The sequence below is a fragment of the Clostridium fessum genome (assembly GCF_027698965.1).
GTDB classification, from domain to species: domain Bacteria; phylum Bacillota; class Clostridia; order Lachnospirales; family Lachnospiraceae; genus Otoolea; species Otoolea fessa.
The window spans coordinates 86203-142781 of record NZ_JAQEQF010000010.1 but is presented as its reverse complement, the minus strand read 5'-3'; the positions used below and the strand labels follow the sequence as shown (position 1 = coordinate 142781).

51 protein-coding genes are annotated in these 56579 nt (G+C 48.7%); 19 read left to right on the top strand and 32 right to left on the bottom strand.

Going from position 1 to position 56579, the window contains the following annotated elements; translation table 11 throughout:
* The 4 genes from PG862_RS12720 to PG862_RS12705 form a co-directional block, all read right to left on the bottom strand.
* Nucleotides 1–1469, bottom strand: a 1469-nt coding sequence (locus PG862_RS12720) for an IS1182 family transposase (RefSeq protein ID WP_270707630.1), incomplete at its 3' end; no start/stop codon positions are given.
* A gap of 184 nt (nt 1470–1653) precedes the next feature.
* Entirely contained in the window at nt 1654–2319 is a 666-nt protein-coding gene (locus tag PG862_RS12715) for a TetR/AcrR family transcriptional regulator (RefSeq protein WP_107001694.1), read from the bottom strand.
* Between the two features lie 38 nt (nt 2320–2357).
* Nucleotides 2358–2597 (bottom strand): RNA-binding S4 domain-containing protein, encoded by a 240-nt coding sequence (locus tag PG862_RS12710; protein WP_022360641.1) that lies wholly within the window; start codon nt 2595–2597, stop codon nt 2358–2360.
* 131 nt (nt 2598–2728) lie between these two features.
* Nucleotides 2729–3004 carry an HU family DNA-binding protein gene (locus PG862_RS12705; RefSeq protein ID WP_022360642.1) on the bottom strand — a complete coding sequence of 92 codons (276 nt, stop codon included), beginning with the start codon at nt 3002–3004 and terminating at the stop codon, nt 2729–2731.
* Nucleotides 3005–3537: 533 nt separating this feature from the next.
* On the opposite strand from PG862_RS12705, the gene PG862_RS12700 reads away from it, so the two are divergent.
* Nucleotides 3538–4866, top strand: coding sequence for a Na+/H+ antiporter NhaC family protein (locus PG862_RS12700; protein WP_117796660.1), 1329 nt, complete (start codon nt 3538–3540; stop codon nt 4864–4866).
* A gap of 425 nt (nt 4867–5291) precedes the next feature.
* Here the strand turns inward: PG862_RS12700 and spoVT are convergent, their stop codons facing one another.
* The 4 genes from spoVT to PG862_RS12680 form a co-directional block, all read right to left on the bottom strand.
* Nucleotides 5292–5840 (bottom strand): stage V sporulation protein T, encoded by a 549-nt coding sequence (spoVT, locus tag PG862_RS12695; RefSeq protein ID WP_107001695.1) that lies wholly within the window; start codon nt 5838–5840, stop codon nt 5292–5294.
* A gap of 125 nt (nt 5841–5965) precedes the next feature.
* On the bottom strand, nt 5966–7354 hold the full coding sequence (locus tag PG862_RS12690; protein WP_118523026.1) for a uracil-xanthine permease family protein: 1389 nt from the start codon (nt 7352–7354) through the stop codon (nt 5966–5968).
* An 866-nt stretch (nt 7355–8220) separates the two neighbouring features.
* On the bottom strand, nt 8221–8796 hold the full coding sequence (locus tag PG862_RS12685) for a chromate transporter (RefSeq protein ID WP_270707626.1): 576 nt from the start codon (nt 8794–8796) through the stop codon (nt 8221–8223).
* Complete coding sequence (locus PG862_RS12680) at nt 8793–9335, bottom strand: chromate transporter (protein ID WP_117796658.1); 543 nt, start codon at nt 9333–9335, stop codon at nt 8793–8795. The genes PG862_RS12685 and PG862_RS12680 overlap by 4 nt, the downstream gene beginning before the upstream one ends.
* Nucleotides 9336–9563: 228 nt before the next feature.
* On the opposite strand from PG862_RS12680, the gene PG862_RS12675 reads away from it, so the two are divergent.
* From PG862_RS12675 to PG862_RS12650, 6 genes are all read left to right on the top strand, one after another.
* Nucleotides 9564–10502 (top strand): LysR family transcriptional regulator, encoded by a 939-nt coding sequence (locus PG862_RS12675; protein WP_118673248.1) that lies wholly within the window; start codon nt 9564–9566, stop codon nt 10500–10502.
* A 148-nt stretch (nt 10503–10650) separates the two neighbouring features.
* Nucleotides 10651–11268 (top strand): TetR/AcrR family transcriptional regulator, encoded by a 618-nt coding sequence (locus PG862_RS12670; RefSeq protein WP_182426683.1) that lies wholly within the window; start codon nt 10651–10653, stop codon nt 11266–11268.
* 300 nt (nt 11269–11568) lie between these two features.
* Nucleotides 11569–12837, top strand: a complete 1269-nt coding sequence (locus PG862_RS12665) for an amidohydrolase family protein (RefSeq protein WP_270707624.1) — start codon at nt 11569–11571, stop codon at nt 12835–12837.
* Between the two features lie 42 nt (nt 12838–12879).
* Nucleotides 12880–14298, top strand: a complete 1419-nt coding sequence (locus PG862_RS12660; RefSeq protein WP_182429154.1) for a sodium:solute symporter family protein — start codon at nt 12880–12882, stop codon at nt 14296–14298.
* Nucleotides 14299–14392: 94 nt separating this feature from the next.
* Nucleotides 14393–15580, top strand: coding sequence for an amidohydrolase family protein (locus PG862_RS12655; RefSeq protein WP_118469430.1), 1188 nt, complete (start codon nt 14393–14395; stop codon nt 15578–15580).
* A 445-nt stretch (nt 15581–16025) separates the two neighbouring features.
* Complete coding sequence (locus tag PG862_RS12650; RefSeq protein ID WP_243022839.1) at nt 16026–16655, top strand: transporter substrate-binding domain-containing protein; 630 nt, start codon at nt 16026–16028, stop codon at nt 16653–16655.
* 171 nt (nt 16656–16826) lie between these two features.
* Here PG862_RS12650 and PG862_RS12645 read toward each other — a convergent pair whose 3' ends face one another.
* The 9 genes from PG862_RS12645 to PG862_RS12605 all read right to left on the bottom strand — a co-directional run bounded on the left by PG862_RS12645 (nt 16827) and on the right by PG862_RS12605 (nt 26358).
* Nucleotides 16827–18323 carry a Na+/H+ antiporter NhaC family protein gene (locus PG862_RS12645; RefSeq protein WP_118466986.1) on the bottom strand — a complete coding sequence of 499 codons (1497 nt, stop codon included), beginning with the start codon at nt 18321–18323 and terminating at the stop codon, nt 16827–16829.
* A 155-nt stretch (nt 18324–18478) separates the two neighbouring features.
* Nucleotides 18479–18763: a septation regulator SpoVG gene (gene spoVG, locus PG862_RS12640; protein WP_118467740.1), complete on the bottom strand. Its 285-nt coding sequence runs from the start codon at nt 18761–18763 to the stop codon at nt 18479–18481.
* 36 nt (nt 18764–18799) lie between these two features.
* Nucleotides 18800–19921, bottom strand: coding sequence for a glucose-1-phosphate adenylyltransferase subunit GlgD (gene glgD / locus PG862_RS12635; protein ID WP_022359575.1), 1122 nt, complete (start codon nt 19919–19921; stop codon nt 18800–18802).
* Complete coding sequence (locus PG862_RS12630; protein ID WP_118473001.1) at nt 19918–21192, bottom strand: glucose-1-phosphate adenylyltransferase; 1275 nt, start codon at nt 21190–21192, stop codon at nt 19918–19920. Before PG862_RS12630 ends, glgD begins: the two co-directional genes overlap by 4 nt.
* 257 nt (nt 21193–21449) lie before the next feature.
* A complete protein-coding gene (locus PG862_RS12625; protein WP_107001701.1) occupies nt 21450–22424 on the bottom strand; it encodes a LysR family transcriptional regulator in 975 nt (324 codons plus the stop codon).
* Between the two features lie 138 nt (nt 22425–22562).
* Nucleotides 22563–23852, bottom strand: a complete 1290-nt coding sequence (locus PG862_RS12620) for a TRAP transporter large permease (protein ID WP_207722853.1) — start codon at nt 23850–23852, stop codon at nt 22563–22565.
* Complete coding sequence (locus PG862_RS12615) at nt 23849–24349, bottom strand: TRAP transporter small permease (RefSeq protein WP_107001703.1); 501 nt, start codon at nt 24347–24349, stop codon at nt 23849–23851. The genes PG862_RS12620 and PG862_RS12615 overlap by 4 nt, the downstream gene beginning before the upstream one ends.
* 23 nt (nt 24350–24372) lie before the next feature.
* The gene (locus tag PG862_RS12610; RefSeq protein ID WP_118524023.1) at nt 24373–25452 is read right to left on the bottom strand and encodes a TRAP transporter substrate-binding protein; all 1080 of its coding nucleotides are present in this window, start codon (nt 25450–25452) and stop codon (nt 24373–24375) included.
* Between the two features lie 42 nt (nt 25453–25494).
* Complete coding sequence (locus PG862_RS12605) at nt 25495–26358, bottom strand: DUF6282 family protein (RefSeq protein WP_107001705.1); 864 nt, start codon at nt 26356–26358, stop codon at nt 25495–25497.
* Between the two features lie 351 nt (nt 26359–26709).
* Here PG862_RS12605 and asnS point away from each other — a divergent pair, with 351 nt between their 5' ends.
* From asnS to PG862_RS12590, 3 genes are all read left to right on the top strand, one after another.
* On the top strand, nt 26710–28101 hold the full coding sequence (asnS, locus tag PG862_RS12600; RefSeq protein WP_107001706.1) for an asparagine--tRNA ligase: 1392 nt from the start codon (nt 26710–26712) through the stop codon (nt 28099–28101).
* A 127-nt stretch (nt 28102–28228) separates the two neighbouring features.
* Nucleotides 28229–29299: a metallophosphoesterase family protein gene (locus PG862_RS12595; protein ID WP_270707618.1), complete on the top strand. Its 1071-nt coding sequence runs from the start codon at nt 28229–28231 to the stop codon at nt 29297–29299.
* A gap of 5 nt (nt 29300–29304) precedes the next feature.
* A complete protein-coding gene (locus tag PG862_RS12590) occupies nt 29305–31164 on the top strand; it encodes an ATP-binding protein (RefSeq protein ID WP_270707617.1) in 1860 nt (619 codons plus the stop codon).
* Between the two features lie 122 nt (nt 31165–31286).
* Here the strand turns inward: PG862_RS12590 and PG862_RS12585 are convergent, their stop codons facing one another.
* From PG862_RS12585 to PG862_RS12565, 5 genes are all read right to left on the bottom strand, one after another.
* On the bottom strand, nt 31287–32468 hold the full coding sequence (locus tag PG862_RS12585; RefSeq protein WP_022359580.1) for a ribose-phosphate pyrophosphokinase: 1182 nt from the start codon (nt 32466–32468) through the stop codon (nt 31287–31289).
* A gap of 109 nt (nt 32469–32577) precedes the next feature.
* On the bottom strand, nt 32578–33570 hold the full coding sequence (locus tag PG862_RS12580; RefSeq protein ID WP_118482233.1) for an ATP-binding protein: 993 nt from the start codon (nt 33568–33570) through the stop codon (nt 32578–32580).
* A complete protein-coding gene (locus PG862_RS12575; RefSeq protein ID WP_118293765.1) occupies nt 33557–34621 on the bottom strand; it encodes a DnaD domain protein in 1065 nt (354 codons plus the stop codon). The genes PG862_RS12580 and PG862_RS12575 overlap by 14 nt, the downstream gene beginning before the upstream one ends.
* Before the next feature lie 548 nt (nt 34622–35169).
* Nucleotides 35170–36561: a UDP-N-acetylmuramate--L-alanine ligase gene (gene murC, locus PG862_RS12570; RefSeq protein WP_270707614.1), complete on the bottom strand. Its 1392-nt coding sequence runs from the start codon at nt 36559–36561 to the stop codon at nt 35170–35172.
* 225 nt (nt 36562–36786) lie between these two features.
* Nucleotides 36787–37296 carry a QueT transporter family protein gene (locus PG862_RS12565; RefSeq protein WP_022359584.1) on the bottom strand — a complete coding sequence of 170 codons (510 nt, stop codon included), beginning with the start codon at nt 37294–37296 and terminating at the stop codon, nt 36787–36789.
* 369 nt (nt 37297–37665) lie between these two features.
* On the opposite strand from PG862_RS12565, the gene sstT reads away from it, so the two are divergent.
* Nucleotides 37666–38889 carry a serine/threonine transporter SstT gene (gene sstT / locus PG862_RS12560; protein ID WP_270707610.1) on the top strand — a complete coding sequence of 408 codons (1224 nt, stop codon included), beginning with the start codon at nt 37666–37668 and terminating at the stop codon, nt 38887–38889.
* Nucleotides 38890–39278: 389 nt separating this feature from the next.
* Here the strand turns inward: sstT and PG862_RS12555 are convergent, their stop codons facing one another.
* Nucleotides 39279–40043 (bottom strand): type III pantothenate kinase, encoded by a 765-nt coding sequence (locus tag PG862_RS12555; RefSeq protein ID WP_118293762.1) that lies wholly within the window; start codon nt 40041–40043, stop codon nt 39279–39281.
* Nucleotides 40044–40049: 6 nt separating this feature from the next.
* On the bottom strand, nt 40050–40673 hold the full coding sequence (locus tag PG862_RS12550) for an ECF transporter S component (protein ID WP_107001715.1): 624 nt from the start codon (nt 40671–40673) through the stop codon (nt 40050–40052).
* Nucleotides 40674–41274: 601 nt separating this feature from the next.
* Here PG862_RS12550 and coaBC point away from each other — a divergent pair.
* Nucleotides 41275–42468 (top strand): bifunctional phosphopantothenoylcysteine decarboxylase/phosphopantothenate--cysteine ligase CoaBC, encoded by a 1194-nt coding sequence (gene coaBC, locus PG862_RS12545; RefSeq protein ID WP_270707608.1) that lies wholly within the window; start codon nt 41275–41277, stop codon nt 42466–42468.
* A gap of 109 nt (nt 42469–42577) precedes the next feature.
* Here the strand turns inward: coaBC and PG862_RS12540 are convergent, their stop codons facing one another.
* From PG862_RS12540 to PG862_RS12530, 3 genes are all read right to left on the bottom strand, one after another.
* On the bottom strand, nt 42578–42853 hold the full coding sequence (locus PG862_RS12540; protein ID WP_270707606.1) for a hypothetical protein: 276 nt from the start codon (nt 42851–42853) through the stop codon (nt 42578–42580).
* Nucleotides 42854–42912: 59 nt separating this feature from the next.
* Nucleotides 42913–43182, bottom strand: a complete 270-nt coding sequence (locus PG862_RS12535) for a hypothetical protein (RefSeq protein ID WP_270707605.1) — start codon at nt 43180–43182, stop codon at nt 42913–42915.
* Between the two features lie 408 nt (nt 43183–43590).
* Nucleotides 43591–44733, bottom strand: coding sequence for a M20/M25/M40 family metallo-hydrolase (locus PG862_RS12530; RefSeq protein WP_270707604.1), 1143 nt, complete (start codon nt 44731–44733; stop codon nt 43591–43593).
* 290 nt (nt 44734–45023) lie between these two features.
* Between PG862_RS12530 and bsh the strand changes: the two genes are divergently transcribed.
* On the top strand, nt 45024–45998 hold the full coding sequence (gene bsh / locus PG862_RS12525; RefSeq protein WP_118638433.1) for a choloylglycine hydrolase: 975 nt from the start codon (nt 45024–45026) through the stop codon (nt 45996–45998).
* A 150-nt stretch (nt 45999–46148) separates the two neighbouring features.
* Here the strand turns inward: bsh and PG862_RS12520 are convergent, their stop codons facing one another.
* The 5 genes from PG862_RS12520 to PG862_RS12500 are packed head-to-tail and all read right to left on the bottom strand — an operon-like array spanning nt 46149 to nt 51111.
* Nucleotides 46149–47051, bottom strand: coding sequence for a TIGR03943 family putative permease subunit (locus tag PG862_RS12520; protein WP_118570674.1), 903 nt, complete (start codon nt 47049–47051; stop codon nt 46149–46151).
* The gene (locus PG862_RS12515; protein WP_117796640.1) at nt 47048–48616 is read right to left on the bottom strand and encodes a permease; all 1569 of its coding nucleotides are present in this window, start codon (nt 48614–48616) and stop codon (nt 47048–47050) included. Before PG862_RS12515 ends, PG862_RS12520 begins: the two co-directional genes overlap by 4 nt.
* Complete coding sequence (locus tag PG862_RS12510; RefSeq protein ID WP_117796639.1) at nt 48613–49416, bottom strand: metal ABC transporter permease; 804 nt, start codon at nt 49414–49416, stop codon at nt 48613–48615. Before PG862_RS12510 ends, PG862_RS12515 begins: the two co-directional genes overlap by 4 nt.
* A complete protein-coding gene (locus PG862_RS12505) occupies nt 49413–50078 on the bottom strand; it encodes a metal ABC transporter ATP-binding protein (RefSeq protein ID WP_270707603.1) in 666 nt (221 codons plus the stop codon). Before PG862_RS12505 ends, PG862_RS12510 begins: the two co-directional genes overlap by 4 nt.
* Before the next feature lie 16 nt (nt 50079–50094).
* A complete protein-coding gene (locus PG862_RS12500; RefSeq protein WP_117796637.1) occupies nt 50095–51111 on the bottom strand; it encodes a metal ABC transporter substrate-binding protein in 1017 nt (338 codons plus the stop codon).
* Nucleotides 51112–51361: 250 nt separating this feature from the next.
* On the opposite strand from PG862_RS12500, the gene PG862_RS12495 reads away from it, so the two are divergent.
* From PG862_RS12495 to PG862_RS12470, 6 genes are all read left to right on the top strand, one after another.
* Nucleotides 51362–51799: a Fur family transcriptional regulator gene (locus PG862_RS12495; RefSeq protein ID WP_117796636.1), complete on the top strand. Its 438-nt coding sequence runs from the start codon at nt 51362–51364 to the stop codon at nt 51797–51799.
* Between the two features lie 115 nt (nt 51800–51914).
* On the top strand, nt 51915–52355 hold the full coding sequence (locus tag PG862_RS12490; protein WP_117796635.1) for an FKBP-type peptidyl-prolyl cis-trans isomerase: 441 nt from the start codon (nt 51915–51917) through the stop codon (nt 52353–52355).
* A gap of 153 nt (nt 52356–52508) precedes the next feature.
* The gene (locus PG862_RS12485) at nt 52509–52958 is read left to right on the top strand and encodes a MarR family winged helix-turn-helix transcriptional regulator (RefSeq protein WP_117796634.1); all 450 of its coding nucleotides are present in this window, start codon (nt 52509–52511) and stop codon (nt 52956–52958) included.
* A complete protein-coding gene (locus PG862_RS12480) occupies nt 52951–54309 on the top strand; it encodes an MATE family efflux transporter (RefSeq protein ID WP_117796633.1) in 1359 nt (452 codons plus the stop codon). The genes PG862_RS12485 and PG862_RS12480 overlap by 8 nt, the downstream gene beginning before the upstream one ends.
* A 316-nt stretch (nt 54310–54625) precedes the next feature.
* Nucleotides 54626–55144 (top strand): Hsp20/alpha crystallin family protein, encoded by a 519-nt coding sequence (locus tag PG862_RS12475; RefSeq protein ID WP_117796632.1) that lies wholly within the window; start codon nt 54626–54628, stop codon nt 55142–55144.
* A 149-nt stretch (nt 55145–55293) separates the two neighbouring features.
* Nucleotides 55294–56454 carry a J domain-containing protein gene (locus tag PG862_RS12470; protein ID WP_270707601.1) on the top strand — a complete coding sequence of 387 codons (1161 nt, stop codon included), beginning with the start codon at nt 55294–55296 and terminating at the stop codon, nt 56452–56454.
* Nucleotides 56455–56579: the final 125 nt, after the last annotated feature.

Genomic DNA, 56579 nt, shown 5'->3' with positions numbered 1-56579 from the left:
GCGGCTTTTAGCTTATAGGGTACTTGGTATGGAGCGTTTACTTTAAACATAAATGACATCGATTTTCTATTTCCCATAGCCAGTATCTTAGCTAGTTTTTTCAGATTCATGCATGCAAAAGTAAGCCCGGCTTTCATTTTCATCCGTGCCTTTCCTATGTACTGAGTATATCGAAAACCATGATGGTCTTTCGCTGTTCCAAAGATTCGTTCTATCGTTTCTTGTCGTTTTTGATAAATCTCTTTGTTTCCCAGTGTATGACGGATATCTTCTCCTTTCTCTATGTATCTTTCCCATACATGTTGTGTTACCAGCTTCACATGATCTTTGCTTTCTGTGCATTTAGATTTCTGAGGACAATTACAGCAAATATATCCACGGCTTTTGTATTCACGATAGCCATCCCGATTTGTTGTGCTATAAGAAAGCACCTGATTTTCAGGGCAAAGATAGCAGTCGTAATACTCGTCATAAACGTATTCATGCTTTCTGAAATAGCCTTCTTTTGTCATCGGGCGCTTATACGGAAACAAAGGTTCAATTCCATCTAATAGCAGCCTTCTGGCAATCGCCGGTGTCCGGTATCCTGCATCTGCAATAATCATAGAAGGATCAAATGACTTTACTTTTTCATACAGTGCCTTAAACGTTCTACTGTCATGCTCATTTCCAGGATGAACGCTATATCCCAAAATCCATCCATGCTGATCACACGCGGTTTCGACTGCATACGCGAAAACATGTTTATGTTCCCCTTTTCGAAACCAGCCACTTTCTGGATCAGTGATACTGCTTTTTTGTGTTTTGACATCGGACGGAATTTCTACTGAAGTCTCTGAGTCTTCTGAACTGGTTTCTCCAGATGTTGGCGGCTGATGCTTATCTTTTTCTTTCAATGGCTTTTTCCCATGAGCCAGACGATCCTGCTCGATTTCCTTTTTTAACTCATCTTCATACCAAAGGGCTTGTTCATGAGCAATCCTTTTTCTCATTTTTTTACTATTAGCACAAGCTTTTACATGTGTTGAATCAACAAATATCTGGCTGGTGTCTACAAGCTTGTACTTCATACATTCTTCGAGAATTCTGGAAAAGATTTGTTCAAAAAGATCCGTATCTTTAAAACGGCGTGTATAGTTTTTTCCAAATGTAGAGAAATGTGGAACCGAATCCATCATATCCAGGCCAAGAAACCAGCGGTAGGCAACATTTACCTCAATCTCTTTCATTGTTTGCCGCATGCTTTTTATTCCATAGAGGTACTGAATAAACGGAATTTTTATGAGCATAACAGGGTCCATACTCGGCCGGCCATTATCAGGGCAGTATTTTTCTTCCACTAAGTCATAAATAAAGTTCCAATCAATGGCTTTATCGATTAACCGTAGCATGTGATTCTGGGGTACCATGTCATCCATGCAGAACATAAGCATCTGTTCTCTTTTTTTATCCGCATTTTTTGTCATCATAAAAAACACCGCCCTTTCTGATATCATTATATCAGAAAAGCGGTTCTAACAATAGCAAAATCCCGCAAAAGCGGGGCTTTGTCTACAGTCTGACGAGACGACCAAAGCCGTCTCGTAAAAGTCTAACTTTGAGGGGGCACCTCAATTCTCTTGACTTCTTTTTTTATTTCCGTTCTTTATATGATTATTTCTCCAGGTTCTCCGGGGTTCTGCACCATGTCAGGAGCATTTCTTTTAAAAATTCCAGTTCCTGCGTGTGGTCTGCCTTGTGATCGTCCGCCCACACAATTCCCTGTGCATAGCGCTCAGCCACTGCCAGCATCGCAATCGCAACGCTTGTAAATAACTGCTGCTCCGGAATATCGGTCCGGATGCTTTTATCGCTCCTCGCCTGCTCATAGAACTTATGATACAGCGCTCCTGCCGGCTTCAAAACATCCAGATGTTCAGCCAGCGCTTCCCCCTTGACTTTCTCCCGGGAGATAAAGTTTTTATAGTTATTACTGAACCGGAGCATTTCCGGTCGTTCCCGGTAAATCCGGATGATCTGGTCCGTATAAAACTCAATGTACTGATACGCCGTAAATGATTCAAATATCTCCGGTCCCTTTTCTTCCAGAATCTCCTTCCAGAGATCGCCCCAGATTTTTCCGCTGATCGCTATCACAAGCTTGACCTTCGTCTGATAATAGTTATATAGGGTCGCAACGCCCACTTCCGCAGCGTCCGCCACCCTCTGTAAACTGACATTCTCGATCCCATATTGCGAAAACAGCCTGAATCCAGCTTCCATCAGCTGTTCTTTCCGGCGCATCGCCTCTTTTTCATCCCGCTCTATATTTCTTGGCATTTCGTCCTCCGCGCCTTTTACTGACGTCTCTTGGATTTTTACAGGTATTCAAACATTTCTTTGGCATCTTCCTTGCGGATGGTCTCCTGTACGCTTGTAACGCGGACCTTCACCGATTTATTGCCGAAGGCAATTTCAATCACATCCCCAACCTTAACCTCCGCGCTGGCTCTTGCCACCTTATCATTCAGCATCACCCGTCCACTGTCACAGGCTTCATTCGCCACGGTTCTTCTCTTGATGATGCGGGATACCTTCAAATACTTGTCTAATCTCATATCTTCCCTTTCCATAACCCTTGCAGGGCATTTTCATCATAGCGGATTTCCCTCAATCCCCATAATATCAAAAGCCCTCCATGATATATCATCACGAAGGGCTGTCTGTCACACATATCTGACTGAGATAATTATGCGTTTACCATATCCTTTAATGCTTTGCCAGCTTTGAACTTCGGAGTTTTGGAAGCTGCGATCGGCATGGTCTCGCCGGTCTTCGGGTTTCTTCCCTCTCTAGCTGCTCTCTCAGCTACCTCAAAAGTACCAAAGCCAACCAGCTGAATCTTTCCGCCCTTAACCAGTTCCTCGGATACTGCATCTGTGAAAGCCTTGATTGCCTTCTCTGCGTCTTTCTTGGAAAGCTCTGCTTTCTCAGCTACAACTGCGATTAATTCTGTCTTGTTCATCGTATATTCCTCCTAGCTTATATCTTTGCACATGAATCCTCTTAGTTTTCTTCGTACATGCCCGCAAATCTTACTTTACATTTATATACATTTCTCCTTGCTTTGTCAAGGTTTTTTGCACTTTTCCTCACATTCCGAACCGACAATCGTTACGACTCGCAAATAGGAATTTTCTAAACTGAAAATTCCGTACGATGCCGTTTAGGCAGCAGATTATTCCGATTTTAAATGCGAAGCATCGCCAAAATCATAGTGTGAAGCACACGCAAGCACTTCACACTGTGATTTTTTGGTGAAAACCCGTGTAGTATCTGTGAAATCCCTTGTGCTTTTATCTCATTTCCGATCATATTTTCTATCGTTTTTGCATGCTTTTCTCCGTCTTTCAGAATATCGTTTTTACAGGCTTTCGTCAACCTTTTCATTACAGTTACACTGTCTTCTTTACTTGCCTGAATCCCATTCTTATGGTAAGATCAAATAATGTATATCCGGCCTATTACGGCAAACATATAGAAAGGCTGAAAATTATTATGAAAAAGCAAAAACTATCTTCCCTTCTGCCTATCGCTGTATTTCTGATCTTTTATCTGGGGCTAGGAATCTGGTCAGAATATATCATGAAGATCCCGATGGGCTTTTACAACATTCCGATTGTTGTCGCATTTATGCTTGCGATCCTGACGGCCTGTTTCCAGAACCGTTCTCTTTCCTTTGACCGGAAACTGGAGCTGATGGGGCAAGGCATCGGAGATAAGAACATCATCACCATGCTTCTCATCTTCCTGACAGCCGGAACCTTTGTCGGTGTCGTAGGACGAAGCAGCGCTGAAAGCGTTGCTTATCTGATGCTGTCTCTTATCCCGGCCCGTTTTTCCGTTGCTGTTCTCTTTGTGGTAGCGTGCTTTGTCTCTACTTCCATGGGAACCTCCGTTGGAACCATCACCCTGATTGTTCCGATTGCCACTGCCGTATCTGAGACCTCTGGTTTCTCTCTGGCCCTTTGCGTCGCATCTGTCATCGGCGGTGCCATGTTTGGAGATAATCTCTCTTTCATCTCCGATACAACCATCGCAGCCTGCAACGGTCAGGGATGCGCTATGAAGGATAAATTCCGTGAGAACTTCGGCATCGCACTTCCGGCTGCCATCGCTTCCCTGGCACTTATCCTGGTCGTTTCCTTCCATCAGGATCCGGGAGCTGCCATCATAAAACCATACAACCTGATTCAGCTGATCCCCTATCTTCTGGTATTAGCAGGCGGCATTGCCGGTATTCAGGTATTTGTCGTTCTGTTAGTCGGAATCGTATCCGGTGCCATCATTATGCTGGGCTCCGGCCAGACTACTCCCTGGGAAATGCTTACCAACATGGGGTCCGGCACTTCCGGCATGTTTGAGACCAGTATGGTTGCCATCTTAGTTGCAGCTATGTGCGCACTGATCCGTGAAAACGGTGGCTTCGATGTTCTTCTTAACGTTATTCATCGCATCTTCCGTGGAAAACGCGGCGGTCAGTTTGGTGTCGGCCTTTTAGTTACCCTGCTGGATATCGCAACTGCCAATAACACAGTAGCTATCGTTATGGCCAACCCTATTGCAAAGGAAATTTCTGAAGATTATGGCATCAGTGCCAGAAAGACAGCCTCCCTTCTGGATACCTTTTCCTGTATCTCCCAGGGAATCCTGCCTTACGGTGCTCAGATGCTGGTAGCATTATCGGCGGTTCATGAGCTGGGCTATGAACTGTCTGCCTTTGAGGTCATGCCGCTTCTGTTCTATCCAAGCATGCTGTTTATCAGTTCTTTAATCTGTATCTTTCTGCTTCCAGAGCGCGGAGACCGTGTCAAAGCAAAAAAATAACAGCGGAACCCTTTCCACTGCACACATAAACGCATTGAGGCATAAAGAAGAGCTGTCCGACTTTCTCGTCATCAGACAGCTCTTTTATGAAATATCTCGAAGTTTCACTATATAACCTCTCTTTCTTAATTTTAACAAAAAAGAGGGCGTGTTCACAATTTATTTACTCATGCGTTTGTCGTGCGCCTTGCTGTGCTTTTTCTGTGAAAAATCATGGAATATCTGTGAACTCCTTTGCGCTTTCGTCTGTTTTTCGATATATCTGTTATATCAAATACAAGTTTTTATCAAATACAGGACTATCAAAAACAGGATCGATGGACAACCGCCCAGGAGTTTTATCTCTCTTTACGTTTTCCATCGATCCCGTCTTCTTTTTTCTCTCACCGCCTGTTTCCAGGCAGATTTATCTCATTTATCTTTTTTTATCCTTCCATCTGACGTCCCAGAAATCCGGCTGCCGTCGCTGCCAGCTTCATCTCCGCCCCTCCAAGCGCCTGCTTTGCCTCCCGGCTGAGGAGAATCACCGCCCCGATGGCATCTCCCTCGCTCAAAATCGGCACAATCACCTCGGCGCTGCTCTCCTCCACCTCATCCGAGGTAATCGGGATAAATGCTTTTTCTCCCCGCGCCGCACAGATATTCTGACGTTCGGAGACTGCCAGCTCCAGCGCCCGGCTGATCGTCTTCTGGTAATATTCCTTCTTTGGTCCCCCGGATACCGCGATGATCTGATCCCGGTCCGCGATGCAGACCATCAGCCCCGTGGACTGCGCCATCGCCTCCGCGTACTGCACGGCAAATGCCGCCAGCTCCACCATCGGTGAATATTTTTTCAATATAATCTCGCCCTCGCGGTCCGTGAATATCTCAAGCGGCGTCCCTTCCCGAAGGCGCAGCGTCCGGCGTATCTCTTTCGGGATGACAACGCGACCCAGATCATCGATTCTTCTCACAATTCCTGTAGCTTTCATGATTCTTCCTCCTGCATACCACGTTTGCCATATCGTGTGTCTTATGGGTAGTATGTGGAAATGCAGGCGGATTATACATCTGAAATGGTTCGTCCCAATTTTAGAACTGAAAATTTTTGCGTTTTTTATTCCTGCCGTTTCTTCGGATTCGGATTGATCGCCACACCGCGGTTGATGTCGCCCTGTAAATTCTTGCCGAACTGGTAATCATTACCCGGAAGAATCACATTGAGCAGAACGCCCGCAATCGCTGCGATCGCAAGACCTGTCAGGGTAACCGAGGTTCCTGCCGCCTCAAAGGTCAGACCGTCGGAGAATCCCAGCCCGCAGACCAGAATTACCGCAGCGATTACCAGGTTCCGGGATTTGGTTAAATCCACCTGGTTTTCGACCACGTTGCGGACACCGATCGCGGAGATCATACCGTATAGCATGAAACTAACGCCGCCGATGATGGCAGACGGCATCGAACCGATGACCTCTGCCATCTTCGGAATAAAGCTCAGAATCACAGCAAAGACAGCTGCAATCCGGATGACCCGCGGGTCATGAACACGGCTTAATTCCAGAACGCCCGTATTTTCACCGTAAGTCGTATTGGCAGGACCTCCAACGAGTGCCGACAGAGATGTTGCGATACCATCGCCGACCAGCGTCCGGTGCAGTCCCGGATCCGCAAGGAAATTTTCTCCGACCGTCGCGGAGATCGCCGACATATCGCCGATATGTTCCATCATCGTCGCAAGCGCGATCGGCGCCATTACCATGACCGCCGTCGGGTCAAATTTGCACAGCTGGAACGGAGGAAGTCCGACCCAGGAAGCCGTCGCTACCTCTGAGAAATTCAGGATCGCACTTCCGTCCGGGTTTGTCATTCCCATCATCTGGAAGACTGCTGCCGCTGCATAGGAGATCACAACGCCCATCAGAATCGGAATGATCTTGAACATTCCCTTGCCCCAGATATTAAAAACGATGATGGTTCCCAGCGCGATCAACGCAATCAGCCAGTTTGTCGATGCGTTGGCGATCGCGGACGGCGCCAGTGAAAGACCGATACAGATAATGATCGGACCTGTCACAACCGGCGGCAGATAGTGCATGACGCGCTCCACGCCTGCCAGCTTGATGATCAGCGCCAGAATCAGGTACAGCGCACCCGCTACCACGATACCGCCGCAGGCATATGGCAATTTCTCACCCATCGTCATATCTGCAAAAATACCGCTGTCCAAGTTTGCCACCGTTGCAAATCCACCGAGGAATGCGAACGAGGAACCGAGGAACGCCGGAACTTTTAACTTAGAGCAGGCATGGAAAAACAGTGTTCCCAGACCCGCGCACATCAGCGTTACCTGAATTGAAAGTCCCTCTCCCTCAAAATAGGTATTGACCAGAATCGGCACCAGGATCGTCGCGCCGAACATCGCGAACATATGCTGCAAACCTAAAAGCAGCATCTTCGGCAGACCCAGTGTTCTGGCGTCTTTAATGACCATGTCGTTTTCATTCATTTTAGATAGATACCTCCAACAATTCCCTTCATTTTATAATGTACATAATTTTCATTTTCCAGAATATCCTTTTTGACTTCATTCGTCAACCTTTCTGCCGCGCTTGCTTCGATTTTCTGTAAACAAAACAAAGGATGTGCCTTTTTGTGTAATGGGGAATTCCAAGGAATTTCCTATTGCACAAAAAAAGAGCTGTCCGACTTTCTCGTCATCAGACAGCTCTTTTATGAAATATCCCGAAGTTTCACTATATAACCTCTCTTCCTTTTATATTTTGTTTTAAATGTGCTATGGACCTCTTCCTTTCATATGAATCTCCTCCTTTGATTACATGTATCTATGTAAACTCTTTTAGAGATTGTATGATGATGGATTCCATCAATACCGATTTTTATCTTTTTATTTATTTGATAAATTCGGTTTTTAAAACCATGATCATGTTTTTTAGTAACTAACTATCCCATTGGACCGTCCTCCTTGTTCCTTATTTCGTCCTAGAAACTATGGTAACCGTTTGTTGGGGTTATCTCTGTTTCTTTTGATGGTTTTATTTTACTAGATAATTTCTGTTTTGTCAAGTATTATTTCTAATTATTTTCCATATTATTCTTTATTTATCTAATTATATTTTTGTAATTGTTGTGTAATTCAGTTTTATTCATTCTGTTTCTAATCATTATTTCACTTTATTGTCATGCTTTCTTATAAAGAAAGTCCCATAAGCAAAGCATGTGCCTTGGCGCATCCCACGGAGCATTTTTTGTCATAGGTCGAAGCCTCCTATGACAAAAAAAGAACCACCCCAAAAGAGTATACAGATACTGCACTACCCCTTCTGGAAATGGTTCTATTTTCTTCTATCTTCCCTAGTGGAACTGGAACACGATTCCGGCCACAGCCGCCACCACGATATAGAGGATCGGGTGCTTTTTCCATTTAACTAAGCCGTACCAGATCGCAAGCGACAGTACGATCGCTTTCCAGTTGATGATGGAAAACAGCTCGGAAAACGCCAGGCTGCCATCCTCGCCGACATGGAGGAACGCTATCTTTGCCACGCCGATACCTGCTGCCGCAATCAGGGCGGTAGATGCCGCGCGAAGTCCATAGAGGGCATTCTGTACGATCGCGGATGCTTTAAATCTATCGAGAATCTTCGAGATGATTATGATGATAATCACGGACGGAAGCACCAGCGAAAGCGGTGCCGCCAGGCCGCCGAGAATCCCCTTGATATGGAAGCCGACGTAGGTCGCCATATTGACTCCCATCGGTCCCGGTGTGGACTCGGAGACAGCGATCATGTTGGAAATATCATTAAAGGTATACCATCCCGTCTCCTTGGAAATATTGTAAAGGAACGGGAGGGTCGCCAGTCCGCCTCCAATCGCAAACAATCCGCAGCAGAAGAAGCGGAAGCATAATTCAAGTATCAGCATCATTTCTTCTCCCCCTTTCCGCCCTTCAGTACAATCCCGATCGCACCCGCCACGACAACAAGAAGCGCCGGGGAAACCGATGTAAACAGTGACAGTACAAACACAACCGCCGCAATCGCGATCGCTCCTTTATCAACCAGCGATTTCTTCGCCAGCTTGACAACCGCACTGCCGATCAGCACACAAACGCAGGCGCGGATGCCTGCAAAGGCGCTGCTCACAGCGCTAAGTTCAATAAAGTTAGAAATAAATGCCGCAATAATCATAATGATGACAAGCGACGGCGCAATGACTCCCAGTGTCGCCGCAATCGCCCCTGGAATTCCCCGATTCTTATAACCGACAAACGTCGCCGTGTTGACCGCGATGATACCCGGTGTACACTGACCAATCGCGTAGTAATCCATCAATTCTTCATCCGTCGCCCAATGGCGTCCATTGACTACCTCTTTCTGCAGCATCGGCAGCATCGCATATCCGCCGCCGAAGGTAAACCCTCCGATTCTGGCAAACGTCAGAAACATATCCAGCAGTTCTTTCATTTCTGCCCACTCCCTTCCATATTATCCCTACACTTTTATTTCTCTGGAATTTCCAGTATATACCTGCTTATGTATCATACCAGAATTCAAGGAGCCTGAAAAATACCATTCGGATATAGAATATATATCGAAAAAATATAGTTTGCCTGTTATTCTATCGGATTTTGTTATATAATATATCTGCCGTATACACAGTTTTACAACGAATCCGAACAGGAAGGAGCATTTATGGAACTTCGCCAGTTATCCTACTTCACCACCATCGTCAACGAGGGAAATATTTCCCAGGCAGCCAAAAAACTGAATATCTCACAACCGCCGCTCAGCCACCAGATGAAGCTTCTGGAGGCAGAACTGGGTGTGACGCTGTTTGAGCGCGGTTCCCGCCGCATCCGACTGACACCTGCTGGAAAGACGTTCTATGACCGGGCGCTTGCGATCCTCGATCTGAGCCAGGCTGCCCGCACGGAGCTGACTGCACAGAAACAGGAGATTCAGGGCGTTGTGCGCCTTGGCATCATCTCCTCCGCCGTCGAATTTGTGACCCGGCATTATCTTGCCCCATTCCGGCGATCCTATCCCAAAGCCCTGTTTGAACTCCATGAGTCCAATTCCTACCACCTGCTCGATCTGCTTCACTCCAACCAGATCGACCTCGCCGTGATCCGGACGCCATTTGCCAAAGCCGGGCTGGAGATGCATACACTGCCGCCGGAGGCATTTCTGGCGATCGGGCGCGAAATGATTTGGAGCCATTACAAGGAATGCCCGAATGCCCTTCTGACTGATATTCCTGCTTCCGAACCACAAAAAAGCCATACACCCGCGTCTCTCCCTCTCTCCGCCCTCACCCGCGCGCCGCTCATCCTTTACCGCCGCTGGCAGCCGCTGATTCTGGGATATTTTGAGGAACAGGCACTGGAACCGAACATCGTCTGCATTGCCGACGATGCCAGAACCGCCCTTTTATGGGCGTCCGAAGGGCTGGGCATCGCGCTCGCGCCTGAATCTGCCCTCTGTTTAAATTCCGATCCTGCCCTGATCCGCCGGATCATCACCCAGCCGCAGATCCATTCAAGTATCTGTCTGGTCAAACGGAAAGAACGGAGTTTATCGCTGGTGGGGGATGCGTTTTTCCAAAGTTTCCATGCCACCGCTATTTCATAAATATGAATTTTATCCTATAAATTCAATTGACTTTACACTTTTTTCATTGGCATATTTACACAAAATCCGATATAATAAAATCAGGATACTTATTTACCATGAATTTCAGGAAGGGGGCAGAAGACGGTGCGCTTCTGCATGGACATATATGAGCGAAAATTTAACCAAACGAAAACAGCAGGCGCTGGAAACGCGGAAACGCATCCTGACCTGTGCGCTTGATCTCTTTGAAACAAAGGGATTTGAGGATGTCACCATCCAGGATATTGCGGATGCGGCTCAGACCTCGGTCGGCTCCATCTACCGCTATTTTAAAAATAAAGAAGAGATGGCGGCGCAGAATGCGGAACCGTTGGACGATCTCTACGTCAACTTCTATGAGCAGCTGAGTACCCATGCAAAATACAGGGATCTGTCCGCCATGGACAAGCTTGCCCGCTTTTATTTCTTCGTCCAGAAAGCCGTTTCCAGCTACAGCAACCTGCGGAGCCTCTATATCTACAACCTCCGGAATCAGCAGGAGGAATCCACCCTGACGGATGGAAGCCGTGCTCTCTACCAGATTTATCATTCCCTGTTTGAAGCCTGCCAGAAGGAAGATTCCATCCGGGCAGATTTAGACGAATATGATTTCTATGATCTGATGCTCCAGTCGAGCCGCGGAATGCTTCTGGACTGGCTGCTGCGGCGCAGACAGTTTGATATCGACACCCAGGCATTAAAATGGTGGGAAATCATCTTTTCATATATTAGAAAACCGATTTAATTTCGTGAAATTTCTTTTTAGATACCGGAATGGAACTGTTGGGCATTCATCACAATTCCATTCCGGTGTTTTGTCTATAAACTATCGTTCAGACTTCTGTATATCCTGTATTCTGTCTATATTAATTCATATATTACATTTTCTTTCAACTATTTCTGTTATAATAAATGAAATTAGCAAATTATCAGATTAATTATTGACTTTTGCTCTGAACCTGTGGTATTTTTTTAGTGAACATATTCAGTGAGTGCATTCATCTAAAAATTGTTTTACAAAATTGAACACACAGGAGGTAGGTACATGTCGGATAAATGGATTAAAATTCTATGCGGAAAATTATATACCGGACTGGAAGCTCGTTTTCTTGAACACGCAGAAATTCTGGTCCACGGCCAATACATTGAAGAAGTCGGCAGCAACCTCCCATGTCCGGAGGGAACTGAAATCTTGGATTTAAGCCACCTGACCGTGACTCCCGGCATGATCGACGCTCATATGCACCCGGAATTTTTCAACTGGCGCGATGTCTACAGCGATACCATCTACAACTCCGACGGTTACCGCACACTCGCCACCTATTGCACCGCCGAACGTGCCCTGCACGGCGGTTTCACAACTATCCGCTCAATGGGATGGTTCCGGGAATCCTATGAACTCGACGTCAAACGGGCAATCAACGAGGGATATCTCCCTGGCGCCCGCCTGGTTGTTGCCCCGCATCTTCTCGGTACAACCGGAAGCCATGCGGACATGACGCAGACCGTCCGGAGCAACCCGGTTCTCTGCGATTTCATGGAACACCAGTATTCCGGGCTTGGAAATGGACCGGATTTCTTCACGGCAGCGGTCCGGCGGGAGAAAAAGCTCGGCGCCGATTTTATCAAAATCATGGCAACCGGCGGATTTGCCACTCCGTATGATGATCCGGACGACATCCAGTTAAATGATGCGGAATTTAAAGCGATTTTCGATACCGCCAGAGAACTCCGGATTCCGGTCACGGCTCACGCCTACGGACCGCGCCTCATGAAAAAACTGATAGGCTTCGGTATCACGGGAATCGAGCACGGCTCCCTCATGGATGAAGAATCCGCCGAAATGTTTGAACAGACCGGAACCTATCTGGTTCCTACCTTCAGCCCGTTCCATGAAGCGATTTATCCGGATCCGAAAAAAATGGCACAGAAGTCCCCGGAATTTCAGCGCAAGCTGGGAATTTATCAGGAACAAATGCAGAAAGGTCGGAAAATCATCGTGGACAGCCACATCAAGCTGGGCTACGGCACCGATTTCGTCGCTGCCTACCAGAATTATGAAAGCGGCATGGAATTCCGCTGCATGATGGAGAGCGGCATGGATGCTTTCCGTATCTTACAGGCTGCCACGAAAAATAACGCAGAAATCTGTGAAATTGACTCCATCACCGGCACTATCGAAAAAGGCAAATACGCCGATATCGCCGGATGGAAGCGGAATCTTCTCACCGACAAGGATGCCTTGCGCGACTGCTCCTTTGTCATGAAAGAGGGCACCGTCTATGAAGCGAAAAGTTATCTGAATGTAGAATAAATAAAACGCATTCTGAACCATTACAGCAAGGAGGAAATGACTATGACATTTATGGAACTTAAAACTGCCCCTCACCTGTTGATTTTCGTTATTGTTTATTTTGGTGTTATGATTGGAATCGGCGCCTGGGCATCAAAAAAAATAAAAAGCAGTGAAGACTATGCACTCGCCGGTCGAAGCTTAGGTCCGTTCGTCTTAATGGGAACACTGCTCGCGACTTCCGTCGGAAGCGGAACCATCACCGGCGGCGGCAACTCGCTCGCTTACAACTACGGCTACTGGGCTGGTATCCAGTGGGTTATCCCGTTCATCGTTTTCTGTATCATCTATATGTGTGTATACAAGCAGATTCGAAAGAGCAATTGTTTTACCGTACCGCAGATTCTCCAGCAGAAATACGGCGCTGAGACCCGGATCCTAGGTTCTGTCATCAACCTCTTCGGTATGGCTGGTATCATTGCTTCACAGTACAAAGGATTTGGATACGTTTTAAATATTACAACCGGTATTGATCCGAAAACCTCTACCGTGATCGCAACTATTATCATTATTATCCTCTCTGTTACCGGCGGTCTTTTCTCCGTTGCATGGACAGATGCAGTCAGCGCATTCCTAATCGTTGCCTGTTGTATCGTCGGTGTTCCGTTTGTCCTCAAAGCCGGAGGCGGCTGGGAGTCCATCACCGCCACCGCAGCTGCAATCGACCCGAATAAGCTTTCCTTCTTCGGCGGACGCAACATCATCATCTGGATCGGTTCTTTCCTGCCGCTTATCCTTCTTGAGACCGGCGACCAGAACTTCTATACCCGTCTGACCGCTGCCAAGACTGATAAGACAGCCAGAAACGCCATCATCGGATGGGGCGTTATGGCGCTCATCGTTATGCCGTGCGTCGGCATCATCGCCTTCACCGGAAGCGTTTTATTTGGTACCAACATTGACGCAGGTATGTCCTTCCTGTCTACCACGACGATTATTCCGGCATTCATCGGCGGCATGCTGTTAGCAGCTTCCACCGCATTCATCATCACAACCGGTACTTCTTACCTGCTGACCTGTGGAACCAGTGTTACGTATGACTTCTACAAACAGTATATCAATAAAACTCCGGACGACTCCCAGACACTCTGGGTAAACCGGATCGGTACTGCTTTAATCGGTATCATCGCCCTGATTATTTTAAACTTCTTCCCGACAATTCTGGCGCTTCAGAACTGGTCCTACACCATGATCGGCGCCAGCATCACACCAGCAGTCCTCGGCTCCATGTTCTCTAAGAAAGTAACCCGTCCGGCTGGCTTCCTGTCCATGCTTTGCGGCGCGATTGCAACACTTACCTGGGAACTCCTCGGATGCCCGGGCGGATATCAGAGTGCTCTGATTGCAGCTCCTATCTCTATCCTGGTACTCGTTATCGTATCTGCCTGCACACAGAAAACACTGGCAGGCGAAGCTGCATAAATAATACTCATTGTGTTTAACCGGCAGTCCCGGCGCGACTGCAATTTTTCACCGCGTTTGGAACTGCCGTTTCCATTAAGAAAGAAGGGATTTCATGGCTTTTTATCTGAAAAATGCACACGTGCTGGATGTAGAAAAAGGAACCTTTTTCTCAGCTGATGTTAAAATTGAAAACAAAAAAATCGTTTCACTGGACGAAAAAGCCCCGGACGGAGCGGACGCGGTCGACTGTACCGGCAAATATCTGACTCCTGGCGTCATGGACGCCCATGTCCACCTTGTCTGGGATGGTACTTCCCCGGATCCGATGGGGGATACCATCAAAGACGGCAACTATGTCTGCTTTGCAAAGGGTGTCCGCGGCGCAATGGATTCCCTGAAAGCGGGTGTTACCACCGTCCGAGATGTCGGCTCCCACGATGACGCCTCCATTCCGCTGGCAAGCGCGATCAACCGTGGAATTATCCAGGGCGCCAATATTCTCCCTGCCGGAAGCGCCATCCAGGGTTCCTACGGACACTGCCCGATGATTGGTTTTATCGCAAATACGGAGGCACAGCTGATCGATCGCATCAAGCGCTTAAAGGGCTATGATATCGAAATGTCAATCCCGCCGATCCACTGGGCAAAAATCATGGCGAGCGGCGGAGCTGCCGGTCTGGAAGATGTCGGTCCGTGTATGTATTCGCCGAAAGAACTGGAAACACTGGTGTATGAGGCGCACCGCCTGAATATGAAGGTAGCCGCCCATGCGCTCTCCTATGACGCCATCTCCAAATGCGTGGACGCTGGCATCGATACGATCGAGCACGGCGCTGAAATGACCGAAGAAATCCTTCTAAAAATGAAGGAACAGGGACAGTGCTGGGTACCGACGGTAGCCGTTTACAAGAGTCTTGTAGAGAGCGAGGGCATCATCGCTGATGTGATTGTAGAAAAAGCAAAGGTAGTCGCTGAAAACCAGCGGAAATCCTTTAAAAAGGCAATGGAAATCGGTGTGAAAATCATTCTCGGAAGTGACGCCGGCTCTGCCAACTTTGGTCCGCACCCGTCCGCCTACCTGGAAATGTTTACCATGCACGAATACGGCATGCCAAACGCAGATGTCATCCGGTGTGCGACCATCGCAGCTGCCAACGAACTCGGCATCGGCACACAGCGCGGCTCGATCGAGGCTGGCAAACTGGCGGATATCCTGATTCTGGATGCTAACCCGCTCGATGACCTGCACGCGTTTACCGACCATCTGTGCAGTGTCTACAAAGAGGGTGTTCTTATTTGACATTTATCCAATTTCTATAGCGGATAACTGCGTGCGTATTTCGTTCCCCCTAATACGCGCGCAGTTTTTTCATTTTAGCGAAAAATCGCCTCGTTTATTTATCGTATATTGAATATTTTTTTCATATATTACCGCATTCCGTTTAATTTTTCCAGTAAATTACTTTCAATATCGTTTTTTAATATAAATTACACAAAATTTTTAATATATAACACAAATGGCAGATTTTTCAGTTGACATATCGAAAAACCGCACGTATAATTGGCATCAATTCAGGAAAAGCAGAATAAACATAACAGAAAATAATTGCAAGGGCGCATCTCTTTTACGATGAATGCGTCCTTGTTTTTATTTATATGGCAACTGATCACGTGCCGGCTTACCGCGGGCACAGCTGAAAAAGAGGAGGAACCATTATGAAAAAAAGGTGATAACAGCAACGGCAATGATGGCTTTAGCAGCTATGGCAATGGCAGGATGCGGACAGTCTTCTGCTCCGGCAGAAACAACCGCAGCTGCTACCGATGCCCCAGCGGAAGATACGACCGCTTCCTCCGATGAAACGAAAGAAACCAGCGCTGGCGCCAAGGACGCGCTGAAAGGCGTAAAGCTTAAATTCGGTACCACCGCACTGTTCGCGCCGTTTACTTACTACGACACAGACGGAACCACATTGATTGGGTTTGATATCGATATGATGAACGCCCTGAAAGATTATCTGGGATTTGAGCTGGACGGTGATATCCAGGTTATGGATTATTCCGCACTGACTGCCTCCCTGGCAGAGGGAAAGCTGGATATAGGCATGGCTGCCCTGTGTGCAACCGACCAGAGAAAAGAGGTCATGAACTTCTCCAAGACATATTATGACGCAGGCCAGGTTGTCATGGTCAATACCGAAAGCAGTCCGAAAGAGATTACCGGCGAAGAAGCACTCCGAAGCGGTGACTACAAGGTAGCAGTTGAAAAAGGAACTGCCTCCCACATGTACGCACAGGCAAATTTCCCAGAATCCTGCATCGGGGTACACGATACCATCACTCCTGTTATGAATCCCTGGAACAGGGTAAGGTAGATGCCTGCTTACAGGATCTCGCCGGGCAGGAGGACAGCATGAATATCAAGTTATTCAGCAAAGAACGCTACAAAACCGGCAAGCTCCTCCTGGAGCCGGCGGTTGTATAGATATAGCATAAACGCAAAAATCGGCAGTAAACGAACCAATTTTCGTTTACTGCCGATGCTTTTACGCCTCTTTCGTCCCTTTATTCTTTCGATCCAGAATAACCAGAACCACAATCAGCGCTGCGAATCCCACGCCGGTTCCCACCCAGCCATTGGCGGTAATTCCGGCCGCCAGATAACCGAGGAAACAGCACGCCGCTACGCACAGCACATACGGGATCTGGGTCGATACGTGGTTGATGTGGTGGCACTGGGCGCCAGCCGACGCAAGGATGGTCGTATCCGAGATCGGGGAAACATGGTCGCCGCAGACCGCACCTGCCAGAATCGAAGCCGTCACGATTGTAAGGCTGTTCATATTTTCAGCGCCAACCACCGCAAATGCAATCGGAAGCAGAATACCGAAGGTACCCCAGGACGTACCAGTCGAGAACGCCAGCCCCGCCGCGATGACGAACATCAGGGCCGGCATCAGGGAGCCGACCAGCGCATTGCCGCCCACTACCTCTTTGACATAGCCGCCGATGTTTAAGTAATCCGCACTGCAGATACCAGACAGAGTCCAGGCAAGGCACAGAATCATGATCGCCGGGATCATCGCCTTGACGCCGATCGTGAAGGATTCACAGAACTCATTGAACCGGATGACACGGCGGATCATGTAAAATACAAAGATAAACACCAGGGTGAAGAAGGAACCAAGCACCAGGCTCAGTGCCGAATCACAGTTGGCGAACGCCTCAACCAGACCAACGCCGTCCAGGATGCCACCTGTATACAACATACCGCTGACGCAGAACGCAATCAGAACCAGGATCGGAAGAATCAGATCGATAACCTTTCCGTTGCCGGAGATCTCCATCGCCTCCGCCTCGACCGTCGTCTCTTTTCCGGTCTTTTTCACCTGTTCTTCATAGCGTTTCATCGCCGCGAAATCAAAATCGCCTGCTACCAAAAAGAGCATGAAGCAGATCGTGAGAAGCGCATACAGATTAAACGGAATCGTGTGAAGGAACAGACTGAAGCCGTCCACTCCGCTGTCCTCCGGAAGCGAAGAACCGACCGCTGCCGCCCAGCTTGAGATCGGCGCGATGATACAGATCGGCGCCGCCGTCGCATCGATGATGTAGGCTAACTTCGCACGTGTGATCTTGTGCTTGTCCGTCACCGGACGCATAACCGTGCCGACGGTCAGGCAGTTAAAATAGTCATCCACGAAAATCAGCATTCCGAGGAACATGGTTGCAAACAGCGCGCCCTTCTTCGTGCGGATCGCGTGGGACGCCCACTCACCATAAGCCTTCGACGCACCAGACTTTGTGATCAGTGCTACCACGATGCCGAGAAATGCCAGGAAAAGCAGAATGTTGACATTGCCCCCGATCTTCTCGCCCATGATCGCGATCATTGTTTCCACCGCATGAAGCGGATTTGGACCCGTAAATAAAAACGCGCCCGACATAATACCTATCAGCAGAGACAGGTACACCTCTTTCGTAATCAATGCAAGCGCAATGGCTACGATAGGCGGTATTAAAGAAAAAATCGTACCGCTCATAATTACCCCCTTATGGATTATCTGTACACATTCGGGCAAATTCCGCCCGTTTTTGAGCATACTGTATCTACATAATAAATGCCCCCGGGCACTTTGTCCAGCGTCCGGGGACATTTTTTCATATTTTCTCTCTTTTTACTTTCTTTTCCTGCTTTTTATTCTGCTTTCTCCAGCTCTGCCAGTTCCAGAGCTGTCGCCTCGTATTTGGCAAGAATGACATTCTGAATCATGTCTCTGGTTCCCGAATTAATCGGGTGGGCAATATCCCGGTATTCTCCATCCGCAGCCTTACGGCTCGGCATAGCAATAAAAAGTCCTTTCTCTCCCTCAATAACCTTGATATCATGAACCACAAATTCATTGTCAAGTGTGATGGATACGATGGCTTTCATCTTACCTTCCTTCTCTATCCGCCGCACTCTTACGTCTGTAATCTGCATACCCATTTACCCCTTCCGTCTGTTCTTTGATGTACCCTATAATGTAAACCGCTCGTTCTTCTCAATGACAATCTTTACATCTTCCGGTGTACCGATATGCGTCGTGTTGGCGCGGATCGTATCACGGCTCTCTACAATACAATTCTCAATCACTGTATTGTCCCCGATGTAAACATCATTTAAAATAACAGAATTCCGGATGATACAGTTATTGCCTACATATACCTTCTTAAACAGAACCGAGTTCTCCACCGTACCATTTAAGATACAGCCGCTGGATACCAGGCTGTTCTTGACATTTGCACCCGGATTGTATTTTGCCGGCGGAAGATCATCTACCTTGGAGTAGATCTCCGGGTATTCCTTGAAGAAATAGTGGCGTACATCCGGTTTTAGGAAATCCATGTTCGTCTTGTAGTACGAATCAACCGAAGCGATGTTGCTCCAGTAAGTTCCTAACTTATACGCGTAAATGCGTTTGAGGTTCTTATATCTGACTAAAATATCGGTAACAAAATCATACCGATCCTCTGCTGCACAGCGCTCCAGAAGTTCGATGAGCTGACGGCGGCGGATTACATAGATACCGCAGGAGATCATGCTGGAGGTCGCCAGCATCGGTTTTTCCTCAAAATCTGTGATACGTCCGTCATCATTTAACTTCACCAGACCGAAGCGGGTAACGTCCTCCTCCGGAGGCATCTCCTTGCATACTACGGTAATATCCGCTTTCTTTTCAATATGATACTCCAGTACCTTGCCGTAATCCAATTTATAGACACAGTCGCCGCCTGCAATGACCACATACGGCTCATGACTTTTCTTTAAGAAATCGAGGTTCTGATACAGCGCATCTGCGGTACCGCGGTACCAGTCGCTGCTCTCTGCCGTGATCGTCGGTGTGAATACATACATGCCGCCCTGCTTACGTCCGAAATCCCACCACTTGGAAGAACTCAAGTGCTCATTCAGGGAACGGGAGTTGTACTGCGTCAGTACCGCCACACTCTGGATGTGGGAATTGCTCATATTGCTCAGAGCAAAATCGACACTGCGGTAGCTGCCTGCGATAGGCATCGCTGCGATGGCTCTCTTATTGGATAATTCTCTCATTCTCTTGCTGTTGCCGCCAGCTAAAACAATCCCGATCGCTCTCATTGTATTCCACCTGCCTTTATGATATAATCGCCGCTCTCCAGCTCGCCGCCGTGATAATCGTCTGCCGTCGTCACACCGGAAATCGCTGTGTTCCGTCCTATCTTCACTCCATCCGGTATCACGGAGCGCTCTCCGATCGTTACCAGATCGAACTGATATACCTTCTTGTCGTACTTGCTCTCGGCATATTCTCCGACGCCGACCTCGGCATTCTCACCGATGGTAACGTCCTCCGCCACGATCGCCTTATCCACAACCGTGCCAGCGCCGATCGTCGTGCCCTTCATGATGATCGAATCACGGATCACCGCACCTTCTCCGATCGTAACGCCTGCTCCGATGACCGAGTTAATGACTTCGCCGTATACCTCGGTGCCCTCGCCGATGATACTGCGCTCTATCTTGGACTGCTCCGATATAAATTGTGGGGGAATAATATCGCTCTTCGTGTAAATCTTCCAGTATTCTTCATACAGGTTGAACTCCGGAATGATGTCGATCAGTTCCATGTTTGCCTCCCAGTAGGAGCCAAGGGTTCCGACATCTTTCCAGTAGCCGTTGTACTCGTATGCGAAGATACGTTTTCCAGCTGCATGGCAATACGGGATAATGTGCTTTCCAAAATCACATCCAGGCTCGTCCGAGAGCTTGATGAGCGCTTCCTTGAGCACCTTCCAGCTGAATATGTAAATACCCATGGAAGCTAAATTGCTGCGCGGATTCGCCGGTTTCTCCTCAAACTCCGTAATGCGGTTGTTGTCATCGGTTATAACGATACCGAAACGGCTTGCCTCCTCCATCGGAACCTGCATCGCCGCGATCGTCACATCCGCATTGTTTGCTTTGTGGTATTCCAGCATTACCTCGTAGTCCATCTTGTAGATGTGGTCGCCGGACAAAATCAGCACATACTCTGGATTGTACGTTTCCATGTATTCCAGATTCTGGTAGATCGCGTTCGCCGTACCGGTGTACCAATCGCTTCCTTTGCTCCGCTCATACGGCGGAAGTACCGTCACACCACCTACGTTGCGGTCCAGATCCCACGGAATACCGATTCCAATATGTGCATTCAGCCGCAGCGGCTGATACTGGGTCAGAACGCCTACCGTGTCCACTCCCGAATTGATACAGTTACTTAACGGAAAATCGATGATTCGATACTTTCCTCCGAAAGAAACCGCAGGTTTTGCTACTTTTTGAGTTAAGACACCCAGACGACTGCCCTGTCCGCCTGCCAACAGCATAGCTATCATTTCCTTTTTAATCACGATATCACCCCTCGATGCTCACATATAATGTGTATTTTAAACCTGTTTTTATTATAACATACTTCACGAAAATAGTGAACAAATTTTTAATAGAATTTGTCCCAATTTTGTACATTTTCCGACATTTTTCGTTCCTTTTACATAATATTTTCGTAATTCCGGGATGTGGAATCTAAGAGCGAACCTCCCGTGAACTGAAAAAAAGCCCTGAATCTGAGACACTTTTGACTCAAAAGCATTTCCGATTCAAGGCTTTTTTACTGTATATTCTTTCTCAATTCTTCCAGACTCATCGAATCTGCAATCCGCGGCAGCTCCTCCTGTAAGATATGGACAAAGTCTTGTATATACATCGGATGCATCGCATTCCGGTGGCTGACCAGCTCAATCTTTAACTCCCGTCCCAGGTTCCGGATCGGGAACATATAGAGTTCATCCTCCGGTTTACAGGTCTGATTGTGACGGTACGCGGCTGCCAGCAGCATTTTCGGGCACAGCGCCGCACAGATGCCGGACGCGCAGAGCAGAATCTGCGTCTCACTATCACTGATGTTATAGATGACATTAAGCTTTACATTATAACTGTCCAGATATTCCTGAATCGCATGGTTGACTTTTCCGGTCTTGAAACTCTGCGTAAACGGAATGTTGGAAAACCGTTTCAGATCAATCCCATCCTCCATCTGCCGGATCTCCTGCTTGCTAAATTCCCGCCTCAAAAGCTTGGCGGAGATAACCAGGATGATCTCATCCGTCGTCAGGGTCTGGATTTTATAATCCGGATGCGGTGACGTATTGACCCCGATAAATAAATCTACCTGTCCGTTCAACAGGCGTTCCTCCAGGATCTGTGTGTCCTCCTCCGTAAAGGATATATTTACCTTCGGGTAACACTGGTAATATCGCGGCAGCACACGGGGCAGTATGATCGGCGCGCGGGATGTACTGATTCCCAAGGTAAAACCGCCCACCGTCCCCTCCGCTATCCCCGCCAGACTCCGGCTCATACTCGTCTCCATAATCTGGATATTTAACAGGTTATGAAGCATGATCTCGCCAGCCTGCGTCAGACGGAATTTGGGACGCCGCTCAAACAACACGACATTATACTCTTTTTCCAGCCTCTTTATATGATCGCTGGCGCACTGCTGTGTAATATGAAGCTCATTTGCAGCTTTTGTAATACTCATTTCTCTGGCTACCACCAAAAAAACTTCGAATCCTATTTTCATTGTTTCCTCCGCCAGTTCTCAGTTCTATCTATTTTCTTATTCTAACCAAAAGGAGCCGTAAAAAAACAGCGCATTGACCTTTCAAGTCTCTTCTGCTGTCTTTTCACAGCCCCTTTTTCTTACGTATTTTTCTAATACTTAGTATCCGTACCCCATTAGTCTCGGAAGCCATGTGATGATTCCCGGTACATATGCAAATACAAACAGAAGCAATATTTCCGTCAAAAGGAACGGAAGCGCTCCCTTTACAATCTGTTTAAAATTCAAGCCTGAAATCGAAACCGCCGTAAACAGATTATATCCAAACGGAGGTGTTACGAATCCAACTACCAGGCAAATACAGAACAGCATACCGATGTGGAGTTCATTACATCCGAGTGCAATTCCAACCGGAATTAAAATTGGTGCCAGAATCAGAGTTGCCGCTACATTATCCATCAGACAGCCTACAATTAAGAGCACTACAACTAGTACGAAGAGATAAAGTGCCTGGCTGCCACCTACGAAGCTGATAAATGCATTGGAAATCACGATTCCGATCTGGGATTTCGATACAACCCAGGAGAACAGGGACGCCGCCGCGATGATGAAATTGACCATTGTCGATGTTTTCAGGGAATTGATCAGGATCTTCGGTAAATCTTTTACTTTCAGTTCTTTCAATGCAAAACCCAGAATCAGCGCATAAACAATGCCGACCGCTGCGGATTCGGTTGGTGTAAAGATACCGCCATAAATACCGCCTAGAATCAGAACCGGAAGTCCCAGAGCGCCCAGCGCTTTCCAGAACAATTTCATGGATTCTTTAAAATCAAACTTCATCGTCTTCGCATGTTTCAGAACCTCCGGATTCCTGTATGCGAATACGACATTGACTAACGATAACGCCAGTGCGATAACAAGTCCCGGGACAACCCCTGCCATAAACATTGCCGGAATTGAAAGATTCATTGTAACTCCATAAATAATCATGGGAATACTCGGAGGAATGATTGGTCCCAATGCACCTGCCGATGCAACTAACCCCGCGCTCGTTTCTCTGGAATAACCTGCCTTCAGCATGGAAGGAAGCATAATTGAACCAATCGCTGCTACCGTCGCCGGACCAGAGCCCGTCAGCGCTGCAAAGATCGCACAACTGAATACGGTTACAATTCCAAGTCCGCCCGGAAGCCAGCCTAAAATACTCTTCGCCCAATCGGTCAGACGTTTGGAAATACCACCGAAATCCATCAGGTTTCCTACCAAGATAAACAGTGGGACTGCAAGCAGTGTGAAGGAGTTAAGACCGTAAATCAGCCGCTGTGCGACTACCAGCATACTTCCTCCCGTTGTCGCCAGATATGCCATTCCGGCAGAAAGGATTGCAAATGCAACCGGAATGCCTAAAAGCATCAGACCAAATAATACTACTAATACAAGTGTCATAATACCGGTTTATCCTCCTTTCTCTCTGTCGCTGATACGATCATCGCAATCGCTACAAATGCCTGGAACATCAGAAGGATTCCGCCGACTGCCACGGAGGAATTGATACACCACATCGGGACAGAAAGCGCGGTGCTCAAGTTGGTTCTGGAGCTGTACGCAAGCTTTAAGCCTGCGTACAGCATTACGGTTCCATCAAAAAAGATAACTAATTCAATGATAATATCGACAATTTTTCGAAGCGTTCCATGCATCAGATCCAGGATTGCTGTTACTGTAGCATGTCCGCTTCCCTCAATCAACAAGGAAGCGCCCAGCATATGCATCCAGATAAAACAGTACCGGGCAAGTTCTTCGCTCCATGACAGTGAATTATTCAGAATGAAGCGGAAAAACACCTGTGCCACACAGGCAACAATCAGGACAATAAAGATCACCATTCCTATGTAACTGACGCACTTATTAATTATGTCTGAAACCTGCTCTAATTTTTTCATGCTGTCAAACCCTCTTTCTGCAATCACCCCTCCGTGCCGGTCAGGGATTTAATCTGATCCACCCACTCAGAACCGATGTAGGATTCCATCTCGTCATAGCACGGCTGTACGGCACTCTGGAATGCCTCTGTATCTACATCCTCAGAAGATACGATCGTCATGCCCTGAGACGTCAGATCCGACTCCATCTTTTCAGCGGTTGCATCGTTATTTTCACGTGTTTCTTTGGCTGCTTCCTGTGCTGCTTCTTTTAAAATCGCCTGATCTTCCTCAGATAAGGACTCATATACGCTGGTAGAAATACATACCGGAAGTGGAGAATAGAACAGGTTTACATTATCAATGTATTTGCAGATATCCGGGAAACCGTTGGTATATAATACGCTTAACGGTGCATCACAGCCATCTACGGTACCCTGCTGCAGAGCGGTTAAAAGCTCGCCCCATGCCATCGGGGTTGCATTTACACCCAGTGCCTTATAAGCAGACAGGTAAATCTTTGTCTCCATGCAGCGGATCTTCAGTCCATTCAAATCGGACGGTGCTTTGATTTCTTTGTCCTTTGTACATAACTGACGGAATCCGCCCTCAGAAAATGCAAGACATGTAACGCCTGTTCCGTCCATATTGTCGATCAGGGACTGACCGAAATCGCCGTCTACGATCTCACGTGCCTGTGCCAAATCGCTAAAAATGAACGGAAGATCCAATGCACCGTTTGCCGGTACATAAGAAGAAACATATGCATTCGTCATGACTGCCATGTCGCATGTTCCGGTCTGCATGCCTTCCCACATCTCCGGCTCGGAACCAAGCTGACTGCTCGCATACAGGTTGACCGCAATTCTGCCCTCGGATTTTTCTTCCACGATCTCTTTGAATTTGGTTGCTGTAAAGTGATACGGATCATCTGCGTTTGCTGCGGTCGTATAACCGATGCTGAGTGTTGTCTCGGCATTCGGGTTAGCGGTGTTCTCGACTGCCGCCTGTGTTCCTGCCGCCGCTGCCTGTGTGGTACCACCTGCCTGTCCGCCGCCGCACGCTGTCATGCTGAGCGCTGTCACTGCTGCTAATGCCCCTGCCAATACTCTGTCTTTCCTCATAATGTAAAATCCTCCTTCTAAAAAATGTGCATTTATATAAATTTATCTGCATACCACTTCTTCCGGTACCTTCTGGACCATGTCCCGTATCTGTGCTTCCGCAATCCCACAGGTCAGCATCACGGCGATAAACCGTTTCAATTCCGAAACGGGTGTCGGCGCCCCTTTCTGCCCTCGGTCCGTTGCCAGATATACGTGTCCACTTCCAACGGTCCGAATCGTCTCTGCCATCTCTTCCGGCATCACACTTTTCTGTGCCAGATTAAACCAGTTCTTCTCAATCACAACCCCCAGCTTCGCCAGTTCCGCCTGATCGTCTCTTCCTATCCTCGTCCTTGGAAACTCTGGATGTGTCAAAATCATATTGACCCCCCGTTTCCGTCCTTCCCTGCATAAAATCAGGGATTCCTCCGGGCTGATATGTCCTGTTGCCAGAAATGCGTCCTTTTCCTTGATAGCATCCATGATGTCGTAGACGCATTCTTTTAATGTTCCATCCTGTTCCAGAATGGTAATACCCCTGCGGTCGAAGAAATCTCCCTCCATGTTTCCGAATACTAGGCTGTTTTTCGCATCCCGGGTCGGCATCCATACAATTTTTGCCCCCGCCCGCAATGCATTTTTCACCGCGTATACATTCAAGCCCCCTGCCGGGCAGTTGAGGCAGAGCCCGCCATACGCTTTCGCCTTACAGCCGCTGTAGCGGTTGATCAGTTCTGCCCGCAAAGCCGTTGATTCATAATGACTTTTCAGCATCACTCCCGCCATTCCTGCCGCGTCTGCCTCCCGGATCAACTGGAATCCATCCAATTCTCTCGGAAAAACAGAGGGCGATGAATGTACATGTAAATCGTATGCACCTTTCAGAAGCTCTTCCGCTTTTTTATTTGCGTCAAGTTCAGTCATAATTCTTCTGTCTACACCCTTTCCGTTTGATAGACTCTTTGAAAGTATTCCGCGGTTTTCTTTCTTTATCCCCATTCTAACACCGGGCATTTGTCTCTGTAAAACAAGTATTCACAGAGTTGACACAATACCCAGCTTGTTTTCTGCCCTTTCCTTCTGTTTTTGCATTTGTTTCTGTTAATTCTTAAAGCTGTCACTTTTTATACGGGCAGGTTTCTTCCCCTAGCAAATTTCCCTCCGTCCCTTGAATCTACAAGGAAAATACAGTATAATGAAAGTTAAACACGGTCTGCACACTGCAGGGCAGTCCGCATGAGAAAGTTTATTTTGCAAAATAAGGAGTTTACTGAGATGAATTTAACCACTGTAAGAGAAATTTACCGTTCCAGAGAGACGTATCTGGACAAAGAAGTTCAGATCGGCGGCTGGGTACGAAGTGTGCGCGGTTCCAAGAACTTTGGCTTCATCGTTGTGAGCGATGGCAGCTACTTTGAGACGCTTCAGGTTGTTTACCATGATACAATGCCGAACTTTGCGGAGATCTCCAAGTTAAACGTAGGCGCATCCATTATCGTAAAAGGTACCCTGGTTGCGACCCCGGAGGCAAAGCAGCCGTTCGAGATTCAGGCGACCGAGGTAGCCGTTGAGGGACCGTCCGCTTCGGATTATCCGCTTCAGAAGAAACGCCACAGCCTTGAGTATCTGCGTACCATCTCCCACCTGCGTCCGAGAACTAACACCTTCCAGGCTGTGTTCCGTGTACGTTCCCTGGCAGCTTACGCGATCCATCAGTATTTCCAGGAGCGCGATTTCGTATATGTCCACACTCCACTGATTACCGCAAGTGACTGCGAGGGCGCCGGTGAGATGTTCCAGGTTACCACGATGGATCTGAACAATGTTCCGAAAAAGGACGACGGCACGGTTGACTACTCTCAGGATTTCTTCGGAAAACCGACCAACTTAACCGTCAGCGGTCAGTTAAACGGCGAGACCTACGCGATGGCATTCCGCAATATCTACACCTTCGGACCGACCTTCCGCGCAGAGAACTCCAACACGACCCGTCATGCAGCTGAGTTCTGGATGATCGAGCCGGAGATGGCATTTGCGGATCTGAACGACAACATGGAAGTTGCCGAGGATATGTTAAAATATGTCATCCGCTACGTCTTAGAGCACGCACCAGAAGAGATGAATTTCTTCAACCAGTTCATCGACAAGGGACTCCTTGACCGCTTAAACCACGTATTAAATTCCGAGTTCGGTCATGTAACCTACACCGAGGCCGTCCGCATCCTCGAAGAGCACAACGACGAATTCGACTACAAGGTATTCTGGGGCTGTGACTTACAGACCGAGCATGAGCGCTACTTAACCGAGAAGATCTTCCAGAAACCGGTCTTCGTTACCGATTATCCGAAGGAGATCAAGGCATTCTACATGAAGATGAACGAGGACGGCAAGACCGTTGCAGCGATGGACTGTCTCGTACCGGGCATCGGCGAGATCATCGGCGGCAGCCAGCGTGAGGACAGCTTAGAGAAGTTAGAGGCGCGTATGGACGAGCTTGGACTCAAAAAGGAGGACTACGATTTCTATCTGGATCTGCGTAAATACGGTTCCGCAAGGCACTCCGGATTTGGTCTTGGATTCGAGCGCTGCGTGATGTACTTAACCGGCGTTTCCAACATCCGTGATGTCATCCCGTTCCCGAGAACCGTAAACAACTGTGAACTGTAAACAATAAGCAACTATGGGGCTGTCGCAAATACTGGAATCTGCTTTCTGCTATTTGCAGCAGTCCCTTTTCTATTATTATTTCAATATGTACATACGGAGTGACAGACTCCTGAAAGGGGGAGAGAATGTGAAATTTATCCATACCGGCGATATCCACTGGGGCATGTCCCCGGACAGCGACAAGCCTTGGAGCCGGGAGCGCAGCCGCGATATCCGCGATACGTTTACCGCCATCATCGCCAAGGCAAAGGAGCTGCGCGTGGACTGCCTGTTCATCGCGGGGGATCTGTTCCACCGCCAGCCGCTGCTGCGCGACCTGAAAGAGGTCAATTACCTGTTTTCCACGATCCCGCAAACACAGGTTGTCATCATCGCGGGCAATCACGACCGGATCCGCAAAAATTCAGCTGTTTTAAGCTTTTCCTGGGCTTCCAACGTGACGTTTCTGGAAAGTGAGGATGTCTCATCCGTCTATTTTGAGGATATCAACACCGAGGTGACCGGCTTTTCTTACTATACTGCGGAGATCCCGGAGCCGCGCCTCGATACTCTTGAAGCGCCGGAGGATGGAAAAATCCACATTCTGCTGGGGCACGGCGGCGACGCGAACCACGTCCCGATCGACCGGGCGGCGCTGGCTTCCTCCGGATTTTCGTATATCGCACTGGGGCACATCCACAGGCCAGAGATCCTACTGGACAAAAAGATGGCATACTGCGGTTCCCCGGAGCCGCTTGATAAGACCGAGACCGGCAGGCACGGCATCCTTTACGGCGAGATCGACCCGGAAAGCTGTCAGGTAACGACACTGGACTTTATTCCGATGGCGAAGCTCCGCTACATCCCGCTCATCGTCCGCGTCACGCCGGATACGACCAACACGGAGCTGTACTTAAAAATCGCCCATGAGATCGAACAGCGCGGCAATGACAATATTTTCCGCTTCAAGGTGCAGGGCATGCGCGATCCCGATATTTCCTTCGATCTGGACGCCTTAAAGCTGCGTTTCCGCATCGCGGATATCATCGATGAGACGGAACCGCAATACGATTTTTCCGCCCTGTTTGCCGAGCATCCAAGCGATATGATCGGCTTTTACATCCAGGCACTGAAAAAACCGGACATGAGTCCGGTGGAGAAAAAGGCGCTGTTTTACGGCATCCACGCCCTGCTTCTCACCACCGATGAAAGGAGTTAGCTTCCATGCGTTTTCTTGATCTTTATATCAGTGGGTTTGGAAAATTTCATGACACAGCCGTCTCCTTTGAGGATGGGTTAAACGTCATTTACGGTAAAAATGAAGCCGGCAAATCCACGATCCACACCTTTATCCGCGGCATGCTCTTCGGCATCGAGCGTCAGAGGGGGCGCGCCGCCAGAAACGACATCTACAGCAAATATGAGCCGTGGGAAAACAGCGGCACCTACGAGGGGCAGCTCCGGCTTGAATCCGACGACGGCACCATTTACCGGATCGAGCGCTCGTTCCAGAAAAATAAGAAGGAATTTACCGTCATCAACGAGACGACCGGACGCGAGGAACCGGACGGCCGCGCCGTTTTGCAGGAAATTTTGGGCGGCATGAGTGAAACCATGTACAACAACACCATCAGCATCAGCCAGTTAAAGAGTGCGACCGATGAAGGCATGGTTTCAGAACTGAAAAACTATATTGCTAACATGAATACCTCTGGCAATATGGCGCTCAATATCACTAAGGCGACCGCCTATCTGAAAAATCAGCGCAAACAATTTGAATCCCAGTTAAGCCCGGAGGCTTCGGTCAACTATACCTCCCTTCTTAGCGAGATCCGCGCGCTGGAACGCGAGCTTTCTTCGCCAAAATACGAGAATCAGTTACAGGAATACTCAAAGCTGCGTGACTCGGTCCGAAATGAACTGGAACATCAGAAAATAGAAAAAGAAGATTTATCCGACCGGCTGCAGAAGAGCCGTCAGGTACTGGATGAGTTTTCCTTTACGGACGAGGCGTCCATCGAGGCGTACCGCAGTCAGGCTGAAACACTCTACCAGGACTATCAGCATGCACAGGTGTCTTCCTCCAGCAAGGGATCCCGGTTTTTCCAGGTGTTTTTCTTTGTCACAGCGGCGATCTGCGCCATCTGCGCGGCATACTGCGGATATCTGGCGTTCTTCCCGCTTCCGTCCCCGTGGCTGGGAGCTGGTCCCACCGCCCTCATCTTTGGCGTCGCTGCTCTTGTGCTTCTCATGCTGGGAACCTGCGTCACACGGCACCGGAGCCGCCGCAAGCAGGAGGCGGAGAAAAGCGCCTCTGTTTTATCGGAGATTTTGCGCCGCCACCTGGGCGAATCCGAGATTTCGGATGAATCCATGAAGCTTTTGTCCCAGCGGCTGGACCGCTTCATCACGCTCTGCCACGCCGTTACAAACTCAGAGGATTCACTGGTAAAACGTTCCGAACAGATCTCGGCGCTGATGGCAAAGCAGAATGACTGCAGCCTTGTCATCGAGGAACAACAACGCGTCCAGTGGGAGTTAGAAAAAAAGCTGGAGCACCTATCCGCCTGCAAAGACCGGGCAGCGGCGCTCAAACACATTTTAAATGAAAATGAGCGCATCCATCAGGAGATCGCCTCTGTGGATCTGGCGCTTGATACCTTAAAAGAGCTTTCCACCACCATCCGGGATTCTTTCGGTCTGTACTTAAATAAGACTGCGTCCGACCTGATCGCCGGAATTACCGGCGGAATTTATTCCAGCATCAGCATCGATGAGAACCTGAATGCGTTTTTAAACACCCGCCGGAAGCTGATCCCGCTTGAACAGGTCAGCAGCGGCACCGCCGACCAGATCTATCTGGCGCTGCGCCTCGCCGCCGCCCACTTTATCCAGGGCGATGCAGACCGGCTGCCGCTCATCTTTGACGACAGCTTCGTCCTCTACGACGACGAGCGCCTGAGAACCGTCCTCAAATGGCTGCCAACCGCCTATTCCGGGCAGATTCTTGTATTTACTTGTCATGAGAGGGAGATGCGGGTGCTGAAGGAAGAAGGAGCTGCGGTGCATGAAGTGCGGTTGTAGGACTCCTTTCATACATAACCGTGATATTGCCTGTTTCCTATGACATTAAAAAGAACGCCATTTTCTGACATGTATTGGTCCGGAAATGACGTTCTTTTTGTTTCTATTTTAAAGGTCTATTTTTAGTCCCGTATTCCCGCCCGATACTTCGCCAGCAGCTTATTGATACGTCCAGTCGGATTTAACAGCTCGCTTAAGGAGGCATCGTGGTTCAGGTTATCGATGATGAGCGCGATGTATTTGCTCATATCGACGCTGATATAGTACGGTCTGGAGAGAAGCTCCGGTGTCTGGTATACCAGGTTGGTGGTCAGGACGCGGTCGATCAGACCGTTCTCATAGTACTCGTCAAACTTCTGCAGTCCGTTGGTAAACAGACCGAAGGTCGCGCATACGAATACCTTTCTCGCCTTGCGGCTCTTTAATTCCTTCGCTACATCTAACATGCTCTCGCCAGAGGAGATCATATCATCGATGATCAGGACATCCTTGCCCTCTACGCTGGATCCCAAGAACTCATGGGCAACGATCGGGTTGCGTCCGTTGACGATCCTGGTGTAATCGCGGCGTTTGTAGAACATACCCATGTCGAGTCCCAGCACGTTGGAGAAGAAGACAGCGCGGGACATACCGCCCTCATCCGGGCTGATGACCATCATGTGATCGCTGTCGATCTCCAGCTCTTTCTCATTTTTCAGCAGATATTTGATAAACTGGTAAATCGGCTGAACGGTCTCAAATCCCTTGAGCGGAATCGCGTTCTGGACACGCGGATCGTGTGCGTCAAAGGTAATGATATTCTCAACGCCCATATCTACCAGCTCTTCCAGCGCCAGCGCGCAGTCCAGGGACTCGCGGCCAGAGCGCTTATGCTGGCGGCTCTCATACAGAAACGGCATGATTACGTTGATACGACGTGCTTTTCCGCCTGCTGCCGCAATGACACGTTTCAGATCCTGATAATGATCATCCGGGGACATATGGTTTACCATGCCGCACAGAGAATATGTCTGGCTGTAGTTGCAGACATCCACGATCAGATATAGATCATCGCCGCGCACCGACGCCTTGATCTCGCCCTTTGCCTCGCCGGAACCAAATCTCGGTGTGTTTGCCCCGATGATGTAGGAGTCTCTCTGATAACCTGAAAATGCGATCGACGTCTTGTGCTCGCTCTCGCGCTCATTTCTCCAGTCCACCAGATATTTGTCTACCTTGCCTACCAGTTCCTCACATCCCTTTAATGGAATCAGTCCCAGCGGACCTACCGGTATCGTCTCAATGATTTTCTCTTCGTACAGCATTTTCCATTTTCCTCCAGCCTGTTTACTCTCTGTTAATTCGCTTTTTTTGCATATGTTAGCGCATTCTAACGTCTCTTTTATATCATTATGTCCCTTATAAGTCAACCCATTACCGGTTTTCCAGCTTTTTTCGTATCCGGATATCCTCGCCGTAGAGCGGAATGATCTGATACTGGCTTATGATCCGTGACATGACGCGATCGGTAAACTCGTCGCGCATCTCATTGACCGGCAGATTGGTGGAAATGATCGTGCCTTTCTTCCGGTTTAAGCGCTCGTTGACCACATAGAAGAGCTGGGAAGTCGTAAACGTATTCACCAGTTCCGTCCCCAGATCGTCGATGATCAGCAGATCGCACTCTAATAAATACTGGGAGCGGTCGCGATCCTCATCGGTCGCATCATTTGCGAAGCGGTCCCTTGAAAATATCTCATACATCTCCACCGCTGGGAGATACACGACGCTGAAACAGCGCTCAATCAGCTCTTTCGCGATGCAGTTGCTTAAAAACGTCTTTCCAAGCCCCGTTTTTCCGGTAAATAAGATATTTCCCTTTTCTTCTTTAAATCCGTCCACATAGCGGTGGCAGAACGCCGTCACCTGCTCCATATATGCGCGGGCAGTCTTGCCGCTACGCGGATCGATCTTCGTGTCATCAAAATAATCATAGGAAAAATGAGAAAAATTTTCCCGCTCCAGCACTTCCCGGATATTCGACTGGGCGTATAACAGATCGATCTCCCGCTGACGGAAACAGTGGCATTTTATGCCGTCTTTGTACCCGGTATCCTTACAGTCCGGACAATTATACTGCATTTCCAGATAGTCCGCCGGATAGCCGTAGGCGCTCATCAGCACCTGGCGCTGCTCTTTCAGGTCTGCGATTGTCCCTCGCAGACGTTTCACCGCGTCCGCATCGCCCGCCAGAAGCTCTTTCGCGCTCTTGACCGCCGCGGCGGCGATCGCGTCGTTCATCTCCCGGACCGCCGGTATTTTCTCATAGACCTCGTCAACCCGCGCGTCCAGCTCATGTTTCTTCTGAAGCTGTGTCCGGTTATAAACACGCATGATCGATTCATACTGCGAATTACTGAGTGCCATCGTCCCCTCCTGTCTTCTGCGCTCCGTTTATCATGCTCCATACCATCTCGTCGTAATCATATCCGTGTTCCTCCAGATTGTGGAACCGGTTGGAAGAACGGCTGCTGCCTGCAGACGCCTGCCGGCGCTTCGCCCCGCCTTCTTCCTTCCGTTTTTTATCTAGCTCTGACACATCCCGGAAGCTCTTGACCCCGGCATTTTTCCAATCCCGCAGGATCTTGTCTGCATAGTCAAACGACGGTTTATGTATCTGCCGGATCGTGCGGCTGCACGCCTCGACGATCAGCTCGCGCGTGAAACCGTACTCCCAGAACCATTTTTCGATAAATTCACTCTCGACCTCCGCCGGGCTCCGGTCCGAAAGCCCCATCGCCCGCATAACCGCGAATGAACCCTTCGTGTAGCCCCTGCCGCTCGCTTTCGCCTGTTCCACATCCTTGATGCCGCGCTTATGCCAGCCGAGCGCCACCTTTTCCATATAGCGCAGGCTGGTGTGATGGTTCTGCACGCAGTACTCAATCAGGTATTCCAGCAATTCCCCGGAAAATCCCAGATTCGAATAGAGATTTCCAAGAATCTGGCAGTCCGTCGGTGTGAGCAGCTTGTTTAAATACTGCTGGGCAATATAAATGAGCTGCTTAAACGACTCATCCGAGGTCAGGCGTGACATATCGCAGGCTGCGGCTTCCCGCGCGGCAGTTTTTGTAGATGGCGCAAAGGAACCAGCGCCCGCCAGGGATTCCGTTGAAGCAAAAACCGGCGAAATTTGCTGTCCCGGCGTCTCCTGAAACGATCGCTGTGCCTCTTCACCGACTTCCGTTCCCAGCACCCCGGCTCTCTGCCAGTATGCCAGCGCGCGCTGCACGTCCGCCTCCGTGTGATTGAGCGCGTCCGCAATCTGTCCGATCGAGACTTCCTCCTGCTGGTGGCGGAGCAGGTACAGATATACCTTCACATATTCTCCACTGGCTCCCGCCATATATGTATCAATAAATACGTCCGGAACCGGCGTCGCGCCCACCGCCAGCCGGTTTTTGAGTCCTATTCCCATCGTCTAACTTCCCTCTTAGCCATTCTGTGTCCTCACATTTCCTGTTACCATTTATCTATCAGCAGCCTGCGGCTGTGTAAACCATTCAAACTGCTGTATTTTACTTTTATTTTGAAATATTCTCTATTTGTTCCATCAAAATCTTCCTGTTTTCTTACTTTTCCACCGTTTTGATTTTGTTTCCGGACTTTTCCACAATTTTGCTCCGGGCAAGACAGTTTTCATCCATTTATCACAGGCTCACTGCGTCTGTTCCTATCATAACATACCTTTTTTTAAAATGAAATACTCCTAATTATGGTTCGCGGCCGACACTTTTAGACCAATTTTTCCACTATTTTGATTGTGGATAATGTGGATAATGTGGAAAAAGCCTTCAAAAATCCTCAAAAAATAACCCTTCCTCCGACAAAATCCTTATTTTATCAACATTTTCGGCATTTCCCCATTTCCGCATTTAGGCGCAAAAAATCCACATAGTTCCTTTACATAATATGTTGAAAACTATGTGGATAATGTGGATAACTATATGTACTCTGGGAGTGCATCTATTTCGCAAGGAGGTTTTCCCCTACATTTACAACGTCTCCGGCGCCCATGGTTATCAACAGGTCGCCCTGTGTACAATGTTCCATGACAAATTTTTCTATTTCATCGAACGTCGGCAGATACCATGCTTCTTTTCCTTTTTCTTTTAGAAGTTTCACGATATCCTCTGAGCTGATGCCGAGCGTGTCCGTCTCGCGCGCCGCGTAGATATCCGCCAGAATGACTTTATCTGCCAGTGAGAGCGCCTCGGCAAACTGCGGCAGAAATGCCTTCGTCCGCGTGTAGGTGTGCGGCTGGAAAATGCACCAGAGTGTCTTGTGTGGATAGTTCTGCGCCGTCTTTAAGGTAGCCTCGATCTCATGCGGATGATGCGCATAGTCGTCGATGATGGTAAATCCATTTACCTCACCCTTCTTTTCGAACCGGCGGTTGGTTCCGGTAAAATGTGCCAGTCCCACGCGGATGGCGTCCATGGAGATGCCATTTTCCAGGGAAACAGCGATGGCTGCCAGCGCATTGTATACATTGTGCTCACCTGCCACACCGAGCGTCAGGCGCTCTTTCTTCTCACCGCCGATATAAAGATCGAAGGACGGATGCGCGTAATCGTCATACTGGATATCACCGGCACTGTAATCGTTGCCGCGGCTGTGACCAAAAGTAATAACCTTGCCTTTTGCCGCTTCTATGATCCCCTGATAGTTCTCGATATCGCCGTTGATGACAATCGCGCCCTGAGCCGGTACGCGCTCGGCAAACAACTTGAAAGAATGACGGATATCCGCCAGATCCTTGAAGAAATCGAGATGGTCTTCTTCTATATTAAGGATGACCGCCATCGTCGGGTAGAAGGATAGGAAGCTGTTGGTATACTCACACGCCTCCGTCACGAAAAATTCCGGTCCGCCGACACGGATGTTGCCGCCGATCGCCGGAAGAATGCCGCCGACCGAGATCGTCGGGTCATTTTTCGCCTGCAAGAAAATTTCCGTCACCATCGAAGTGGTCGTCGTTTTGCCGTGTGTTCCGGCAATCGCGATCGCATTTTTATAGTTCCGCATCATCTCGCCCAAGAGTTCCGCACGGGTCAGCATCGGGATGCCGCGCCGTTTTACTTCCTGAAATTCCGGGTTATCCGGGTGAATCGCCGCCGTGTAGACTACCACATCGATGCCATCCTGGATATTCTCCGCTTTCTGTCCGATATATACCTTCGCGCCGCGCGCCTCCAGGTTATCGGTCAGCTCCGAACGGTGTGCGTCCGAGCCAGACACGGTAAATCCCTCGTCCATCAAAATCTCTGCCAGTCCGCTCATGCTGATACCGCCGATTCCGATGAAATGGACGGATTCTGGTTTATTAAAATCAATCTGATATACATTCTCACTCATATTTGTGCATTCCTTCCCCGCCGCAGGCGGTTTTTGTTTTCGCAGACGCCATAGAAAAACGATATGGAACCGCGAGGCATTGTGTTTTCACGTCCTTTTAATTTAACTTCTTTTACATGAAATTGTCAATATAAGGCAAAAAAAAATAAAAGATACACGCCAGCCATCGCACTGCGATCCGTCTGTAACATGCATCTTTTATATCATTTAAGTTATGTCTTTTTCTTAGCGTCCCGTTGCCAGACACTTGCCGAACAGCATGGTTTTATAACGGTTTAACGCCGCCAGAAGAATGCTTCCCAGCACACCGATTGCCAGCACCTCGCCGATCCCGACGGTCAGCATCATGAACGGAATCAGATCCTCAGAGCCGTATGCAAACCGGAGCACCCACGGTACAATGATCGTGTTAGCCAGGATCGGCGGTACACATACCAAAACCTTACTCTTGCGGAGCGCATAGGAGCCGACTGCCCCGATCAGGGTTGCCAGGCTTCCGAATACGATATCCAGTCCGGCTGCCCCGCAGAACAGATTGGATAAAAAGCATCCGACAAAGAGTCCCGGAATCGCTGCCGGGGTAAAGAACGGCAGGATGCAGAGTGCTTCCGAAATACGGAACTGCACCGGTCCGAAACTGATCGGCTGGAATGCCATCGTCAGCGCTACGTAGATGGCCGCGATCGCCGCACCATACGCCAGAAAATACGTGTTTTTCAGGTTGTTTTCTTTCATATTCAATTCTCCTTTAGTTTTGTTTTACGAGTGGAAGGTCACGAACACTCGATTCATTTTACGCCGGAAATCGGCGGCAGCCCTGTAAGACCTTGTTTTTGCGGGCTTTGCAACGGGTATGAGTATAACATAGAGCAGATAGAAATACAAGTTTTCTTTTCGCTTATCGCCACTGCAAGTTCTACCACTTTGCCATAAAAAAGCACTTTCCCTTTCTTTCTATCTCCTGTATAATAGAATCTACGTGATTTTGTGCCGGATGCTGCACAGACAGTTGGATCATTCGGGAGATATTGCATTTGCACATTTAACTCAGCTCCCCGACACTCGTCAACCCCATTTCATCATCACAAAGGAAGTATGTATTTTATGAAAGCACTCTACGAACGCTGGACAGCCATCAGCCTGCCTAAACGAATTCTGGGCGGCATGATTCTCGGCGCTGTTCTGGGAATGGTGATTCCGCAGGCAGTCGGACTCTCAATCCTTGGAAATCTATTTGTCAACGCATTAAAGGGCATCGCGCCCCTGCTCGTATTTTTCCTTGTTATCAGTTCCCTCTGCCAGGCAAAGCAGAGCCACGGCGGCATCATCCGCACCGTTATCTGCCTTTACCTGTTCAACACACTGCTCGGCGCTGTGATCGCGGTCGTCGCAAGTAAACTGTTCCCGATCACCCTGACACTTGCACAGGCTGCAGAAGAAACCTCTGCCCCGCAGGGAATCGCAGAAGTCCTGCAGACACTTTTATTAAATGTCGTAAAGAACCCGATCACCTCCATCGCAGAGGCAAACTACATCGGTATCCTGGCGTGGGCGGTTCTCTTCGGCGTGGCGATGCGCGGCGCCAGCGAACGCACGAAAGAAATTATGGACAATTTTGCGGCGGCACTGTCCAAGGTTGTTACCTGGATCATCAACTTTGCCCCGTTCGGTATTCTCGGACTTGTGTTTGACACTGTATCCACCAACGGTTTACAGGTATTTACCGAATATGGACGGCTTCTCGCCGTGCTGGTTGGCTCGATGCTGTTTATCTACTTCGTAACCAACCCGATTCTCGTATACTGGTGCATCCACCAAAACCCGTTCCCGCTGATTTTCAAGTGTCTGAAACGAAGCGCGGTCACCGCCTTCTTTACCCGGAGCTCAGCGGCAAATATCCCGATCAACATGGAAGTCTGCGAGGAAATGGGACTGGACAAAAATACCTACTCTGTTACCATCCCGCTCGGTGCGACCATCAATATGAACGGTGCGGCTGTTACCATCACCGTCATGACGCTGGCGGCAGCCAATACACTGGGAATTCCGGTGGATATTCCGACCGCCATCATTTTAAGCGTCCTGTCGGCACTTTCCGCCTGCGGCGCATCCGGTGTTGCCGGTGGTTCCCTGCTCTTAATTCCGCTTGCCTGCTCCTTGTTTGGCATCTCCAGCGATGTCGCCATGCAGGTCATCGGTGTTGGATTTATCATCGGTGTAGTACAGGATTCGGTCGAGACAGCACTCAACTCTTCCTGCGATCTTCTGCTTTCCGCAGCGGCACAGTTTAGGGAGTGGAGAAAAGAAGGACGGGAGATTACCTATTAAAATTATATTATATGCATATTGAAATCAATTTTTCCATATGCTATAATGCCAATAGGCAAACGAATGACAGTACTCACAGAGTACACAAAAAGCCCCCGGTGTGTGCTGACACCGGGGGCTCGCCTTTTTTGAAAAGGAGGCTTAAACCTTTGCTACCTACTCATCTCCATCCAGCCACTTACAAATATAGTAAGCCACAATGCTGGCTATCACAGAGAGCACGAATGACAGTATTCCTCCCACACAGTACACCCCCTTTCCGCACCTGTCTAGGGGTGGTAGCTGTATCAGTATAACACAGAAATTAATCACTCGCACTATATTTGTGCTTCTGCATCTTTTTTAATTGCATTTTAAAAGCGGCTAGATTTTTTCCAGCCGCTTTTATCTTATTTATTCTTCTTATAGATAATCCACAACCCCCGCAATAACAATTCATCATCTAATTCTATCTGATGCCGGCACAGCGGAATGATTTTTCTGGCAAGACCGCCGGTGGCTACAACGGTGGCTTTCTGGCCGAGTTCCTCTTCAATCCGGTCTACCATGCCGTCGATGCAGGACGCATTGCCATAGAGAGCGCCGCTCTGCATACATTCAACCGTATTCTTGCCGATCAGGCGCTTTGGCGGGTCAAGGCTGATGCGCGGAAGCTGGGCGGTCCGGCTGGTCAGGGAATTCATCGATACACCTATTCCCGGCAGAATCATGCCGCCGATGTACTGCTTGTTCTCATTCACCACACAGATGGTGGTTGCCGTTCCCATATCGATCAGAATAAGCGGCACCGGATACCGGTTGATTCCCGCGACGGCACCGACGATCAGATCAGTACCGACGGAGGACGGATTGTCCATCAGCACTTCCAGGCCGATATTCATATCCACATTGACGACCAGAGCTTCCTGCCCCGTCACCTTGCGGATCGCCTCCCGCATCAAGGATGTAACCGGCGGTACTACCGAACCGATGATCGCGCCGGTGATCTCACTTACCTTGATTTCCCGCAGCTCCAGCACCATTTTCAGGGAAATCGCATAGTCAAGCTCTGTTTTCCCGCTGTCTGTCGCCATCCGCTCGGTAAAGAGGATTTCCCCATCCTCAATACAACCGAGAACCACATTCGTATTTCCGATATCCAATGCCAAAATCATACTGTCTTACCCCCTGCTTTTTTCCAGAGCCGGTACAAATTTTGCCCGGTAAAGCGCTGCGCCGACTGCACCGGTGATGATTGTGGACGATACCATCTCGCATACTGCATTGATTCCTACGAAACCGCATACGAACAGGATGATATTTTTTCCGCCGATCAGCCCCTGCATATATTCGGTATTGCCAAACAGAACGACTAAAGCCGTCATAAAGAAAACTGTATTTAAAAACGCGGAACAGAATCCGGTTACCAGACTTGCCATGTACGCATCGGTTCTGCGGCGTACAAACTGGAAAATGTAGCCTAACAGAAGACCATCCAGCATACGTGGAACGAATCTCTGCACAAATGCCAGAAACGGGTTAATGCTGAAAAGCATCGCGCCCATCGCACTGCTGCCGCCGATGCCGATGCACTGTAAAAAGCTGGTCATGCCGAAAACTGCACCGATCGCTGCGCCGCCTGCCGGTCCCAGCGTGATCGCCGCGATCGCAACCGGAATCACATTAAATGTAATCGCCAGCGGCCCAATATTCAGATATCCGAGGGGGGTGTACGCCATCAGCAGAAGAATGCCGGTCATAAGACCTAAGATGACAAGTTTAGATGTGTTGTTTGTTGTGTTCATGAAATTTTCCTCCTTGTTATTATTCCCGGTTTGAAAACCTGCTGCACCTTTTGTTCACCAGCCTGCCGCTCACCTGCGCCAATATCATGTGCATAAAATCCTTACAAATTCCGTTCTTTCCGGCGATACCATCCAGAAAAGCCGCGAGCCAGGGCATTTTAATTCCCCGTCTCTTCCGGTATGATTCTCCATCTCAGATACAGATCCGTATGCAGATACGCACATTCCGGCAGAAGTTTCTTTCTTCTGCCGCTTTCCGCAGATTTGCTGCCAGCACGTTCGGTGCCTGTTTTCTATGGGATACAATACAACTGCTGCCGCCTGTCCCTGTTCACATCCAGTGAAAACCAGGTCAGCCAGCAGACACCTCCACACTATATCACATCACTTTTCAACATACAACCAACAATTCTACCAGAATATGTGCTGTTTTTTATTGTCTTTTCACAAAATACATGTTTCTTTCCTCTCCTGTTATGTGCGCTTACCAAAGCCCCAACAGAGAACGGAAGCCAAAAAGGGTTTACAATTTTTCCTCCAGATGCTATGCTGTTCGAAAATGACCCAGAAAACCAGAGTACAAACCGAAAGGATATATATTATGTTAACTGGAAAAACGATTATTTTGGGAGTAACCGGCGGAATCGCCGCATACAAGGCGGCGAACCTTGCCAGCCTTTTAAAGAAACAGCACGCGGATGTACACGTGATTATGACTAAAAATGCGATGGAATTTATCACACCGCTTACCTTTGAGACCCTGACCGTCAATAAATGCCTGACGGACACCTTTGACCGGAATTTTAAATTTGAGGTAGAACATATCGAACTGGCTAAAAAAGCGGATCTGGCGATCATCGCACCGGCAACCGCTAACGTCTGTGCCAAACTGGCACACGGACTTGCCGATGATATGCTGACGACCACGCTCTTAGCCTGCCAGTGCCCGCGCATCATTGCTCCGGCGATGAACACACGGATGTATGAGAATCCTATTACCCAAGATAATCTCCGCCTGTTAGAACATTACGGCTTTACCATCATCGAACCGGCAAGCGGTCTGCTCGCCTGCGGCGATTCCGGAAAGGGCAAATTTCCGGATGAGGGGCTGATCCTGGAATATATTCTCCGCGCGATCGCCTACCCGAAGGATCTCGCTGGAAAGAAGATCCTTGTGACCGCCGGTCCGACCCAGGAAGCTGTCGATCCGGTGCGCTACCTCACGAACCATTCAACGGGAAAAATGGGATACGCCCTGGCACGGATGGCGATGCTGCGCGGCGCCGATGTGACACTCGTCACCGGACAAACCTCGCTGACTCCACCTCCGTTTGTCAACACTGTCCACATTAAGAGCGCGCACGACCTCTTCGAGGCAGTTACCTCCCGGAGCGAGGAACAGGACATCATCATCAAGGCGGCAGCCGTCGCTGACTACCGTCCGGCAGTCGTTTCAGACGAAAAAGTCAAAAAATCCGATGATGATCTGAGTCTAAAACTGGAACGCACGGAAGACACTTTAAGCTGGCTTGGAGCACATAAACGCCCAGGACAACTGCTCTGCGGCTTCGCGATGGAAACTTCTAATTTGGAGGAGCGTGCCCGCGGCAAGCTGGAGCGCAAACATCTGGATCTCATCGCGGCCAACAACTTAAAGGTAGCCGGCGCCGGATTCGGCACCGATACAAACGTCATCACGCTGATCGATAAGCAGCAGACCCGCCATCTGGAGCAGATGAGTAAGGAAGCGGCGGCGATGGAGATATTGACGGTTTTACGCGATATGATGAAATAGATTTTGATTGAAATAGATAGAGAAAGAGGAAGCAACCGAGGTTGATGGACGGATGCCTCCTCTTTCATTGAATATGGAATATATCATAAGCGTTATTTTTAGAATGTGGCTATTTAAAACGAATCCGCCATACTCCTATGATCAAGATAATTTCAGAAAGCAATCGCAATACTTTCGTGATTCGATAAGCTGTATCCTCTTTTATCTCTGGACTCTCCTGCAAGTATTTGCATTCAATAAAAGCCCTTGCCGCAATTTCTCCAAAAACTGCCAGCGCTAAAAATAAAGAAAAGCCTGCCATGCCTTTTGCATAACTGTACAATGACAGTAAGAATAAAATAGAGACGCCTAAATTGTATAATGTCAGCCAGAATTTTTTCTTCATATCGATCACCTCTCGATTCAATCCAAGTGTAACAGAGTCTTTTATTAAGCAAAAATGTTCTAATGACGAGGCCATACTCCTACCACCAAAATAAGACCACAAAGATATCCGAGTGTTTTTGCGATCCGATAGGTTTTATCCTTTTTGATTTCCGGATTCTCTCGTAAAAATTTCCATTCAAATTTTGCCTCCATAATACTTGCTACCAATACCGGTATCGCTAAACATAAGGTCACCGTTGTCAAGCCTTGAAGAGACGTGTACAGTAACAATAAAAGTACCACCGAACCGCCTAAATGGTATAATATCAGCCAGAATTTTTTCTTCATATCGATCACCTCTCGATTCACTATCCTGACAGGGCTGAAATCTCACAAAACAGCAACCTCTCTTTATTTTTGCAAAACCAGACATGTCTCTTATTTATTCTAATAATATCAGATTTATGTTCCAAAATATATAGACATTTTCTTGCTTTTCTTACAAAATAGTTACAAAAATAACTCTACCAAAATGAAAAGGTACTTTTATAAATGAGAATATCCGCCCTCTTTTAATATCTGCTCTCGAATATCCCTTGCCTTTGGATATCCTTCTTCCATAAGCTGGATGGACATTTCATTCAGCGCTTGTCGATGTTATTTTCATTCCAAATCACCCTATTTTTTGTTCGAACGGCTATATAATTGTTTTGGTGAAATAATAAAGCCGTTCGGCTATGTCAACATTTTTCAGTTTTACTCTATACTCGCTTCTTGCCCCTGCGTAATCAGTTCCGCGATCAATCTCGCCCCATTCACAATATCCCCCACCTTCGCATACTCCCGCACGGAATGAACATCGTACATACCGCAGGAAAGCACCGCGCATGGGATTCCGTGCTGCATCATCGTGTTTCCGTCGCTGCCGCCGAAGGTGCTGCCGAATTTCGGCTCGATTCCCAGGGTGCGGCAGGCCTCGGCAAAATGAACTGCCACCGGCGCGTCCGGTTCCAGATGGAAGGCTTTGACATGGAGGCGGTGTGTGAAGGAAAGCTCTGCCCCCGCCTCTTTGACGGCGGTTTCAAACACCGCACGGACATCTTCCAGGGTCTCCATTGCCTTTTCATGGCTGTAGCTGCGGATCTCGCCCCGGCAGGTGCAGAGTTCCGGCACGGCATTCACAACCGAACCGCCCGAAATCAAGCCCACATTCAGGGTTGTTTCCTCATCCACGTGCCCCAGCTTTAATGCGGCAATCGCGCGGGCCGCCGTCTGAATCGCGTGGATGCCTTTCTCCGGCTCAAATCCAGCGTGCGCTGCGCGCCCCTTGACTGCCGCCTCAAAGGAAAGGATCGTCGGGGCCTGCAGGATTGCTGTTCCGACCGGTCCGGTCACATCTAAAACATACGACTCCCTCGCTTTCACCTGACTGAAATCGAACTCCGAGCTTCCTCTTGTGAACGGCTCTTCCGCCGCCGCAAATAAAATCTCAATATCCCGGTGCGGGATTCCCGCATCCTGCACGGCACGGATGCCTTCTAAGATGGCGATTACCCCGGTCAGATCGTCCGCGCCAAGCACGGTGGTTCCATCCGAAGTGATGGTTCCGTCCTCATGAAAAACCGGCTTCTTTCCGATTCCCGGCGCGACCGTGTCCATATGCCCGGACAGAAGGATCGGCGGGCCAGACAGTCCGCCCTTTAACGTTCCAAACAGATTTCCCGCATTGCCTCCTATTTTCTCGGCTGTGTCATCTTCCTTTGCCTGGATTCCCAGCTCTGCGAGCCTTTCCTTCAAGCGATCCGCCATCTCGCGTTCCCCGAAACTTTCTGAGTCGATCCGCGCCAGCTCGCCGAATTCGGCGCGGATGCGGGCTTCGTTTATCTCAATCTGTGCCATGATGACTTCCTCCTGTTTTCCATTCTTTTTTCTATCTATTTTTTACTCTCCCGCTAATTCCTACTATTTTTCTCTGTTTTGTGTATTATACACCGGAACATGATTGTAAGCAACGCGGAAATTTTTAAATGTACTTTCATATTCTTTTTTATATTCGCTGAAAAATCTGTTATACTAAAAATACAAAAAATTTTAATTTCAAGTCGAACGTCCGTGAGACAAATTTGCTATTACTCACCACCTGAAGAGGTGGGAGTCTTCTCGACTGAGATAAAAAGGAGAGACCATATATGTGTACAGCCGCAACTTACAAAACCGCCGATTTCTACTTCGGCAGAACCTTAGATTATGAATTTTCTTACGGGGACGAAGTAACCGTCACACCTCGCAACTATCCACTTACTTTCCGCCACGCAAGCGCGGTTTCTACCCACTATGCCATCATCGGCATGGCACATGTGGCGGGGGATTATCCGCTTTATTATGATGCTTTTAATGAGAAGGGGCTTTGCATGGCGGGACTGAATTTCGTCGGCAATGCTTCCTACCAGAAGCCGCAGGAGGATCATGACAACATCGCACAGTTTGAGTTCATCCCCTGGATTCTCAGCCAGTGCGCGTCCGTGAAAGAGGCTCGCATCCGCCTCTCCCAGATGCTACTGACCGACACCCCATTCAACGAGCAGTTTGCCCCGGCGCAGCTTCACTGGATTCTTGCCGATAAAAATGAATGCATCGTCATCGAGCCGATGGCGGACGGGCTGCATATCTACGACAATCCGGTGGGTGTCCTGACAAACAATCCGCCGTTCCCGCAGCAGCTGTTCTCCCTCAACAATTACATGAACTTGTCCCCGAAGCAGCCGCAGAATACATTTTCTGCCGATCTGCCGCTTACAACCTACAGCCGCGGCATGGGCGCTCTCGGACTTCCGGGAGACCTCTCCTCCGCTTCCCGGTTTGCACGGGTCGCTTTTACAAAATCAAATGCCCGCTCCGGCGCATCCGAGCTAGAAAGTGTCAGCCAGTTTTTCCATATCCTAGGTTCGGTTGACCAGCAGCGCGGATGCTGCGAGGTCTCCGATGGAAAATATGAAATCACACTCTACACCTCCTGCTGCAACGCGGATAAGGGGATTTACTACTACACGACATATGAAAACCATCAGATCACGGCAGTGGATATGAACCGGGAGAACCTGGACGGGGAGACTCTTTCAAGATTTCCGCTGGTACAGGGGGAACAGATACGGTGGGAGAATTAGGACGAAGCATTTTCTTCTATCCTCTTCTTCACGCATGGCAGGCAGCCCACCGTATGAAGACTCCGGACACACGTTCCTATAAAGCAAAAAGCAGGGAGAGGAAATATTCCGCAAACATTTCCTCTCCCTGTTCAAGCCGAACGGCCGACATCAATAAACCGGATATACGTATTCATCCTCTGCCGCCTCTGCTTTTTCTACCTTCAAGACCTGAATCTCCATTCCTTTCTCTTCATCATAATGATAGGTTCCTGTGACTGTCACCCATTCATCCTGTGAAAGAGTTTCCGCCTGATCCCAGATACACAGCGGTCCGCAGGGCTGCAGATCTGCCACACAGCAGCTCATCAGCATACGGATCAAGCCAAACTGCCCCACTGTGAGTGTATCATCCCGGTAAACAGTTCCATGCATCTGGATTTCATATCCTTCGTACATCTCCGGATAATAGCTGAGCTGCACCAGCCACGGATAAAAACTGGCATCATCCACGACAATCCGCCTGTTTTCTGTATCCAGCCCAGGAGGCGTTTCGATCCTTTCTGAATCTTCCTGTGCTCCTGCTGTTTCATCTATATTGCCGCCCTGTGTTTCTTCTAGGGATTCTGTCCCGTCATCAGACGAGCCGGTATACATATCCGCTGCCTGTGTCACTGCCGCTTCACTCTCGCCAGACACAGCCTGCTTATCCGTCTTCTCATTCTGTCCGCTTTCTTCTCTCGGACGCCCCGCCTGTACCAGTCCCTGGCTGGAATAGGACATATTCCCCGATGCCCCCAGCGCCTGATATGGCAGCTGCAGCGCCATGAGTGGGATTAGAAGAACCAGCGTCCGGTTCAGATGCTGCCGGTATTCCGGTATCCCGGTCCGGGCAAAGCAGGAAAATGCCCAGACTGCCATTACCAGCGCCGCAAAATACAGATACCCTTTCATCCTGGGAGTCACAAAGAGAAGATACTGGCCTGTATACGCCATCCAGAAGAGTTTCAGTCCAAAGAGGAGGCTTATCACTGCCTCAATGAGTGCCCCCGGATTGATATAATGCCTTCTCATCCTGCCATTCCTCCTCCCAGAAGTCCTGCTGTAAGCACCACTCCAAAGCAGACTGCAAATACCGTAAGCGCCAGCCTGACAATAAACGATGCTTTAAAATATCCTCGCAGCATCATCACGTTTTTGATATCCATCATGGGTCCAAATACGAGAAATCCAAGAAGCGGAACCGTTGAAAAAGTTCCCGCCATGCTTCTCGCCACCACTGCATCCGAGGACGAGCACAGAGAAAGCAGAAATGCCAGCAGAATCGCCGCAAACAACGCCACCGGAAGGCAGGAAGCCCCCCATTCTTTTAAAACTCCCAGATTCACCGCCTGAAACAGGGTGGATACCGCAATTCCCACAACCAGATACCTGGCAACCGAGTAAAATTCCATGCGGGCATGCCACAAAAATTGTTCTGCCCTGCCCAGCCTTCCGCTTCTGCTCTCCCGATAGCAGCCACAGGTACAAAATGAAGTGTTTCCAGCTTCTCCTTTCAAATAATCCGTCGGTTTCCGGATGAAAAAGCTGGTGCCAATCAAAAAGGAACAGAGGATTCCCAGACCGGTCCGGTAAAAAACTGCCCGAAAACTCCCATTAAAAGCATAATACGTTGAAAGAAGTACAACGGGATTTACAATTGGTGCTGCCGTCATAAAACAGATGGCAGCCGGAAGCGGAACCCCTTTTTTCAGTAATCCTTGGAAAACAGGGATCGACGCACAGTCACACACCGGCAAAAAAAATCCGGCTCCAATTCCCATTCCCATCGCAAAGACCGGATTAGACGGAAATATCCGCTCCAGAACCCCTACCGGAATGAAGACCTGAATGGCCGAGGAAATCAGGACACCCAAGAGTAAAAATGGGACCGCCTGCAAAAACACTCCCATAAAAATAGTAAAATAGCGGATCAACGGCACGCCTCGCTGTTCTGCCAGTGCCACTACCATCAGTAAAAAACAGGCAAGCAGCGCAAAAGCGAGCCATTCTAACAGCGGGCTTCCCTTCTGTTTTCCCAATTCATCCAACAGGGCTTCTTTTGAATATTCCCAGACTTCTGTCGATGGCGCCAGTGCTTTGCACATATGCTCCAACTGCTTTACCGCGTTTTCATCTTCCGTATTTCTCAAGTAAATCACATCACTAGAAGCTACCTGTGAAATCGGACCTTCCCCGGTCTGTCCAAGCATCATTCCCGCCATTTCCACATCTGCCAGATACATTACCCTTTCGATATGAATCCTTCGTCGGAGCGCATTGGACAGGAGAAGTTTCTCCAGTGTTCCAAAACGTTCCATTCCGTTCCACTCCACCCAGATCTCTTCATAGCGGTGGATTTCAAGCTCCACCTCCACTCTGTCTGCTACCTCTTCCAGATGTGTCTCCAGCTCATCCCGATCCCAGCTCCGGATTTTCCAACTGCACCTCTCTGCCTCCTTTGTATCCAGTACCTCTTCTCCTTCTTCAAACTGAAAAATCAGTACATTCCGGCAATGTCTGAGACGAAGACTATTTTCTATCAGTTTCGTCTTTCCGCTGCCCAGAAACCCTTCTACGATATAAACCGGTGTTGTCATCGTCCCATCTCCTTTCCTTTGATTCCAAGAGCTGCCACAAAGCACGCGACTTCCAGAAGTACAATTGTACCACCCGGTTTTGTTCCCCAATAGTACGAGATAAACAATCCAAGAATCGTTGTCCCGACCGCTGCCAAAACAGACCACAGAACCGTCATCCGATAACTGTTTCCCATCTGCATTCCAAACGCTACCGGAACCACCAGCATCGAAGAAATAATTAAGGTTCCCACGGTTCTTGATGCGATCGATACGGTACATGCTGTTAAAACAGTAAATAGAAAATTCACCTTACGCACCGGAACTCCCGAGATTCTGGCTGCATTTTCATCAAATCCTATATAAAAAAGTTCCTTCCGAAATAAAATAAGAAGCAGCAGTACCGCTGCGCTGACAGCACATACCCCCAAAAGTTCCGCTGTGCTGATTGACACGATACTTCCAAACAAAAAGCTGTTAAAGTTAGCACTGTTTTTAACAAATCCGGACAATACTCCGGCAAGACCTATTCCAGCAGACATAACGATCGCAATCGCATTTTCTGAATACCGGGGAAGACGACGCCGAATCGCCTCAATTGCCAGCGCTGCCACCACACAGATACCGCCTGCTCCGGCTACCGGGTTGATTCCAAACAGCATTCCGATCGCTACCCCTGCTAAAGAAGCATGGGCCAGTGCATCTCCCACCATCGACATCCGTTTAAGTACTACCGTCATGCCAATCAGCGGCGTAATAACAGCCAGCAAAATTCCTACTAAAAATGCCCTCTGCATAAATCCATACTCGAAAATACTCATTTTTCCTCTACCCCTCCTTCTTCCATCTTAAAAAAGCGATTTGCTCCGGAAAATACAGCTTGATTTCCGTGGGTAATCAAAAAAATTGTCATCGCCCCTTCTTGATTTCTGCGTTTTAATACCGCTGCCAACTGCCGAAGGGACTCCTGATCCACTCCGACAGCCGGTTCGTCCAGAAGGAGAAGCTGAGGTTTGGAAATCAACACACGTGCCAACATAACCCGTTGCTGCTGGCCACCGGAAAGTTCCCCTATCCGCCGGTTTAACGCATCTTTCATTCCCATTTCTTCCAATGTCCGGCATATTCTTTCCTTTTTATCTTTAACAGCCCACTTTTTCCAGAATGGATGATACATTCCGGTTTCCATGATTTCCTCCACCGTTGCCGAGAAAAATGCGTTGCGGCTGGTTCCATTTTGCGGCATATAGCCGATGCGGATTCGATGAAGCGCTGCTGTCAAAGAATCACTTCCTGCTATCACAACCCTTCCTTTTGCCGACTCCAACTCTCCCGACAATACTTTCATCAATGTGCTTTTACCGCTTCCATTTTCCCCTGTCAGCACTGCATAATCGCCCTGCCGGATTGAAAAATTTAAATTATGTAACACTCTGCGGTTCCCATATTCAAATGAAAGATGATCTACATCCACTATCTTCATGCCCGCTCCCTTTTCTTTACTGATTCAGTGCTTCCACCAATGTCTCAAGATTTGATTCCATTACAGAAAAATAATCCGCCCCTGCTTTTAATTCCTCATCACTAAGCCCTTCTAATGGATTTAACATCTTTGTCTGCGCTCCGATTTCTTTTGCAATCGTTTCCGATATCTTCGGACTTACCAGCTCCTCAAAGAAGATGGTCTTAACCTGATGTTTTTTTGCAAAATCCACAATCTCCTTCATCCGGGCTGCATCCGGTTCTGAATCTGCGGATAATCCTTCGATTCCGCTCTGGTTTAAACCGTATGCCTGGCACAGATACCCAAATGCCTGATGTGCAGCTATCACATCCCGTGTTTTCACATCCGATAATTTTTCCTGATACTCTGCATCCAGATCATCCAGCTTCTTCGCATAGGTCTGGTAGTTTTTCTCATAATACTCCTGATGATCTGGATCCGCTGATACAAGTGCATCTTTTATATTTTCCATTTCCTTCTTCGCATTTTCCGGCGCTAACCACACATGGGGGTCATAGGTAATCTCTTCTGCATGCTCATCCTTCTCTCCGTTTTCTTCCTCCTCATGCTCTGAGCCTTCCAGCAGATCAATTCCCGTAGATGCTTCCACCGCAATCAGGTTTTTATTGTCCAGCGACGTAAGCACATCGGCAGCCCAGTGCTCCATTCCGGCTCCGTTGTATATAAAAATATCTGCCTCTTCCAACTTCTTGATGTCAGAAGCTGCCGGTTCCCAGTCATGAGGTTCCGTTCCCGCCGGCACCATATTCGTCACCTCCACCCGATCGCCGCCTATCTTTTGGGCAAAATCATACATCGGATAAAAGCTCGCCATGACCTTTAACTTGTCTCCATCGATGCTTATTACATCCGTCTCTGTTTCCCCGCTTCCGTCTTTCTCCTCCTGTTCGGTCTCTATATCGGACGATTCCACCGCCCTTCCGGCACAGCCCGTCATCCACACGAGTGCAGAGATTGCTATCATTCCCATAAACACACTTTTCTTTTTCATTCTGTCTGCTCCTTTCAGCTGTAGGTTATCGCATAGCATTTGCAGAAGCACCTGCCTGTCAACAGCAGGCTTTGTGTCTTCTGCTCTACACATTAATAAATGCAAGTAATTTGCGTTTATTAATATAGCACCTTTTTTTTACATCGTCAAGATTAATTTGCAAATGAGTTGCATTTTATTCTTATGCGGCTTGACGCTTCCTCCCTTCACCGCTAAAATAGGAGCTAACAGACAAAGGAGATATTGCCGTATGACTTCGATCCGAAAACCATATACAACCAAAACAAGGACTGAGATTCTCGAATACCTGAAAGAGCACGCTTCCAGCACGGTAAGCGTTGCCGATATACAAAATTATCTGAAAGAAAAACGGGCAGAAACCAATACTACCACCATTTACCGATTTTTAGACAAACTGTGCCGAGAGCACATCGTTATCAAATATCCAGATGCTGAAAATGACAAAGCCGTTTACCAATATGCCGGAGAAGGTGCCCACTGTATGGAGCATCTTCATCTTAAATGTACCCGCTGCGGACGCCTGTTTCACCTTGACTGCGATTTCATGGATGAACTCCGTCAGCATCTCCTAGAAGAGCATGGCTTTCTGCTCCAATGCAGCGGTGATCTGCTGCATGGCCTCTGCCAGGAATGCGCCGCCAAAGAAGGTTCTGAAAAAGAGCTTTAATGTTCCTGTATTTTTTAGTATACTGGTAGCATATGCACACGAATTTACCGGAAAACGGCCGTTTGAGGCGGATTTTCCCATTACCGCATATCAATATCTTTTGGAGGATTTTATCATGTCTGAAATCACAGGACGCAATGTCGGCAAAACCTGCCGCACTCATTACAAAGGAACCTTTAATGACGGAACACAGTTTGATTCTTCCTACGATCGTGGCGAACCCCTTGAGTTTGTCTGCGGTGCCGGTCAGATGATCAAAGGCTTCGATGCCGCTGTCGCTGATATGGAAGTAGGCGAGATGAAAGAGATTCACCTGATGCCGGAGGAAGCTTACGGCATGCCGGATCCGAACGCCATTCTGGAACTGGAGATCGCTAAACTGCCAGGTTCCGAGGAACTGGAAGTTGGACAGCAGGTATACTTAACCAACCAGATGGGACAGCCGTTCCCGGTCAAGGTTATCGCAAAGAATGAGGTAAATATCACGTTTGATGCCAATCATGAGATGGCTGGTAAGGAGCTTAACTTTAAGATTGAGCTGGTTGAAGTAAAATAACCGTAACACAACTGCCCTTACATTATAACAACACGCGCCGTCAGCGCCCATCCCGGGAGCTGGCGGTATTTTTTCTTGACAAATTCTCACTCCTCCACTATAATTACCCACGGTAATTATCACAAGTAACTATTTGATAAGGAGACTTTCCATATGACCATCGAAACAATCAAGCGGATGTTGGACGCCTGTTATCAGGGCAAACGAATCCGGGATATGCTTCCGCCGCTGCCGAAGGGAGTCACTTCCTCCTATATTCAATATCTGGATGTCATCCAGTCGCTGGAGCGAAACGGCATCCATGTAAAAATATCGGACATCAGCGATGCGCTGAACCTGCCTCGCCCAGGCGTGACCCGGACTGTCAAGGAGATGGAAGCGGGCGGTTATCTCCAAAAGAAAACCTCGCAGAACGACGGGCGTGTTACCTACATTTCCATCACCGAAGCGGGCAGGACGCTCTCACAGACGTATGACACCGAATACTTCAGCGCGCTCGCCCCGTCTTTAGACACCATTACTGAGGAGGACGCCCGCCAGATGATTCAGACGATGGAGACATTTTATCAGATTATGTGCAAACGGAGGGATTCCCATGAATAATGATAAAGCTGATTTTACACAGGGCAGTATCCTGAAAAAACTGATCGCTTTCATGATTCCGGTGCTCGGTGCACTGATTCTGCAGGCGGCATACGGCGCGGTCGATCTGCTGGTGGTTGGACGGTTCGGTTCGACCTCCGGTCTTTCCGCCGTTTCGACGGGCAGCCAGGTCTTAAACCTCGTCACCTTCGTCGTAATTCAGTTCGCTATGGGTATCACCGTTTTGATCGCCCGCTATCTCGGTGAAAAGAAACCGCAGCAGATCGGCGCAGTTGTCGGCGGAGCTTCGATTGTATTTACGATCATTTCCGCCGTTTTATTCGTCGTCATGGTCTTTTTTGCCCGCCCGATCGCCATTCTCATGCAGGCACCCGAGGCGGCGGTGGATCAGACCGCCAGCTACATCCGCATCTGCGGAGGCGGCATTTTCTTCATCGTCGCCTACAACCTGCTGTCCTCCATCTTCCGCGGGCTCGGTGACAGCCAGTCACCGCTTCTCTTTGTCCTGGTTGCCTGCATCGTCAATGTGATCGGCGACCTCGCACTGGTAGCTGGTCTTCATATGGACGCCGCCGGTGCCGCCATCGCGACCGTCTCCGCGCAGGCGCTCAGCGTTATTTTCGCGATTATTCTTTTAATTAAGAAAACTCTGCCATTTACGATCACCCGGCACGATTTCCGCTTCAACACCCAGTGTCCGAAATTTCTTTCCATCGGACTGCCGCTGGCGCTTCAGGAATTTTTAACCCAGCTTTCCTTCTTAGCCCTGTGCGCCTTTGTCAATCGACTGGGACTGGAAGCGTCCTCCGGTTACGGTGTAGCATGCAAAATCGTCAATTTCGCCATGCTTGTCCCGAGCGCCCTGATGCAGTCGATGGCTTCCTTCGTCTCCCAAAACGTGGGGGCAGGGAAAGTCAAACGTGCCAGGCACACCCTTTTTACGGGAATCGGCGTCGGTCTGTGCGTCGGCTGTATCGTCTTTACCCTGGTTCTCCTAAAAGGCGATGTCCTGTCCGGCTTCTTCTCGACGGATGCGGCGGTCATCCAGAACAGCTATGATTACCTGAAAGGATTCGCACTCGAGTCCATCGTGACCGCGGTTCTGTTCAGCATGATCGGATATTTCAACGGAAATAACCAGACACTTTGGGTTATGACACAGGGACTCATCCAGACACTTCTGGTGCGTCTCCCGCTAGCGTATTTCATGAGTATCCAGCCGGATGCCAGCCTGACCAAGATCGGTCTCGCAGCCCCCGTTTCTACGATCGTCGGCATTGTACTAAATATCGGATATTATATCTACTGGACCCGGAAACAGCAGCACCCGCCAGTAGAAGAAATCATATAAAAACACAGGAACTGCTCCGTAACAGGCAGGCACTTTCAGAGCGAAGGTGTCTGCCTGTTATCGTCACGGCACTTTCGGTTTCAAAAGTGCCTATCCTTGAATAATTGCGCTGTTCACAAAATCTTCACAGAAAATTAGCACTCACCTCTTGACAGTGCTAATTATGTGTGTTATATTACAGCTAGAACAAAGGAGAGGAACAAGGAAATGAGAACAAGCTTGTTGCCGCCGATGTTTTCACATAGATGTTAAGATGTTACTGGGCACGTATGCGTGAACAGTAACGTTAAGATAATACGAAAAGGAGAGATGACTTATGTATATGCCGAGTATTTTTAATAATAGTGTATTTGATAACTTTGATAACTGGATGGATTTTTCCTTCCCAAGCTTTAACCAGAGACTGTATGGTGCTTCCTCTTCCCAGCTGATGAAGACGGATGTCAAGGAAACCGATAAGGATTATGAAGTTTCCATCGACCTGCCGGGCTTTAAGAAAGAAGAGCTCCAGATTGAACTAAAAGATGGTTATCTGACCGTCAGCGGTTCGAAGGAAGTTTCTTCCACGGAAGAGCCGAAGGAAAATCAGAAGGATGCCAAAACCACAGAGTCGGATGCTTCCAAGAAAGATGATAAAGCCGAGCAGAAGCCGGTTAAATACATCCGTCAGGAACGTTACAGCGGAAACGTAAGCAGAAGCTTCTACGTCGGCGAGAACCTAGAGGAAAAGGATATCCATGCCAAATTTGAAAATGGCACTCTGACCCTGACCTTCCCGAAAGAGCTGAAAAAGAAAGCAGCTGAAGAGAAACATTTCGTTTCCATCGAAGGTTAATATAAAAACGGCTGTGGCTCACACCTGATAATATCAGCAGCCAGTTTAGAAGCTGTCGCAGGAATGCGGCAGCTTCTATCATACCCAATCTTTTATCATAACCTAAATAATTGAAACCTAAATCACTGCACATACGGAGGTGATAATCGATGGCAGAGAAAAGAGACTATTATGACATACTGGGGATAAAACGGGATGCCAGTGCGGAGACGATCAAAAAAGCATTCCGGAAACTTGCCAAAAAGTATCACCCGGATTCCAATGCCGGTAATCCCCAGGCAGAGCAGATGTTTAAGGATGTCAACGAAGCCTACTCCATCTTAAGTGATCCGGAGAAGCGAAAACTCTACGATCGCTTCGGTCACGCTGCGTTTGACCCGAACAGTGCCGCATACGGCACAACTGGCGGTTCCGGCGCTTCTGGAGATCCATTTGGCTCTGGCTTCGGCGGTGCCGGTCAAGGTGGTGCCTGGCATTACCAGAGTGGTCCGGGCGGTTACGCAGAGTACCATTTCACTGGGGATGACATGGGCGATATGGGTGACATTTTCGGAGATATGTTTGGCGGTATGTTCCGCGGCAAGAGTTCGGGTGGCAGCTCCCGCAGCCGCCATTTTACGGGCGGATCTGGGGCTAATTTTACCAGCGGTTCCGATTTTGGTGGTTCCAGCGCTCATTTTGGCGGCGGTTCTAGCTTCGGCGGCAGCCAGAGCTTTTACGGTGCTGGCTTTCAGGAGAAAGGTTCTGACCTCACGTCCGAAGTAACCGTAAGTTTCGATGAAGCAGTATCCGGCTGTGAGAAAATCATTACCCTGCAGAACCCACAGACCGGCAAGCGCCAGTCTTTACAGGTTCACATCCCAGCGGGCATCGATACCGGTAAATCTATCCGTCTGAAAGGAAAGGGCATGCCGGGAACGGGCGGCGGCGAGGCGGGCGATCTTCTTTTAAATATCACCGTCACCGCAAAACCGGGATGGGAGCGCAAGGAGATGGACGTTTACTCGACCGTCCGCATTCCGTTTACCACCGCAGTCTTCGGCGGTGAGGCGCTGGTTTCCACCCTGTACGGCAATGTCCTGTGCAAGATCGCAGCCGGGACGCAGTCGGGAACCAAGATTAAATTAAAGGGAAAAGGCGTTGTTTCCATGAAGAATCCGTCCATCCATGGTGATCAGTACGTGACAGTTCAGATCGATGTTCCGAACCATCTGACCCCTGAGGCAGAACAGAAACTTCGCGAATTTGAACACGCCTGTGGACTGGATAAAAATGGCCACGGCGGACATAACGGCAGGAGCGCAGCTTGACGGCTCCTGCCGTTTTTATCTCAGTCGAGAAGACTCCCACCTCTTCAGGTGGTAAGTAATAGCAAATTTGTCTCAGTGGGAGTTGGGTCTCCGACTGAGATAAACGCTCCGCGAGGATGCGCAGT

What these genes read in the sequence shown, in the direction of transcription:
- PG862_RS12715 (WP_107001694.1), bottom strand. Translation starts at nt 2,319, where the DNA reads ATGCCAAGAAATATAGAGCGGGATGAAAAAGAGGCGATGCGCCGGAAA.
- PG862_RS12710 (WP_022360641.1), bottom strand. Translation starts at nt 2,597, where the DNA reads ATGAGATTAGACAAGTATTTGAAGGTATCCCGCATCATCAAGAGAAGA.
- PG862_RS12705 (WP_022360642.1), bottom strand. Translation starts at nt 3,004, where the DNA reads ATGAACAAGACAGAATTAATCGCAGTTGTAGCTGAGAAAGCAGAGCTT.
- PG862_RS12700 (WP_117796660.1), top strand. Translation starts at nt 3,538, where the DNA reads ATGAAAAAGCAAAAACTATCTTCCCTTCTGCCTATCGCTGTATTTCTG.
- spoVT (WP_107001695.1), bottom strand. Translation starts at nt 5,840, where the DNA reads ATGAAAGCTACAGGAATTGTGAGAAGAATCGATGATCTGGGTCGCGTT.
- PG862_RS12690 (WP_118523026.1), bottom strand. Translation starts at nt 7,354, where the DNA reads ATGAATGAAAACGACATGGTCATTAAAGACGCCAGAACACTGGGTCTG.
- PG862_RS12685 (WP_270707626.1), bottom strand. Translation starts at nt 8,796, where the DNA reads ATGATGCTGATACTTGAATTATGCTTCCGCTTCTTCTGCTGCGGATTG.
- PG862_RS12680 (WP_117796658.1), bottom strand. Translation starts at nt 9,335, where the DNA reads ATGAAAGAACTGCTGGATATGTTTCTGACGTTTGCCAGAATCGGAGGG.
- PG862_RS12675 (WP_118673248.1), top strand. Translation starts at nt 9,564, where the DNA reads ATGGAACTTCGCCAGTTATCCTACTTCACCACCATCGTCAACGAGGGA.
- PG862_RS12670 (WP_182426683.1), top strand. Translation starts at nt 10,651, where the DNA reads ATGAGCGAAAATTTAACCAAACGAAAACAGCAGGCGCTGGAAACGCGG.
- PG862_RS12665 (WP_270707624.1), top strand. Translation starts at nt 11,569, where the DNA reads ATGTCGGATAAATGGATTAAAATTCTATGCGGAAAATTATATACCGGA.
- PG862_RS12660 (WP_182429154.1), top strand. Translation starts at nt 12,880, where the DNA reads ATGACATTTATGGAACTTAAAACTGCCCCTCACCTGTTGATTTTCGTT.
- PG862_RS12655 (WP_118469430.1), top strand. Translation starts at nt 14,393, where the DNA reads ATGGCTTTTTATCTGAAAAATGCACACGTGCTGGATGTAGAAAAAGGA.
- PG862_RS12650 (WP_243022839.1), top strand. Translation starts at nt 16,026, where the DNA reads ATGATGGCTTTAGCAGCTATGGCAATGGCAGGATGCGGACAGTCTTCT.
- PG862_RS12645 (WP_118466986.1), bottom strand. Translation starts at nt 18,323, where the DNA reads ATGAGCGGTACGATTTTTTCTTTAATACCGCCTATCGTAGCCATTGCG.
- spoVG (WP_118467740.1), bottom strand. Translation starts at nt 18,763, where the DNA reads ATGCAGATTACAGACGTAAGAGTGCGGCGGATAGAGAAGGAAGGTAAG.
- glgD (WP_022359575.1), bottom strand. Translation starts at nt 19,921, where the DNA reads ATGAGAGCGATCGGGATTGTTTTAGCTGGCGGCAACAGCAAGAGAATG.
- PG862_RS12625 (WP_107001701.1), bottom strand. Translation starts at nt 22,424, where the DNA reads ATGAAAATAGGATTCGAAGTTTTTTTGGTGGTAGCCAGAGAAATGAGT.
- PG862_RS12620 (WP_207722853.1), bottom strand. Translation starts at nt 23,852, where the DNA reads ATGACACTTGTATTAGTAGTATTATTTGGTCTGATGCTTTTAGGCATT.
- PG862_RS12615 (WP_107001703.1), bottom strand. Translation starts at nt 24,349, where the DNA reads ATGAAAAAATTAGAGCAGGTTTCAGACATAATTAATAAGTGCGTCAGT.
- PG862_RS12610 (WP_118524023.1), bottom strand. Translation starts at nt 25,452, where the DNA reads ATGAGGAAAGACAGAGTATTGGCAGGGGCATTAGCAGCAGTGACAGCG.
- PG862_RS12605 (WP_107001705.1), bottom strand. Translation starts at nt 26,358, where the DNA reads ATGACTGAACTTGACGCAAATAAAAAAGCGGAAGAGCTTCTGAAAGGT.
- asnS (WP_107001706.1), top strand. Translation starts at nt 26,710, where the DNA reads ATGAATTTAACCACTGTAAGAGAAATTTACCGTTCCAGAGAGACGTAT.
- PG862_RS12590 (WP_270707617.1), top strand. Translation starts at nt 29,305, where the DNA reads ATGCGTTTTCTTGATCTTTATATCAGTGGGTTTGGAAAATTTCATGAC.
- PG862_RS12585 (WP_022359580.1), bottom strand. Translation starts at nt 32,468, where the DNA reads ATGCTGTACGAAGAGAAAATCATTGAGACGATACCGGTAGGTCCGCTG.
- PG862_RS12580 (WP_118482233.1), bottom strand. Translation starts at nt 33,570, where the DNA reads ATGGCACTCAGTAATTCGCAGTATGAATCGATCATGCGTGTTTATAAC.
- PG862_RS12575 (WP_118293765.1), bottom strand. Translation starts at nt 34,621, where the DNA reads ATGGGAATAGGACTCAAAAACCGGCTGGCGGTGGGCGCGACGCCGGTT.
- murC (WP_270707614.1), bottom strand. Translation starts at nt 36,561, where the DNA reads ATGAGTGAGAATGTATATCAGATTGATTTTAATAAACCAGAATCCGTC.
- PG862_RS12565 (WP_022359584.1), bottom strand. Translation starts at nt 37,296, where the DNA reads ATGAAAGAAAACAACCTGAAAAACACGTATTTTCTGGCGTATGGTGCG.
- sstT (WP_270707610.1), top strand. Translation starts at nt 37,666, where the DNA reads ATGAAAGCACTCTACGAACGCTGGACAGCCATCAGCCTGCCTAAACGA.
- PG862_RS12555 (WP_118293762.1), bottom strand. Translation starts at nt 40,043, where the DNA reads ATGATTTTGGCATTGGATATCGGAAATACGAATGTGGTTCTCGGTTGT.
- PG862_RS12550 (WP_107001715.1), bottom strand. Translation starts at nt 40,673, where the DNA reads ATGAACACAACAAACAACACATCTAAACTTGTCATCTTAGGTCTTATG.
- coaBC (WP_270707608.1), top strand. Translation starts at nt 41,275, where the DNA reads ATGTTAACTGGAAAAACGATTATTTTGGGAGTAACCGGCGGAATCGCC.
- PG862_RS12540 (WP_270707606.1), bottom strand. Translation starts at nt 42,853, where the DNA reads ATGAAGAAAAAATTCTGGCTGACATTATACAATTTAGGCGTCTCTATT.
- PG862_RS12535 (WP_270707605.1), bottom strand. Translation starts at nt 43,182, where the DNA reads ATGAAGAAAAAATTCTGGCTGATATTATACCATTTAGGCGGTTCGGTG.
- PG862_RS12530 (WP_270707604.1), bottom strand. Translation starts at nt 44,733, where the DNA reads ATGGCACAGATTGAGATAAACGAAGCCCGCATCCGCGCCGAATTCGGC.
- bsh (WP_118638433.1), top strand. Translation starts at nt 45,024, where the DNA reads ATGTGTACAGCCGCAACTTACAAAACCGCCGATTTCTACTTCGGCAGA.
- PG862_RS12520 (WP_118570674.1), bottom strand. Translation starts at nt 47,051, where the DNA reads ATGAGAAGGCATTATATCAATCCGGGGGCACTCATTGAGGCAGTGATA.
- PG862_RS12515 (WP_117796640.1), bottom strand. Translation starts at nt 48,616, where the DNA reads ATGACAACACCGGTTTATATCGTAGAAGGGTTTCTGGGCAGCGGAAAG.
- PG862_RS12510 (WP_117796639.1), bottom strand. Translation starts at nt 49,416, where the DNA reads ATGAGTATTTTCGAGTATGGATTTATGCAGAGGGCATTTTTAGTAGGA.
- PG862_RS12505 (WP_270707603.1), bottom strand. Translation starts at nt 50,078, where the DNA reads ATGAAGATAGTGGATGTAGATCATCTTTCATTTGAATATGGGAACCGC.
- PG862_RS12500 (WP_117796637.1), bottom strand. Translation starts at nt 51,111, where the DNA reads ATGAAAAAGAAAAGTGTGTTTATGGGAATGATAGCAATCTCTGCACTC.
- PG862_RS12495 (WP_117796636.1), top strand. Translation starts at nt 51,362, where the DNA reads ATGACTTCGATCCGAAAACCATATACAACCAAAACAAGGACTGAGATT.
- PG862_RS12490 (WP_117796635.1), top strand. Translation starts at nt 51,915, where the DNA reads ATGTCTGAAATCACAGGACGCAATGTCGGCAAAACCTGCCGCACTCAT.
- PG862_RS12485 (WP_117796634.1), top strand. Translation starts at nt 52,509, where the DNA reads ATGACCATCGAAACAATCAAGCGGATGTTGGACGCCTGTTATCAGGGC.
- PG862_RS12480 (WP_117796633.1), top strand. Translation starts at nt 52,951, where the DNA reads ATGAATAATGATAAAGCTGATTTTACACAGGGCAGTATCCTGAAAAAA.
- PG862_RS12475 (WP_117796632.1), top strand. Translation starts at nt 54,626, where the DNA reads ATGTATATGCCGAGTATTTTTAATAATAGTGTATTTGATAACTTTGAT.
- PG862_RS12470 (WP_270707601.1), top strand. Translation starts at nt 55,294, where the DNA reads ATGGCAGAGAAAAGAGACTATTATGACATACTGGGGATAAAACGGGAT.